Genomic DNA, 57,465 nt, shown 5'->3' on the forward strand with positions numbered 1-57,465 from the left:
TTTCGACGGCTCAAGATTCGTTACGAACGCTATGCTCATGTTCACGAGGCCTTCATGTCTCTGGCTTGCGCTTTGATTTGCTGGACGCGTCTAAAGTCTCTGTTTAACTAATTTCGCAACAGCTTCTAAGTCGATGAGAGGCGTGATTCGAGTGGGCGATGCGACGGATCATGGTTGTCAGGTTGTCAAGACTGGTAGCGAACGATCCGTGGTGATGGGGCGCGCAGTTGCTCGGGTCGGCGATCGCTGTACTTGTCAGTCGGGGCTTGGCGAATGCGAAATTCTTGAAGGTGATGAGCATGTTCAGATTGACGGACGAGCGGTTGCCTTCGACGGTCACAGGACGTCATGTGGGGGCGTTTTGATTTCATCGATGCCGACATCTGGTCGAATTTAGGCTGCTGTATTGAGGAGGTCATCCGACTCGCGGTGAGCAAAGGAGCTTTGTCGGCAGAGTCGATTGATGATGGCGAGTAGAGAAACAGAATCTGGCATGTAAGGATGCGGAGGTTGAGCGCCGAGGTAGGTCTCGCGTGGATCCGTTGGGCGCTTGCAGATGCAGACCTAGCGGTGCTGTTGGTCAACTGCTTTACCTGCAAAAAATGTGAATAGGTCTCCTATGATTAATCCCTCAGATTTGGAGAGTGCTGGTTCTGGACCTTCATATGGTGCAATCAAGCTTGCGATTGCCACCCTCATTGGATTGTGGCTTCCGTGGATTGGGTTCGCGTACTGGTACGTGGAGGTCGGCGGATTTCACAGCGGAATTTTCGTATCGGGCACCATGGAGTTTCTTGGATTCATGCTCGCCACGTGGGTGGTGACGCCACTCTTTACGTTGATTTACATCGTTTATGCGAGACGCTCGGTGCTTCGCAACGCATATGATCAAGCAATGTTTGTCATTGAGTCGTTGGTTCTGGTTGGGATGTGGGCGTTCATAGGAATGCCATTCATCGGCCATTAGATCGAAACGCGTGCTTCTTCGCCGACGGCCTCGGTCGGATTCTAGTGGGCTCGATCTCCATCGTGTTTGGGGTTGCCGACGTGGCAGTTTTCAAACGAATTTTAATATTCAGGGATCTGTCTCCCGGGGCGATGCGGCTTCGAACGCGCGCAGATTCGTCACGTAGGTGCGTATGAAGCTCAGAAATGGTTGGCTCTTCGTTGGCATCCCTTTGGCGCTCTATTTCCTGATGTGGGAACACGCGGGGCCTTGGGTCTTTCCCCGGCACCTGACGTTACGGGTAGTCGCGGGAGAAGGACACCCTTTATCTGGAGCAGATGTCAAGGTCTACCAAACGACATGGCGGATGCCGTGCATCTCGTCATTCGGATTGTCTGGGGCCTCCTGCAATCAATATGATTCGACTGCCTTCGATGGTACGCTCGATCGGCATGGCGAAGCGCGCATCTGGGCGACCACGGCTGTGGCGTTCAATGGTGAGCCCTATATCGTGTGTATCGAAGGCAAAGAGTACGAAGCCGATTTCGCGGTTGCGGAGTGGCCAACTGACCCCGCCGTCTCAGTCGTAACGTTGGACTACAAGGACATGCGACTTGTTCGCGAGCAGTGCTCGCCTTTCACCAAGAAACAGCCCACGCCTGAGTGGTGGAACGGCTAGTCTCGGCGCTATAGCGGCCGACCGTTCCAGAAATTGCTGGCGTATGTTTCAAGCGTAGCTTTGAGATCAACGCCCTGTTAGATACGGCGCAGGCACTGCTGCATCATTGGGCGCTGCAAGTTGCTTTGCAACCGAATAGCGGGATCGATCCCCGGAAGCACGAAAGCCCGCATCGAGCAGGCTTTTTTGTGTGCTACAAATTTGCTACAGCAAGGGGCTGGAACCTTGTTGGAAAAGCCCCGCGCTTATCATTCCATCCCCTGAACTACGGGGAGCGGATAGGAATCGCCGGGATCATCGGAAGCATCGCGTATCGACTGCTGACCGCTTCCAAACCTTGTCCCGCCGAGCTTTGCGATTCTAACGAATTCGCGCGAGATGCGGTGCCACTGAGCACGAAGTGCGTACGTCCCTCTTCGACCGGTCGATTGCCGTTCCCGGCCGTGCGATGCGGATGACTCAGCAACCTTCGTCGGCTCGATCACGCTGGAATCCGGCCTCGAGTCTGCCGATCGGCGAGGACAGCGAGGGAAGAGTATAGCAAAGACGTTTCGAGCGAAGATCGCCGTCGATACGTTGCTGCGTGGTCGCCGCGCGACGCGAGGCGCAATCCGTCCGCGTCGCGCGTGCCGCCGCGGTCTCCGGCGTATCGCCTGGCCCATGCCGTTGCCGGATGCCGGTGCGCAAGCCCGTTGCCGGGCGCATTGGCAATCGGCCGGCCGCCGCTACCGCCTTGCCGCGTGAATCAGAACTCCACGACGACGAAATCTTCCTTGCCGACGTCGCACAGCGGGCAGCGCCAGTTGTCCGGAATGTCGGCGAAGCGGGTGCCGGCCGCGATGCCTTCGTCCGGCAAACCTTCCTCTTCGTTATAGATCCAGCCGCAAATCAGGCAGACCCAGCTCTTGTATTCGACCACTTCGCTCATGTTGCACTCTTGAAGAACCGTTGCATTCGACGTCGCCCGATCGCGCGAACGCGACGCATCGGGCGGCGAAAGGCGCAATGGTACCGGATTTGTCGCGCGAGGCCGTCGGAGCGCCGCGCGGACCGGGCGCGCCCGCTTTCCGTCCGCGCGCGGCGCGAGCCCGGCCGCCGCGTATGCGGCGCGCGTCGCCCGCGCGCCCGAGCCGGCTCCAAACCCGCGACGCGCCCGCCGGTCGCGGTGTATCCTTCGATGGCCTTTCAACCCAAATGGAGAGAGCGATGCTCAACAACAAATGGCTGGCCGGCGCGTTCACCGTGGCCGCGCTGTTCGCGTCCGCCTCGGCGCACGCGGAAGCGAGGGTGTTTTTCGTCGAGCCGACCGACGGCGCGTCCGTCACGAACCCCGTTCACGTGAAATTCGGTCTCGAAGGCGACATCACGCTTCGGCCCGCGGGCGACATGACGCCTCACACCGGTCACCATCATCTGCTGATCGACGGCAAGCCGGTTCCGACGGGCGACGTGATCCCGGTCAGCGATCACTCGCTGCATTTCGGCAAGCCCCAGACCGAGACCGAGGTGAGGCTGCCGCCCGGCCAGCACACGCTGACGCTGCAGTTCGGCGACGGTGCGCACCGCTCGTACGGTCCGGAAATGAGCCGGACGATCACGGTCAACGTCAAGTAAGGCAGGCCGTTCGGCCGTCCGGCATGCGAGGGCCGCGCCCGGTCCTCGCAGCCACCGGCGCCGACGGCCGCGTCGCGCGGTCCGTCGCGCTAGGCCGTTGTGCCATGTCGGCGCGGCGCGCCGCCCCCGGTACAATGTGCGCTTCCGATTCTTCTCCGCCGTCTCCCCATGTCGCTTTATTCCATTACCGGCGCGCAACTCGCGTTCGGTCACGTCGCGCTGCTCGATCACGCGGACTTTTCGCTCGAAGCCGGCGAGCGCGTCGGGCTCATCGGCCGCAACGGCGCCGGCAAATCGTCGCTGCTCAAGATCGTCGCCGATCTCGCGAGGCCCGACGACGGGCTCGTCACGCGACAGCAGAGCCTCGTGACGGTCTACGTGCCGCAGGAGCCCGAATTCGAAGCCGGGCAGACGGTGTTCGACGCGGTTGCGTCGGGGCTGACCGAGACGCGCACGCTCCTCGCCGAGTACGACGAGATCGCGCACCGGCTCGCGGACGCGCCCGAAGGCGCGGAGCACGACGCATTGCTTGCGCGGATGAACGCGCTGCAATCGTCGCTCGACGCGACGCACGCTTGGAGCTGGCGCACGCGGGTCGCGACGACGCTCGCGCAAATCGGGCTCGACGGCGACACGCGGGTCGATGCGCTGTCGGGCGGAATGCAGAAGCGCGCGGCGCTCGCGCGCGCGCTCGTCGTGCAGCCGGACGTGCTGCTCCTCGACGAGCCGACCAACCACCTCGATTTCGACGGCATCCGCTGGCTGGAGGAACTGCTTGTCACGCAGCGCGCGGGCCTGCTGTTCATCACGCACGACCGTGCGTTCCTCGATCGCGTCGCGACGCGCGTCGTCGAGCTCGATCGCGGCCGCCTGCTGTCGTATCCGGGCAACTTCTCCGCGTATCAAGCTCGCAAGGCGCAGCAGCTCGAAGTCGAGCGGGTCGAGAACGAGAAGTTCGACAAGCTGCTCGCGCAGGAAGAAGTCTGGATCCGCAAGGGCGTCGAGGCGCGGCGCACCCGCAGCGTCGGCCGCGTCGCGCGGCTCGAGCAGATGCGCCACGAGCGCGCGGAGCGCCGCAACGCGCAGGGCAATGTGAAGCTCGACGTCGCGCAGGGCGAGAAGTCGGGCAAGATCGTCGCCGAGCTGACCGACGTGACGAAGCGCTACGGCGACCGCACGGTCGTCGACCGCTTCTCGACGACCGTGATGCGCGGCGACAAGATCGGCTTCGTCGGCCCGAACGGCGCCGGCAAGACGACGCTGCTCAAGCTGATCCTGGGCGAGCTTTCGCCCGACGCGGGCACGGTGCGCATCGGCACGAACCTGCAGGTCGCGTACTTCGACCAGATGCGCGCGCAGCTCGACCAGGAAAAGAGCCTGTCGGACACGATCAGCCCCGGCAGCGAATGGGTCGAGATCGGCGGCGTGCGCAAGCACGTGATGAGCTATCTCGGCGATTTCCTGTTCGCGCCGGAGCGCGCGCGTTCGCCCGTCAAATCGCTGTCGGGCGGCGAGCGCAATCGTCTCCTGCTCGCGCGTCTCTTTGCGCGCCCGGCGAACGTGCTCGTGCTCGACGAGCCGACCAACGACCTCGATATCCCGACGCTCGAACTGCTCGAAGAGCTGCTGACCGACTACGACGGCACGGTGCTGCTAGTCAGCCACGACCGCGCGTTCCTCGACAACGTCGTCACGTCGGTGATCGCGTCGGAGGGCAACGGGCAGTGGCGCGAATACGTCGGCGGCTTCACCGACTGGCAGATCCAGCGTGACCGCGCGCAGCGGATCGCCGACGAGGACGCGGCGAAGCGCGTCGCGAAGGAGCCGGCGAGCGCGAAGGACGACGCGCCGAAGAGCGCGGCGGGCCGCAACGCGCAGCGCACGGTCAAGCTGTCGTTCAACGAGCAGCGCGAGCTCGACGCGCTGCCTTCGATGATCGCCGGGCTCGAGGCCGAGCAGAAGGCGATCGGCGCGCAGCTCGAAGACGGCTCGATCTTCTCGAAGGACCCGCAGGAGGGCGCGCGCCTCACCGAACGCTTCGCCGCGCTCGACGACGAACTGCTCGCGGCGCTCGAGCGCTGGGAGGCGCTCGAAGCGAAACGTAAGCCTTCATGAGTTCGCCGTTGCGGAACCAGTAAAATACGCCGCGTTCCGGGTGGGACCCGCGCCGCCGTCGCGCGCGGCGCGCCGCCCGCTTTCGAAGCAATCCAAGCACGCCATTGTTTCGATTCGGATTTTTATCGAATTCAACGTTTTGTCCACGACGTTATCCACACGAGTTGGGGATAACGTCAAGGTGAATGACGAACCTGAGCTTCTATGTCTACGAAAAAGCCCGCAGCGGCGTATAGCGAAGCATCCATCAAGGTGCTGAAGGGCCTCGAGCCTGTCAAGCAGCGGCCCGGCATGTACACGCGCACCGAGAATCCGCTGCACATCATCCAGGAAGTGATCGACAACGCGTCCGACGAGGCGCTGGGCGGTTACGGCAAGCAGATCACGGTCACGCTGCATCCCGACCAGTCGGTGTCCGTTGAGGACGACGGGCGGGGCATCCCGTTCGGGCTCCACCCGGAAGAAAAGGTGCCCGTCGTCGAGATCGTGTTCACACGGCTGCACGCGGGCGGCAAGTTCGACAAGGCCAAGGGCGGCGCGTATACGTTCTCGGGCGGTCTGCACGGCGTCGGCGTGTCGGTGACGAACGCGCTCGCGACGCGGCTCGACGTGACCGTCTGGCGCGACGGCAGGATCGCGCAGCTCGGCTTCGCCGACGGCGACGTCGTCAAGCCGCTCGCGACGCAAGGCGCGGGCCGTGGCGAGAAGAAATCCGGCACGCGCGTGACCGTGTGGCCGAATCCGAAATACTTCGATTCGCCGAACCTGCCGCTCGGCGAGTTGCAGCGGCTGTTGCGCTCGAAGGCGGTGCTGCTGCCGGGCGTCGAAGTTGTGCTCGTCAACGAGAAGACGGGTGAGCGCCAGAGCTGGCGGTACGAAGACGGCCTGCGCGGCTATCTGCTCGAAGGGATGAACGGCAGCGAGCTGCTGATTCCGCTCTTCGAGGGCGAGCGCTTCGCCGATTCGCGTTCCGGCGACGATACGTTCGCCGAGGGCGAGGGCGCGTCGTGGGTCGTCGCGTGGAGCGAGGAAGGCTCGCTCGTGCGCGAGTCGTACGTGAACCTGATTCCGACGCCCGCGGGCGGCACGCACGAATCCGGTCTGCGCGACGGTCTCTATCAGGCGGTGAAGAGCTTCGTCGAACTGCACAACCTGCAGCCGAAGGGCGTGAAGTTGCTCGCCGAGGACGTGTTCGCGCGCGTGTCGTTCGTGCTGTCGGCGAAGGTGCTCGATCCGCAGTTCCAGGGGCAGATCAAGGAGCGCCTGAACAGCCGCGACGCGGTGAAGCTCGTGTCGTCGTTCACGCGTCCCGCGCTCGAGCTGTGGCTCAACCAGCACGTCGAGCACGGCAAGAAGCTCGCCGAGCTGGTGATCAGGCAGGCGCAGGCGCGCACGCGCGCGGGCCAGAAGGTCGAGAAGAAGAAGAGCTCCGGCGTCGCGGTGCTGCCCGGCAAGCTGACCGATTGCGAAACCGAGGACATCGCGCGCAACGAGCTCTTCCTCGTCGAGGGCGATTCGGCGGGCGGCTCCGCGAAGATGGGCCGCGACAAGGAATACCAGGCGATCCTGCCGCTGCGCGGCAAGGTGCTCAACACGTGGGAGACCGAGCGCGATCGCCTGTTCGCGAACAACGAGGTGCACGACATCTCGGTCGCGATCGGCGTCGATCCGCACAGCCCGGACGAAAGCGTCGATCTGTCGAATCTGCGCTACGGCAAGATCTGCATCCTGTCGGACGCGGACGTCGACGGCGCGCACATCCAGGTGCTCCTGCTCACGCTCTTCTTCAAGCATTTCCCGCAGTTGATCGAGCGTGGCCATGTGTTCGTCGCGCGGCCGCCGCTCTTTCGCGTTGACGCGCCCGCGCGCGGCAAGAAGCCCGCGCAGAAGCTCTATGCGCTTGACGAAGGCGAGCTCGAGGCGATCCTCGACAAGCTGCGCAAGGACGGCGTGCGCGAAACGCAATGGAGCATCAGCCGCTTCAAGGGCTTGGGCGAAATGAGCGCCGAGCAGTTGTGGGACACGACGATGAACCCCGACACGCGGCGTCTGATGCCGATCGCGCTCGGCGACCTCGATTTCGAGGCGACCGTCGAGCGGATGACGATGCTGATGGGCAAGGGCGAGGCCGCCGCGCGCCGTAACTGGCTCGAGGAAAAGGGCAACGAAGTCGAAGCGGATATCTGAGCGAAGCCGGGCGCGCGCCCGGCTTCGCACGCATCGCATATACGGACACGAAATCTAGATGGACGACAACACTCCCGATCTTTTCGCCGAGCCGGCCGCGCCCGAGGGCGATTCGCTGACGCTCGGCCGCTATGCGGAGAGCGCGTATCTCAGCTATGCAGTGAGCGTCGTGAAGGGACGCGCGCTGCCCGACGTCTGCGACGGCCAGAAGCCCGTGCAGCGGCGGATCCTCTTCGCGATGAACGAGATGGGCCTCGGCAACAATGCGAAGCCCGTGAAGTCCGCGCGCGTCGTCGGCGACGTGCTCGGCAAGTACCATCCGCACGGCGACCAGTCCGCGTACGACGCGCTCGTGCGTCTCGCGCAGGACTTCTCGATGCGCTATCCGCTGATCGACGGCCAGGGCAACTTCGGCTCGCGCGACGGCGACGGCGCGGCGGCGATGCGCTACACCGAAGCGCGCTTGACGCCGATCGCGCAGCTCCTCCTCGACGAGATCGGCGAGGGCACGGTCGGCTTCATGCCGAACTACGACGGCTCGTTCGACGAGCCGAAGCTGTTGCCGGGGCGGCTGCCGTTCGTGCTGCTGAACGGCGCGTCGGGGATCGCGGTCGGTCTCGCGACCGAGATCCCGTCGCACAACCTGCGTGAAGTCGCGGCGGCCGCGGTCGCGCTGATCCGCAATCCGGCGCTGCCGCACGCGGAGCTGATGCAGTTCGTGCCGGGGCCGGATTTCCCGGGCGGCGGCCAGATCATCTCGAGCGATGCGGAGATTTCGGCCGCGTACGAAACCGGCCGCGGCAGCCTGAAGGTGCGCGCGCGCTGGAAGATCGAGGATCTCGCGCGCGGCCAGTGGCAGCTCGTCGTCACCGAGCTGCCGCCGAACACGTCGGGCCAGAAGGTGCTCGAGGAAATCGAGGAGCTGACGAACCCGAAGCTCAAGGCGGGCAAGAAGACGCTCACGCAGGAGCAGATCAACACGAAGAAGACGATGCTCGACCTGCTCGACGCGGTGCGCGACGAGTCGGGCAAGGACGCGCCCGTGCGGCTCGTGTTCGAGCCGAAGACGCGCGCGATCGACCAGAACGACTTCGTCAATTCGCTGCTCGCGCACACGAGCCTCGAATCGAATGCGCCGCTCAACCTCGTGATGATCGGCGAGGACGGCCGGCCCGCGCAGAAGGGGCTCGTGTCGATCCTCGGCGAGTGGGTGCGGTTCCGCCAGGGCACGGTCACGCGGCGCTGCCGCCACCGGCTCGGCAAGGTGAACGACCGGATCCACATCCTCGAAGGGCGGATGATCGTCTTCCTGAACATCGACGAGGTGATCCGCATCATCCGCGAGTCCGACGAGCCGAAGCAGGCGCTCATCGGCGCGTTCGGCCTGACCGAGCGGCAGGCCGAGGACATTCTCGAGATTCGGCTGCGCCAGTTGGCGCGGCTCGAGAAGATCAAGATCGAGAAGGAGCTCGAGGAACTGCGCGCGGAGAAGGCGAAGCTCGAAGAGCTGCTCGCGAACGAAAGCGCGATGAAGCGGCTGATGATCAAGGAGATCGAGGCTGACGCGAAGCAGTTCGGCGATGAGCGCCGCACGCTGATCCAGCAGGAGAAGCGCGCGACGTTCGAGGCGAAGGTCGTCGACGAGCCGGTGACAGTCGTCGTGTCGCAGAAGGGCTGGGTGCGCGCGCTGAAGGGCCATGGGCTCGACCCGGCGAGCTTCTCGTTCAAGGCGGGCGACGGCCTGTACGCGGCGTTCCAGTGCCGCACGCCCGATACGCTGATCGCGTGGGGCAGCACGGGCCGCGTATACTCGGTGTCCGTTCAGGTGCTGCCGGGCGGACGCGGCGACGGCGTGCCCGTCACGTCGCTGATCGAGCTCGAGTCGGGCTCGCATCTGCTGCATTACTTCGCGGCGCCGGCCGAGCAGCCGCTGTTGCTCGCGTCGAGCAACGGCTTCGGCTTCATCGCGAGGGTGGGCGACATGGTGAGCCGCGTGAAGGCGGGCAAGTCGTTCATGACGATCGATACGGGCGTAGCGGGCGGCGCGGCGCCGCTCGCGCCGATGCCGGTGCTGCCGGATGCGTCGCAGGTCGCGTGCCTGTCGAGCGGCGGGCGTTTGCTCGTGTTCGGCATCGACGAAATGAAGACGCTCGGCGGCGGCGGGCGCGGCGTGATCCTGATGGCGCTCGATCCGAAGGAGACGCTCGTGCAGGCGCTCGCGATCGACGCGGCGGGCGTCGTGATGACGGGCACGGGCCGCGGCGGCAAGGCGCAGGAAGAAACGCTCGCGGGCCGCGCGCTCGATCCGCACGTCGGCAAGCGGGCGCGCAAGGGACGCGCGCCGGATACGAAGCTGAAGGTGAGCGGGCTGCGTCCGGTGCTCCGCTGACGGGGCGCGTCGTCGGCGGTCCGGCTGGGGCCTCACGCGTGCCGACGCGCGGGGCCTCGGCGGCGAGGCCGCGCGAAAGCGGCGCGTGGGATGCAAGGTCGTGCCGACCAGCGAATTGCATCGTTCGTTATCCTTCGCTGACGAAACGCTCCGCGATGCGTCACGCGGCGGCCGACAGGCAAACGCGCCGCCGCCACGCGGATCGCGCGCGGCACCGCAACGCCGGTAGACAAACAATCGACAAACAAAACGCCGACGCGCCGCCCGACTAGAGCGGGACACCCAAAAAAGCACACCTCGTGCACATTCCGATGAACCGCCGCGCGCCGCGGCTGTCGAATGCGCTCATCGTCTCGCGCGCCGTGCGTCCGCGCTGCGCGCCGGTCATCTGAAAACCAGAAAGGATCCCCATCATGTCTCACGCTATCGCCGTCGCCTTGTTTCTCCATCTGCTGGCGGTCGCGGTGTGGGTCGGCGGCATGGTGTTCGCGAACTTCTGTCTGCGTCCCGCGCTGTCCGATCTGTCGCCGCAGTTGCGCCTGCCGCTCGTCGAAGCCGTGTTCGGCCGCTTCTTCAACTGGGTCGCGGGCGCGGTGATCGTGATCCTGCTCACGGGCGGCTTCCTACTCACGCAATTCGGCGGCGCGCACGCGACGTGGCCGCTGCACGCGATGGCGGGGCTCGGCGTCGTGATGATGCTGATCTTCGGTCATATCCGCTTTGCGCTGTTCCCGCGCATCCGCCGCGCGGTGCAAGCGCAGAACTGGCCGGACGGCGCGCGCGCCGTCAATGCGGTGCGCCTTCTCGTGGTCGTCAATCTCGTGCTCGGCGTCGTGACGATCGGCGCGTCCGTGCTGTCGCGCGGATTCTGATTTTCCCGTCGGCGCACAGGCCGTGCCCCGACTTCGCCGATGCGCGCGTCACGCCGCGAGCATCGCCTCCAGCAGCCATGAGCCGGCCGGCCCGAGCGGCCGCTCGCGCGACCACACCGCATCCACCGGCACGCGCCGCGGCCAGCCGCGCGCATTGAGCTCGGCGAGCCGCTCGCGCGCGAAGTGATCGACCATCCAGCGCGGCAGTTCCGCCCAGCCGAAACCCGCCACCGCCATTTCCAGCAGCAGCAGATAGCTCGGCGCCGACCAGCAGCGCCGCCCCGCGACGAGCCCCGTTTCGATCCGCTCGCCGTGCGGCGCGACGTAGGTATTGAGGCGCAGCTCGCGCGCGTCGTGCAGCGCGGCGAGCGGCACTTCGGCATCGCCGTATGCGGCGAACGGATGCCGCAGGCCGACGTAGAGCCCGATCTCCGAACGCTCGGCGATCGTCGCCGCGCCGACGTCGGGCGGATAGGTGCTGCGCGCCGCCATCAGCCCGAGTTGCGCGCGGCCTTGCTGGATCAGGTCGAGCACGTCGTCGTGCTCGGCGATCTGGCATTCGAACTCGAGCGTCGGAAAGCGGCGGTCGAGTTCCGCGAGCGTCTCCTCGTATCGGCTCGATTGATAGGTGTCCGACACGACGAGCGTGAGCCGCGCCTCCTCGCCACCCGCCAGGCGCGCGGCGACCTGGTCGATCGCCTCGCTCGCCTCGAGCACGCGCTGGACTTCGGGCAAGAGCGCGCGGGCGGCATCGGTCAGCGTCGGCTGGCGCGTCGAGCGGTCGAACAGCGCGACGCCCAGGTCGATCTCGAGGTTCGCGATCGCCTCGCTGATCGTCGATTGCCGCTTGCCGAGCTTGCGCGCGGCGGCCGAGAACGAGCCGAGATTGGCCGCCTCGGCAAACGCGAGCAGTGCTTCGGGAGAATGGCGCATCGCGGACGCTCCTTATATATATCGGAAAAACCGATAATAACAAACTGGATGACTACGGTTAATCCGATGAAAATAGCGCCATCTCATTTACAGATGGAGCATTTCATGCAGATGCAAATGGCTAGGCACGTCCCGAGGAAGACGCTGACCGAGCGCCTCGTGCACGCGCTCACGTTCGAAGTGACCGCGATCGCGATCTGCGCGCCGTTCGTCAGCTGGCTGCTCGGCCTGTCGCTCGTCCACGTTGGCGCGTTGACGGCCGCGGTGTCGGTGATCGCGATGGTGTGGAACGTCACGTTCAACGCGCTCTTCGAGCGGATCGAGCGCCGCTATCGGTTCAAGCGCACGCTCGCGGTGCGCGCGGCTCACGCGATCGTGTTCGAACTTGGCCTCGTCGCGATGGCGCTGCCGCTCGCCGCGTGGTGGCTCGAGATCAGCCTGCTCGAGGCGCTGTTGCTCGACTTCGGCATCCTGCTGTTCTTTCTGCCGTACACGTTCCTGTTCAATCTCGGCTACGACCGTTTGCGTGCGCGCTGGATCGCGCAAAGGGTGGCGGTCTGACGATGAACGCAATCCGAATCCTTCTCGATGGTCCTTTTCGAAAGCCGGCGCGACGCCGGCTTTTTCTTTTCGCGCGAACGCATCGCCGCGCGCCGCGTCACGGCTCGACCGACAGCCGCTCGTCGAACGCATAGCGCTGCATTGCGCGCTCGAAGCCTTCGAGGAACGCGTGCTCGGCCGCGTTCATCTTCCGCTCGCGATGCCACAGCAAGAAGATATCGACGTCGACGAGGCCTTCTTCCGGCGGCAGCCGCCAGAGCCGCTGGCGCGCGAGATCGTCGCGGACGATGTGCTCGGGCAGGCAGCCGATCCCGTAGCCCGCGAAGATGAGACGCCGCACTTCGTCGAGGCTCGGCGACGCCGCGACGATGCGTCCCGTGAAGCCCTTCTGGTCGCGGAACACGGTGAGCGGCGACAGGCTGTCGCCGATCTGGTCGCTCGTAAACGACACGAAGCTCTCCGCGAGCAGATCGGTCATCGTCAGTTGCGTCTGGCCGAAGAGGCGATGGTGGCGGCCGCAGAAGATCGCGTAGCGCTGCCGCAGGAACGGCGTGCGTGCGAGCTTGTCGACCGGGTTTCGGCAGAGGCTCAGGCCTGCCGTCGCGGTTTTCTGCAGCAGCGACGAGATGATGTCGGACGAGCGCATCACTTCGATCTGCAGATCGACGCGCGGATATTGCCGGTGGAAGTCGGCGAGGAAGAGGTCGTAGACGCCCGATTCGATGCGACTCACCGACAGCAGCCGGATCGAGCCCGTCAGGTCGGCCGCCGCGTCGTCGAGTTCGGTGTCGAGCTGCGAGATCGTGCCGTAGATCTCGCTCGCGATCCGGTATACCTCGGCGCCCGCGTGGGTCGGCTCGAAGTGCGGGCCGCGGCGCTGGATCAGCGTGTGGCCGAGCGTGTCCTCGAGCCGCTTGAGCGCCTGGCTCACGGCCGGCTGCGTGACGTGCAGCCGTGCGGCCGCGCGGCTCACGCTGCGCTCTTGCATGATGACGAGGAACGTGCGCAGCAGGTTCCAGTCGAGGCGGTCGTTCAGGAAGCGGACGGCGGCGGGGCGCATGGCGGCAAGTCTCCGGCGACTGATATTAATAAAAATTATGTTTTAGATAATAAGCCGAAATTTGACTAATAGTTAATGGATGGCGATAAACGGGCTGCGCGCAGCCGCTTGCGCGCGGCGCGGGCGCGAAGCGACGGGCCCGCACGATGTCGAGCGCGCATCCGCCGAATCGCCGGGTGCCGCGCGTGAGCAGAGAGGAGATTCCGCGATGACTGCCCCCCAACCGTCCGCGCGCCAGCCGGTGCGCGCCGCCGGCGCCGCATTCGTCGGCACGATGATCGAGTGGTACGACTTCTACATCTATGCGACTGCCGCCGCGCTCGTGTTCGGCGAGCTGTACTTTCCGTCCGGCGACCCGTTCGTCAGCACGATGGCGTCGTTCGGCACGTTCGCGGTCGGCTTCTTCGCGCGGCCGCTCGGCGGCATCGTGTTCGGCCATCTCGGCGACCGGATCGGCCGCAAGAAGGCGCTGATGACGACGCTCGCGATGATGGGCGTCGCGACCGTCTGCATCGGCCTCTTGCCGAGCCATGCATCGATCGGCATGCTCGCGCCCGTGCTGCTCGTGCTGCTGCGGATCGTGCAGGGCGTCGCGGTCGGCGGCGAGTGGGGCGGCGCGGTGCTGATGGCGGGCGAGCACGCGCCGCCCGGGCGGCGCACGTTCTTCGCGTCGTTCGCGCAGCTCGGCAGCCCGGCGGGGCTCATCCTATCGCTCGTCGCGTTTCGCGCGGTCACGTCGCTCGACAAGGCCGATTTCCTCGCGTGGGGCTGGCGCCTGCCGTTTCTCGCGAGCGCGGTGCTTTTGATCGTCGGGATCGTGATCCGGCTCGGTGTCAACGAATCGCCCGAGTTCGAGGCGGTCAAGCGGACGCGCGCGACCGCGAAGCTGCCGATCGCCGACGTGTTCCGCTCGGCGTCGGGCCTCGTGCTGCTGTGCATCGGCGCGAACACGATCGGCATCGCCGGCGTGTACTTTACGAACACGTTCATGATCGCGTACACGACGCAGCAGCTCGGCATCTCGCGCTCGACGATTCTCGATTGCCTGTTCGCGGTCGCGATCATCCAGTTCGTCGCGCAGCCTGTCGCCGCATGGCTCGCCGAGAAGCTCGGCGGCGCGCGCTTCCTGAAGCTCGCGGCTGTCGCGGCGATGGCGTCGCCGTATCCGATGTTCATGCTCGTGACGAGCGGGCGGCCCGGCGCGATCGTCGTCGGCATCGCGCTCGCGGTCGTGTGCATGGCGGGCTTCTATTCGGTGATCGCGGGCTTCGTGTCCGGCGTGTTCCCGGCGCGCATCCGCTATTCGGCGATCTCGCTGTCGTACCAGGTGTGCGGCGCGCTCGCGGGCGGGCTCACGCCGCTCGTCGGCACGTGGCTCGCGCATCGCCATGCGGGCGCGTGGCTGCCGCTCGCGCTGTTCTATACGTGTCTTGCGGGGCTGTCGCTCGTGAGCATCGTCGCACTGGATGCGCGCCGCTCTGCCCGCGGCGCTTCGGGTAACGAAGTATTGGAGGCGCGCTGACATGACGTTCGCATTCGATCGTCGATCGCCCGCCGTGAACGGCGAGCGACTGTGGCGTTCGCTCGCCGAGATGGCCCGGATCGGCGGGACCGCGAACGGCGGCGTGCGGCGGCTCGCCGCGACCGACGACGACAGGCGCGGCCGCGATCTGTTCGCGCGGTGGTGCCGCGACGCGGGGCTCGCGGTCAGCGTCGACGAGATTGGCAATCTGTTTGCACGCCGCGCGGGCGCGGACGCCGGCGCGCCGCCCGTCCTGATCGGCAGCCACCTCGACACGCAGCCCGAAGGCGGGCGCTTCGACGGCGCGTACGGCGTGCTCGCCGCGCTCGAGGTCGTGCGCAGCCTGAACGACGCGGCGATCGTCACGCGCAAGCCGATCGAGATCGTATCGTGGACCAACGAGGAGGGCGCGCGCTTTGCGCCTGCGATGCTCGGCTCGGCGGTGGCCGCGGGCGTGATGCCGCTAGCCGATGCGCTCGCCGTGCGCGACGCCGCGCAGGCGACGCTTGCCGACGCGCTCGATCGAATCGGCTATCGCGGCGCGCGGCCGGCGGCGCGGCCGGCGATCGATGCGTACTTCGAAGCGCATATCGAGCAGGGGCCGGTGCTCGAGGCGAACGGCACCGAGATCGGCGTCGTGACGGGCGGGCAGGCGATCCGCTGGCTCGACGTGACGATTGCGGGCCAGCCCGCGCATGCGGGAACGACGCCGATCGCGCATCGCCGCGACGCGCTGTTCGGCTTCGCGCAGATCGCGGACGGAATCGAACGGATGCTCGCGGACTTCGCGCCGCACGGGCTCGCGACGATCGGCTGCGTCGGGATTGCGAATGCGTCGCGCAACACGATTGCGGGCGCGGTCGAGTGCACGCTCGATTTGCGCCATCCGGACGATGCGACGCTCGACGAGATGGCGCGCGCGGCGGCCGATGTCTGCGCGCGCATCGCTGCGCGGCGCGGCTTGCGCATCGACGCGTCGACGCACTGGACGAGCCCCGCGACGCCGTTCGATGCGGCTTGTGTCGCGAGCGTCGAGGCTGCGGCCGAGCGCTTCGGATATCGGCACGAACGGATCGTGAGCGGTGCTGGGCACGACGCGATCCATCTCGCGAAGCATTGCCCGAGCGCGATGGTGTTCATTCCGTGCGTCGGCGGGTTGTCGCACAACGAAGCCGAGGATGTGCTGCCCGACGACGCGACGCGCGGCGCGAACGTGCTGCTCGGCGCGGTGCTCGACCGCGCGGGCGTGGCGGATCGGTGAGCGCTGGGTCGCCTGGCGACGAAGCGCGAGACGTCGAACGGGCACGCATCGAAACGGTCGTCGGCCGTCGATGGACATCGATTCGATCGATGTCGATTCGACGATTGCCGAATCGAGGCGCATTCGGACATTGAGCGCCGAACGCCGAATGCCGAATGCCGAATGCCGAACGCCGAACGCCGAACGCCGAACGCCAAACGAGCACACCCCGACCCTGCAACCCAATAACCGATAACGGGCGTCACGCCGCCCGCCCGGCCAAACCGAGGAACGCAAGATGCTCACGTACTTCCACCCCGACCAATCGCTGCATCATCCGCGCACGTACTATTCGCGCGGCCGGATGCGCACGCCGCAGGAGGTGCCCGATCGCGCGGCGCGGCTCGCCGCGGCGGCCCTTGCGATGGGCTTCGCGGTGCGCGAGCCGGTCGACTTCGGCATCGCACCGATCGCGGCCGTGCACGACATGAGCTACCTGCGCTTTCTCGAAACCGCGCATCGCGAATGGAAGACGATGCCCGAGGATTGGGGCGACGAAGTGATGTCGAACATCTTCGTGCGCGAGCCGAACGCGCTGCGCGGCGTGCTCGCGCAGGCGGGCCGCTATCTCGCGGACGGTAGCTGCCCGGTCGGCGCCGACACGTGGCGCGCCGCGTACTGGTCCGCGCAGAGCGCGCTCGCGGCGGCAGCGGCGGTGCGGGACGGCGCGCGCGAAGCGTACGCGCTGTGCCGGCCGCCCGGCCACCATGCGCGCGTCGACGCGGCGGGCGGCTTCTGCTACCTGAACAACGCGGCGATCGCCGCGCAGGCGTTGCGCGCACGCCATCCGCGCGTCGCGATCCTCGACACCGACATGCACCACGGCCAGGGCATCCAGGAGATCTTCTACGCGCGGCATGACGTGCTCTACGTGTCGATCCACGGCGATCCGACGAACTTCTATCCGGCCGTCGCGGGCTTCGACGACGAGCGTGGCGCGGGCGACGGCTACGGCTACAACGTGAATCTGCCGATGCCGCACGGATCGAGCGAAGCGGTGTTCTTCGAGCGCGTCGGCGACGCGCTGCGCGAGTTGCGGCGCTTCGCGCCGGATGCGCTCGTGCTGTCGCTCGGCTTCGACATCTATCGCGACGATCCGCAGTCGCAGGTCGCGGTGACGACGGAGGGCTTCGGCAAGTTAGGAAGCCTGATCGGCGGGATGCGGCTGCCGACCGTCATTGTGCAGGAGGGCGGCTATCACATCGAGAGCCTCGAAGCGAATGCGCGGGCGTTCTTCGGCGGATTCGGCGCGGCGCGCGGCTGACGCGGCGGTGTGGACACGCGCGACACGCGGTGCGCGCGGCGCCGCGCGAAAAGTAACGAAGCAATGGAACGAGCGGCGAGGGAACGACCAGCGGGAAACGGGAAACGGGAAACGGAGAGCGGAGAGCAGGGCGACACGCAACAACGAAACGCAACAACGAAACGCAATAACGAGACGATACAACCAGGCGCAGACGGCGCTCACCCGTGCGCCGCGAGGATCAGCCAGCCGCCGCATGCCGCCGCGACCGCGCCGTATATCGCATAGACGGGCACCTTGAATCGCGCGAGGCACAGCCACGCGATCATGCCCGTTGCCCAGTACGCCGGCTCGACAGGCGTCTTCGCGACGAGGCGCACGGCTGCGATCGCGAGGAACGCGGTGGTGGCCGCGCGCAGCACGCGCATGCCGCCCGCGAATCGCGGATGGAGCTTCAGACGCTCGACGTGCCGCCGCGCGAATATGACGAGGCAGCCGGACGGCACGAACAGCGCGACGGTCGACAGCAGCGCGCCGCGCCAGCCGTCCTCGAGATAGCCGAGAAACGGCACGACGTTCAGAAGCGGCCCGGGCGACACGGGCGACAGCGTGAACGCGAGCATGAAGTCCTGCTCGGTGATGCCCGTCGCGCGCGTGACGAACAGCGACTTCAGCACGGGCAGCGCGGAGAAGCCGCCGCCGAAGAGCGTCATGCTGGCGCCCGCGAGGCGCGGCCAGAGCAGCGACGATTCGTATTCGATCGGCAGCGGCAGCGCGAACAGCGTGATCAGGATCGCCAACGATGCAAGCAGCCGCCATTCCCGCGCGGGCAGCGCGAACCGCAGCCCTTCGTTGCGCCGCCGCCCGCTCGAAAGCCAGCCGACCGCGAACGCGGCGGAGAGGATCGCGACGAACGCAGCCGGGCTGTGCGCGAGCGCGAGCAGCACCGTCGCGAGCGCGGCGATCACGCGTTCCAGCGGCGCGTGCACGAGCGCGCGGACTTGCCTGAACCATGTGAGCCCGATCAGCGCGGCGAGCACCATCCCGAAATGATGCAGCAGCACGGGCGACGCGAGCGTGCGCACGAGCCGCGTCTGATAGAAGATCGCGAAGAGCGTCATCGCGCCGAAGAACGGCAGCACGCTCGCCACGCCGGCGATCCATGCGCCGGTGCGGCCGCGCAGCGCATGGCCGACCTGAACCGCGACGTTGCAGCCGACGGGGCCGGGCATCATCCACGCGAGCGCGACGAGATCGGCGAACGACAGCGGATCGATGCGCCGCTCGTGGTCGACGTAATGCCGCTCGAGTTGCGCCATCATCGCAAGACCGCCCCACGACACGGCGGATACGCCTGCCACGGTCTTGAACAACGCCCACAGCGATTCTCGTTCGCCGCAACACGCGGCTTCCACGCTTGTGATTGTCATGATGGTGTCCAGGTGCGGTCGAGGACGCACTGCGGCCACACGTGCGTCGCACGCTTCATTGTGTACCTGTCAACGCATTTCTTGTATGAGCAAAAACGAGTACGCGCCGCGCGACCACCGCCGGAGGCCGCGGCGCGGGAGGGGGTGCGCTGTTTAGTCGCTGCCGGACGATTGTTTTGCCGTGCTGGCGTTGTCGCGGCGGGCCGCGTGCGCGCCGTCGCCGCCGCAAACGCCGAAGCGCGCGAGAAGGGCCGCAATGCCGTCGGCGGGCACCGGCCGCGAGAACAGGAAGCCTTGCGCCTCGATCCGGCCGAGCGCGGTGAGCCACGCGATCTGCTCTTCCGTCTCCGTTCCTTCGACGACGACCGTGAGCCCGAGCGAACGCGCGAGGTGCACGATCGACGACACCATCACGCAGACGCTGCGGTCGGCCGGGATCGCCTGGATGAACGAGCGGTCGACCTTCAGCGTGTCGACCGAGAAGCGGTGCAGGTACGACAGCGACGAATAACCGGTGCCGAAATCGTCGAGCGCGACGCGGATGCCGAGCTTCTTCAGCGAGACGATCTTTTCCGACACGAGCTCAGGGTATTCCATCATCGCGGTCTCGGTGATCTCGAGCTCGAGGCGGCGCGCCTCGATCCCGGTCTCGACGAGCGCGCGCGAGATCGTGTCGATCAGGTCGCCGCGCCAGAACTGCACGGGCGAAATGTTGACGGCGAGCGTGAGCTTGTCGTGGCCTTCGCTGCGCCAGCGCGCGAGCTGCTCGCACGCGGTGCGGATCACGAAGTCGCCGATCGGAACGATGAGTCCCGTCGATTCGGCGATCGAAATGAATTCGTTCGCGGAGATCACGCCGTGCTCCGGATGATCCCAGCGCACGAGCGCCTCGAAGCCGGTGATGCAGCGGTACGTAAGGTCGATCTTCGGCTGGTAGGCGAGGAAAAGCTGCCCGTCCGACAGCGCGACGCGCAATTGCTGCTCCCAGCGCATCAGGTGATCCGCGCGATGCGACAGGTGCGGCGCGTAGAACTGATAGCAGTTCTTGCCGGCGTCCTTCGCGCTGTACATCGCGAGATCGGCCTTCTTCAGGAGGTCGATCTCGCTTTCGTTCTCGACCGAATGCAGCGCGATGCCGATGCTCGCGTGGAGCACGAACGAGCTGCCGCGCACGTCGAACGGCTCGGCGAACATCCGGACGATCGCCTCCGCGAGGCGCTCGGCGCGCCGCTCGACGTCGTCGCCCTTCACCACGACGACGAACTCGTCGCCGCCGATCCGCGCGAGCGCGCCTTCGTTTATCACCGCGTCTGACAGGCGCGCGGCCGTCATCTGCAGCACGATGTCGCCCGCGTTGTGGCCGAGCGTGTCGTTGACGGTCTTGAAGTTGTCGAGATCGATGAAGAGGATCGCGAGCCGCGACAGGTTTGACGGCAGCGCGACGTCGTTGCGCAGGCTGCGCAGCGTCGCGTAGCGGTTCGCGAGGCCCGTCAGCAGGTCGTATTCGGCGAGCTGCGTCATCTCGCGCTCGCGGCCGAGCAGCTTGCCGATCAGGCCTGTCGCGACGCCGAAGAACGCGAGCATCGCGAGCGTGATGAAGCTCGTCATCAGCAGGTAGACGTTGCGCGTGTGGTGGTAGTCGGCGAGCTCGTCCGCCTGCGACAGGCCGACCATCACGCCGAGCGGATAGCCGTCGAGATGGCGGTACGACACGATGCGCACGATGCCGTCGATCGGATCGACATAGGTGCCCGACGCGCGCTCCGATACCGGGTACACGCCCGATGCCGAGAACGTGCCGGGCGTTTTCTGCGCGGAGCCGGTGCTGCGCGCGAGCACGGCGCCCGTGTCCGAGATCACGGCGATCACGCCGTCCTTGCCGAGCGTCGCGTTGTTGTAGAAGTCGTTCGTGAAGTAGGCCGGATCCTCCGACACGACGACGACCCCGGCGAACGAGCCGTCCGGATGGTTCAGGCGCCGCGTCATCTGCAGCGTCCAGTGGCGGGACACGCGGCCGAGCACCGGCTTGCTGATGTAGAGCTCGTCGTCGTTGCGCTGCGAGTGCACCTTGAAGTGCTCGCGGTCGGACAGGTCGATCGGCTTCGGATGCGGGTCGGCCGTGTTCGCGAGGAGCCGGCCGCGCGAGTCGAGGAGCGACACCTGGATCAGCGTGTCGCTCGGCACGACGCCCTTTTCGACGGTGCTCGCGAGGTTGAAATGCGTGGGCGACTTCTCGAACTCGTACTTGACGAAGCGGGTGATCTGGTCGACCTGGTGGATCGCCTTGACCGTGTGCTGCTCGAGCGCCGTCGACAGGATCGCGGCCGACGCGGCGGCCTCGCGGTATGCGCTGTCCTTCTCGACGGACAGGCGCGCGATGATCGCCACCCAAAGCAGCGCGAGCGCGAGCGTGCCGAGAAGCGGAATCGCGAACAGCGCGCGGCGGCGGCGCGACCTGCGTGTCGCGCGTACCGACCGCGCGGCGCGGGCGGCATGTGACCGAGACGAACTCATCGGACGAAAAGTGTCCTTGCGCGCATGGGCGATTCGACAGGATAACCGAGTAAACGGGCCGATAAAGAAGACAATAGACGAGGCCCGATATTACTGAATGGTCAGTCTTTAATTTAGCGTGATCGGGATATCGCTAACCGGGCGAGGAGGGGACCGGTCCCGCGCGCGGCCCGCGCGGCCGGGCGAAACAGCGGCTCAGCGCAGCCGGATGCTGCCGTCGACGAGCGTGACGGCGCCGCCCCCGATCCAGATCTTGCCGGCGTCGTCGTAATCGACCGCGATGCGGCCGTCGCGGCCGATCGCCGTGCCCTGGCGCGCGGTGTAGCTGCGGCCGGGACGGCGCCCGGCTTGCGCGAGGAGGCCCGCGATCGCTGCGTTCGCGCTGCCGGTCACGGGGTCTTCGCCCGCGCCGAACGCGTCGCCCGTCATCAGGCAGCGTACTTCGAACGTCGCCGGGCCGCCCGCAGGATGCGGCGCGTAGGCGGCGAGGCCGTCCGCGCCGAGCGCGGCGACGATCGGCGCGAGCGCCGCAAGGTCCGGCGCGAGCGCGAGGCAGCCGGCGGCCGACGCGAGCCGCACGACGAGCCACGGCGCGCCGTTGTCGACCGCTTGCGGCGGCACGTCGAAATCGATCGCGTCGGTGCGCAGCGCGGCCGCGAGCGCCGGCCAGTCGCGCTCGGGCAGCGGCGTCACGCGCGCGGGCGGCGCGGCGAACGCCCAGCGGCCGCCGCGTTTCGCGAGCGCGACGAGTCCCGCGCCGCATTGCTGGACGAGCCGCCCGGGCGTCTTCGGCTGCGCGCCCGCGTCGAGAAACGCGTGCGCGGCGCCGAGCGTCGGGTGGCCCGCGAACGGCAGCTCGCCGCCCGTGGTGAAGATCCGCACGCGGTAATCGGCGGCGGGATCGGTCGGCGCGACGAGAAACGCGGTCTCGGACAGGTTGGTCCAGCGCGCGATCATGCGCATGTCGGCGTCGGAGAGCGCATCCGCGTCGAATACGACGGCGAGCGGATTGCCCTTGAACGGCACCGACGTGAACACGTCGACCTGCTTGAAGCGGACCGTTTCCACGGCGCCCGGAGCGGCCGGCATCGCGTTACGCGACTTCGGCGATCAGTTCGATCTCGACGCACGCGCCGAGCGGGATCTGCGCGACGCCGAACGCCGAGCGCGCATGCTTGCCCGCATCGCCGAACACTTCGGCGATCAGCTCCGACGCGCCGTTCGTCACGATGTGCTGCTCGGTGAAATCGAGTGTCGAGTTGACGAGGCTCATCACCTTGACGATGCGCTTGATCTTGTTCAGGTCGCCCGTGTGCGCATGCAGCGTCGCGAGCAGGTCGATCGCGACCGCGCGCGCCGCCGCCTTGCCTTCTTCGGTCGTGACGTCGTGGCCGAGCTTGCCCGCCCACACCTTGCCGTCCTTCTTCGCGATGTGGCCCGACAGATAGACGGTGTTGCCGCTTTGCGCGCTCATCACGTAGGCGGCGGCGGGCGCACCCGCGACCGGCAGGTCGATGCCGAGATCCTTCAGTTTGTCGTAGACGTTTGCCATCTGATTCTGTCCTCGTGAGTCAATCGTGAATGGGTGAACGAACGAAAAGCGTCACAGACGCTCGCGCAACAGCTTGCCGAGCCGCGCGACGCCTTCTTCGATCTTTTCCGGCGGCACCGTGACGAACGACAGCCGCAGCGTGTTCTTCCGCGGGTCGTTCGCGAAGAACGGCGCGCCCGGCACGAACGCGACGTTGTCCGCGACGGCCGCGTCGAGGAGCTGCATGCTGTCGATCTGCTCGGGCAGCGTCACCCAGATGAACATCCCGCCTTCCGGGCGGTTCCAGCTCACGCCTTCCGGCATGTGCCGCGAAAGCGATGCGAGCATCGCTTCGCACTGCGCGCCGTAGAGCCGGCGGATCGTCGGGATGTGCTCGTCGAGAAAGCCGCCCTGGATCACCTCGTACGCGATGCGCTGCGTGAGCGACGGCGTATGCAGGTCCGTCGCCTGCTTCGCCTGCACGAGCTTGAAGTGCAGTTCCTCGGGCGCAATGATATAGCCGATCCGCAGGCCGGGCGCGAGCACTTTCGAGAACGTGCCGAGATGGACGACGTGATCGGGCGCCATCGACAGCATCGTCGGCAGCGGCTCGCCCGCGTAGTTGAGCGCGCCGTACGGATCGTCCTCGAGCACGGGGAAAGGGCTCGTCTGCGCGAACGCGGCGAGCGCGCGGCGGCGCTCGACGGGGAGCCGGCGGCCCGTCGGATTCTGGAAATTCGGTTGCGCGTACAACAGGCGCGCGTGCTTCGTCAGCTCGGGCGTGAGCGCGTCGGGCATGAGGCCGGCGTCGTCGGTCGGCACCTGCACGTAGGTCGGCTCGAAGAGCGAGAACGACTGCAGCGCGCCGAGATAGGTCGGCGTCTCGACGAGCACGCGGCTTGCCGGATCGATCAGCACCTTGCCGAGCAGATCGAGCGCCTGCTGCGAGCCCGTCGTGACGAGCACCTGCGTCGTGCGCACGCGATAGCGCTCGGCGATCCACTCGCGCAGCGGCAGCAAGCCTTCGGTCGCGCTGTATTGCAGCGCGGCGGCCGGCGAATCGCGCAGCACGCGGTCGGCGGCCTCGCGCATCCGCTCGGCGGGGAACGTCGCGGGCGACGGCAGGCCGCCCGCGAACGAGATGACCTCGGGGCGCTCGGTCACTTTCAGGATCTCGCGGATCGCCGAGCTCGTGAGCTTGCGTGCGCGTTCGGACAGGGCCCAGTGGGGCGGCTTGAGGTCGCTCGGATTCATGGTCTCCTCGGTCGGTATCGTCGGTCGTTCGGATGAAAGGGGCGATTATCGCTCGTCAAATCAGGCGGCGCGCGCCGGTTGCGGCGCGGTGCTCACGGCGGCGCGCCGGCCGAGCACGACGGTCGCGATCACGGCGGCGGCGAAGAGCCACGTCGACGGCGAGACAGTCTCGCCGAAGAAGAGCGCCGAGAACGCGATCGTGAAGAAGATCTGCAGCAGTTGCACCTGGCCGACGCGCGCGGTGCCGCCCATCGCGAGGCCCGCGTACCACGCGAAGAAGCCGATGAACTGCGAGAACAGCGTCACGTAGCCGAACGCGAGCCACACGCGCAGCGACACGGGGCCCGGGTGCGCCGCGTGGTGCGCCCAGGCGAGCCAGCCGACGGGCAGCACGAGGAACGGCGCGGATACGACGAGCGCCCAGCAGATCACCTGCCAGCCGCCGATCTCGCGCGCGAGGCGCGCGCCTTCCGCGTAGCCGAGCGCGCCGATGCCGACCGCGACGAGCATCAGCAGGTCGCCCGGCTGCAGCGTGCCGCCGCCGTCGCGCAACGCGAACGCGACGACGAGCGCGCTGCCCGTCACGGCGCTTGCCCAGAACGCCTTCGACGGCCGCTCGCGCGACAGCCACGCCGCATACAGCGCGACGAGGAGCGACTGCAGCCCGTTGACGACCGCGCCGTGCGCGGCGGGCACGGTCTTCATCGCCCATGCGGAGAACACCGGAAACGCGACGATCACGCCCGCCGACACGACGGCGAGGCTCTTCAATTGCGCGCGGGTCGGCACGCGCTCGCGGCGCAGCCACAGCAGCAGCCCGGCCGGCACCGCGGCGGCGAGCGCGCGTCCGAGCCCGTTCAGCAGCGGATGGAATTCGGTGACGACGATGCGCGTCATCGGCAGCGTCAGGCTGAAGATCATCACGCCGATCAAGCCGAGCAGCATGCCGCGGGTTTCGCGCGAATCCATGAAGTGTCTCCGTCGATATGGGTTGTCGGACATCGGATGAGAGAGCGGGCCGCCGTGCGGCTAGCGCAGCGTGCGCGCGCCCGCGGGCGTGTCGAATTCGGCGGCGAGCGCGGGCGTCTCGCCCGCGTCGAGGTCGATCAGGTGCGCCGCGTTCAGCCAGACGAGTTGCTCGCGCACGGCGTCCGCCTGCGGGTGCGCGCCCTTGAGCGCCCTCAGCGCGACGCCGCCGTGCGGCAGCGTGTCGGCCGGGTGGCGCGCGTCGTTCCACTGGATCAGCGACGGCAGCACGCCGTCGCCCGCGTGCCGCCACGCGGGCAGCGAGCCGTCGTCGGGCACCGTCAGCCGCCAGCCGAAGTCGCCGCGCGTCATCGCCACGGCGCGGGCGATCCGCGCCGGATACTGGCGCTGCCACAGGTCGAGCCGGCGCGGGCGATCGACGCGCGCGACCCAGTGCGCGAGGTACGGGCCCTGTTCGAGGCGCGCGTGCGTCGCCGGATCGTCGAGGCCGAAGAGGCGCGGCCGCGGCTCGCCGTCGGCGGGCGGGGGCGCGTCGGGATCGGGGGCGATCACTTCGAGATACGCGCCGCCCCACAGGCCGAACAGGCGATTGTGCGTGCGCATCGACGGATGCGCGCCGCCGCCCGCGGGCTCCAGGCCGAGCGTGTCGGCGACGTACGCGACGCCTTCTTCAAGCGTGCGCGCGGCGACAACGAGATGATCGAGTTTCAGTGAATGCGCTGCCATCGAACGAAAAGCGAGGAATCGGGACCGGTTTCCCGGCGGACGTGCGCCATTGCGCCGCATCGCCGTCGAAAAAACTGTAATCGCGGCGACCGGCACAGTAACGGTACAATCGCGGCGATACTCTTCGGTACAGTTGGAGGCCCGCGATGTCCACCGTTCCGCTTGCGCAGATCCCCGCGCCGCACGATACCGCGACGCTCACGCTCGTCGACCAGCTCGTGCAGTGGGCGCGCCGCCGGATCGACGAGCGCGTGTTCCGGCCCGGCATGCGGATGCCGTCGATCCGCAAGCTCGCGGTCGACAAGAGCGTGTCGCGCTTCACCGTCGTCGAGGCGTACGAGCGGCTCGTCGCGCAAGGCTATCTCGATTCGCGGCGCGGGTCGGGCTTCTACGTGCGCGAGCGCGCGCCGGGGCCGCGGCCCGTCGCCGGGCCTGAAGGCGGACAGGCGCAGCCGGTGCACAACACGATCGACGTCGTCTGGCTGCTGCGCAACATGCTGCACACGGTCAGCCCGGAAAAGGGGCCGGGACTCGGCTATCTGCCGAGCCGCTGGCTCGACGGCGAGCTGATCACGAGCGCGTTGCGCGCGCTCGGCCGGCAGGCGGGCGCGCAGATGCTCGGCTTCGGCAGCGCGCAGGGCTTCCTGCCGCTGCGTCAGCAGCTACAGACGCGCCTGGCCGAAATCGAGATCGGCGCGACGCCCGAGCAGCTCGTGCTCGTGTCCGGCATCACGCAGGCGATCGACCTGATCTCGCGCCTCTGCGTGCAGCCGGGCGACGCGGTGATCGTCGGCGATCCGGCCTGGTTCCAGATGTTCGGCCGCTTCGCGTCGCAGGGCGCGCGGCTCGTCGGGATGCCGTACACGCCCGACGGCCCCGATCTCGACGCGCTCGAGAACCTCGTGCAGATGTGGCGTCCGAAGATGCTCGTGATCAACTCGGTGCTGCACAATCCGACAGGCACGTCGCTGTCGGCCGCGCAGGCGTTCCGGATCCTGAAGCTCGCCGAGGCGTACGATTTTCTCGTCGTCGAAGACGACGTCTACGGCGACCTGTGCCCGCCGAGCTATCCGGCGACGCGCCTCGCGAGCCTCGACCAGCTGAAGCGCGTGATCTTCCTCGGCAGCTATTCGAAGACGCTCGCGGCGAACCTGCGGGTCGGCTACATCGCGTGCGCGCCGGAGCTTGCGAAAGCGCTGACGGACCAGAAGATGCTCGTCGGGATGACGACGCCCGAGCTCAACGAGCGCGTGCTGTACAAGGTGCTGACGGAAGGGCACTACCGGCGCCACGTCGAGCGGCTGCGCGCGCGGCTCGACGGCGTGCGCGACAAGACCGCGCGGATGCTCGAGCGCACCGGGATGCGGCTCTTCACGATGCCGGCGGCCGGGATGTTCCTGTGGGCCGACACGGGCGTCGATTCGGACGCGCTCGCCGCGGCCGCGCACGAGGAGGGCTTCCTGCTCACGCCGGGCAGCCTGTTTTCGCCGCAGCAGTCGCCGTCGACCTGGACCCGTTTCAACGTCGCGAACTGCGGCGACCCCGCGCTGCCGGCGTTCCTTGGCCGCTATCTCGACAGCGTGAATCGCCGCGCCTCTTGAAACTTCCGCAAGCGCCCCAACTTGGGGCGCGGTCGAGCGTCGCGGGATGCCGCGCGCCGGCTCCTATGGGGTTGTAAATCGAAAACGTCTGTCGTATTGACGCAATCAATGGGTAAATCAAGATGACTCAGCAAACCATGAGCTTTCAGGCAGAGGTCAAGCAACTCCTCCACCTGATGATTCATTCGCTTTACAGCAACAAGGAGATCTTCCTGCGCGAACTCGTGTCGAACGCGTCCGACGCCGCCGACAAGCTCCGTTTCGAGGCGCTGGAAAACAACGCGCTCTATGAGAGCGATCCGAATCTGCGCATCCGCCTGTCGTTCGACAAGGCCGCGCGCACGATCACGATCGACGACAACGGAATCGGCATGAGCCGCGACGAGGCGATCGCGAACCTCGGCACGATCGCGCGCTCGGGCACGAAGGAGTTCTTCTCGAAGCTCTCCGGCGACCAGCAGAAGGACGCGGCCTTGATCGGCCAGTTCGGCGTCGGCTTCTACTCGGGCTTCATCGTCGCGGACAGGATCACGGTCGAGACGCGCCGCGCGGGCCTGCCCGCGTCCGAAGGCGTGCACTGGGAAAGCACGGGCGAGGGCGACTTCTCGGTCGACACGGTCGAGCGCGCCGCGCGCGGCACGACGATCACGCTGCATCTGCGCGAAGGCGAGGACGAGCTCCTGTCGTCGTACCGCCTGAAGTCGATCGTCCAGAAGTATTCGGACCACGTCGCACTGCCGATCCTGATGAAGAAGGAAGAGTGGGATCAGGACAAGGGCGAGATGGTCGAGAAGGACGAGGACGAAACCGTCAACCAGGCGAGCGCGCTCTGGACCCGTTCGAAGAGCGACATCGCCGAAGACCAGTACAAGCAGTTCTACCAGCACCTCGCGCATGATCATCAAGATCCGCTCGCGTGGACGCACAACCGCGTCGAAGGCCGCAGCGAGTACACGCAGCTCCTATACGTGCCGTCGCACGCGCCGTTCGACCTGTGGAACCGCGACTATCGCGGCGGCCTCAAGCTGTACGTGAAGCGCGTGTTCATCATGGACGACGCCGAGCAGCTGCTGCCGCAGTACCTGCGCTTCGTGAAGGGCGTCGTCGACTCGTCGGATCTGCCGCTCAACGTGTCGCGCGAAATCCTGCAGGAAAGCCGCGACGTGAAGGCGATCCGCGAAGGCGTGACGAAGCGCGTGCTGTCGATGCTCGAAGAGCTGGCGAACGCGCAAGACGATGCCGGCCGCGAGAAGTACAAGACGTTCTGGGGCGCGTTCGGCCAGGTGCTGAAGGAAGGCGTCGGCGAGGATCACGCGAATCGCGAGCGCGTCGCGAAGCTCCTGCGCTTCGCGTCGACGCACGGCGACACCGACGTGCAGGACGTGGCGCTCGCCGACTACGTCGCGCGGATGAAGCCCGAGCAGTCGAAGCTCTACTACGTGACGGCCGACACGTGGCAGGCCGCGAAGAACAGCCCGCATCTCGAAGTGTTCCGCAAGAAGGGCGTCGAGGTGCTGCTGCTCACCGACCGCGTCGACGAATGGATGCTGTCGTTCCTGCAGGAGTTCGACGGCAAGGCGCTCGCGAGCGTCGCGCGCGGCGATCTCGATCTCGGCTCGCTGAACGACGAAGAGAAGAAGGCGCAGGAAGAGACGGGCGAGGCGATGAAGCCCGTCGTCGACAAGATGAAGGAAACGCTCGGCGACAAGGTGAAGGACGTGCGCGTCACGTTCCGGCTGACCGATTCGCCGTCGTGCCTCGTCGCCGACGACAACGACATGAGCGGCTACCTGCAGCGGATGCTGAAGGCGGCGGGCCAGAATGCGCCGGCGTTCCAGCCGATCCTCGAGATCAATCCGGAGCATCCGCTCGTCAAGGCGCTGAAGGCCGATGGCGCGGACTTCGGCGACTGGTGCCACCTGCTGTTCGAGCAGGCGCTGCTCGCCGAAGGCGGCGCGCTCGAGGATCCGGCGAGCTTCGTCAAGCGGACCAACGCGCTGTTGCTGTCGCGCGCGGCGTGATGGCGCGGATGCGTTTCGACGCGGCCGGTGCGCACTGGCGCGAGACGCCGCGCCCCGGTGCGTCGAGCGCGCAGAAGGACTGGCTCACGCGCGGCGGCTCGCTGACCGCGCATCTCGCGCGGCTCGGCGGCGTGACGGTGCGCGTGACGCGCGAAGCCGTCGCGACGCCGTGGGCCGACGAGCATGCGGCACTCGCGTGCGTGACGCGCACGCCTGTCTGGGTGCGCGAGGTGGTGCTCGCGGTCGACGGCACGCCGTTCGTGGCCGCGCACAGCATCGCGCCGCTCGCCGCGAGCAAGGGCGTGTGGCAGGCGATGCGGCGGCTGCGCACGCGGCCGCTCGCCGAGCTGCTGTACAGCGATCCCGAAGTGACCCGCTCGGCGCTCGTGAGCCGGCGCGTGATCGCGGGGCATCCGCTCTTCGCGCTGGCGTCGCGCGCGCTCAACCGCGCGCATGCTGCGCAGCACGCGTTCGCCGCGCGCCGCTCGGTGTTCGAGCGGCACGGCGCGCCGCTGATGGTGACCGAGTGCATGCTGCCCGCGCTGTGGCGGCATCTCGACGCGCACGGCGAGCGCCGCGCGCGCGACAGCGAGGCGGCGTGATGTTGCGCGGTTTCCCTCCCGTCGTGTCGCCCGGCACGCATACGCTGATACTCGGCAGCTTTCCCGGCGAGGCGTCGCTCGCGGCCGCCCAGTACTACGCGCATCCGCGCAATCAGTTCTGGCGCTTGCTGGGCACCGTGCTCGGCGAGCCGGATCTGCACGCGCGGCCGTACGAGCAGCGTCTGACGCGCGTGCTCGCGCACGGCTTCGGCATCTGGGACGTGCTCGCCGCATGCCATCGCGAAGGCAGCCTCGATGCGGCGATCCGCAACGCGCGGCCGAACGATTTCGCGCCGCTGTGGGAAGTCGCGCCGAAGCTGAGGAAGGTGTGCTTCAACGGCAAGACGGCGGGGCGCTTCGAGCCGACGATTCGCGCGGCGGGGTTCGATACGCTCGTGCTGCCTTCTTCCAGTCCGGCGAATGCGATGCTGTCGTTCGAGCAGAAGCTGGTTTTCTGGAAGGACATCGCCGCTTGAGATGCTTCGCACGCGGCGCGACGCTCGACCGCGTGTTTCCTGTTCGCCTGCTTCGTCTTCATCGTCTTCATCGTCGTCGTCCGGCGTGTCGCCGCACGCAACGACGCGAGCGAGCGGTTCGCCTATGCGCGCTGCCGCGAATGCTATCCTCTCGTTCGCCCAAACAGCCACATCCGTACGAGATTCATCCATGACCCGATTGATCAAGCGCGCGTCCGCCGAGGCGCGCGCGTCCCAGCGCGGCAAGCCGTCTTCCTATAACGGCTCCGACAAGCTCAAACCGACACGCACGAAGCGCAGCCGCGCCGAGTTCGACGACGAAGTCGACGGCGTCGCCGTCCTCGACGCGCCGCGCAAGCCGCGCTTCGCGCCCGTCACGTTTTCCGAAGAGCGCGGCGTGCGCTATCTGCATTTCGGCACCGAGTGGGTGCAAGGCGCGATGCGCCTGTCGAAGCCTTATCACATCGAGCTCGAGTACGCGCAGCAGATGATGGCGTGGCTGCTCTTCCTCGAAACGCCGAAACGCATCGTCCAGCTGGGCCTCGGCACCGGCGCGCTGACGAAGTTCGCGCATCGCTACCTGCCGCGCGCACACGTCGAGGCGGTCGAGCTGAATCCGGCCGTGATCGTCGCCGCGCGCTCGATGTTCGAGCTGCCGTTCGACGACGCGCGTCTGGCCGTCCACGAAGCGCACGCGTGGGATTTCGTCAATGATCCGAAGAATCGCGGCACGATCGGCGCGCTGCAGATCGACCTGTATGACGCGACCGCGCGCGGCCCGGTGCTCGACAGCGTCGCGTTCTATCGCGCGGTGCGCGGATGTCTCGCCGACGCGGGCATCGCGACGATCAATCTGTTCGGCGACCATCCGAGCTTCGTGCGCAACATGAAGCATCTGAACGCCGCATTCGGGCAGCGCGTGATCGCGCTGCCCGAAGTGCACGACGGCAACCGGATCGCGCTCGCATTCTCCGGCCCGCCGCTGTCGACGTCGTTCGCACAGCTGACCGAGCGCGCGAAGATGATCGAAGCCGAGCTGCGCCTGCCCGCGCGCTCGTGGGTGAAAGGATTGAAAGCGTCGTTCGGCGAGCGCGCCGACGTTTTCACGATCTGACGTCGAAGCAGCCGCTCGCGCCGCCGCCGGATGGACGGGCGGCGGCGCGCGCCGGCTTCGGGTTCGCCCTCGTATGACCGGGCATTTCCGACTTTTATACTGACTGACGCCAGGGGAGGCGCGGCTTACCCGTCGTGTCGTTCCTCTCGCACCGCCGTACCCGTTCAGAACATATCAATAACCGGGATGTGAAGAGGAGACGTCATGGCGCACGATGCCGACGCCAGCCGCGCCGCGAAACGCTGGCTCTGGCTGCTGGTCCTGCCGCTCGTTGCGATGGTCTGGGTGCCGTCGTACAACAAGATCGAACCGCAATGGTTCGGATTCCCATTTTTCTACTGGTACCAGCTGCTGTGGGTGTTCATTAGCGCGGTGATCACGGCGTTCGTCTACTTCAAGACGAAGAACTGCTGGAAGGGCGTCCCGCGGGGAGACGGCAAATGAATCTGACCGCGACCTTCGTCTTCGTGCTGTTCTTCGTCGGCGTGACGATCATGGGCTTTCTCGCCGCGAACTGGCGGCGCGGCAATCTCGCGCACCTCGACGAATGGGGACTCGGCGGCCGGCGCTTCGGCACGATCGTCACGTGGTTCCTGCTGGGCGGCGACCTCTATACCGCGTACACGTTCGTCGCCGTGCCGGCGCTCGTGTTCGGCGCGGGCGCGATGGGCTTCTTCGCGCTGCCGTACACGATCCTCATCTATCCGTTCGCGTTCGTCGTGTTCCCGAAACTCTGGAGCATCGCGAAGCGCCACGGCTACGTGACGGCCGCCGACTTCGTCAGCGCCCGCTACGGCAGCCGCTCGCTCGCGCTCGCCGTCGCGGTGACGGGCATCGTCGCGACGATGCCGTACATCGCGCTGCAACTCGTCGGCATCGAGGTCGTGATCGGCGGGCTCGGCTTCGACACCAAGGGCTTCGTCGGCGACCTGCCGCTCATCATCGCATTCGCGATCCTCGCCGCGTACACGTACACGTCGGGCCTGCGCGCGCCCGCGATGATCGCGATCGTCAAGGACATCCTGATCTACATCACGATCGCCGCGGCCGTGATCGTGATTCCGGCGAAGCTCGGCGGCTTCGGGCACATCTTCGGCGCGGTGCCGCCCGCGAAGCTGCTGCTGAGGGCGCCCGACGTATCGAGCCTGAACGGCTTCAGCGCGTACACGACGCTCGCGATCGGCTCGGCGCTCGCGCTGTTCCTGTATCCGCATTCGGTGACGGCGATCCTGTCGTCATCGTCGGGCAACACGATCCGGCGCAACATGGCGATGCTGCCCGCGTACTCGTTCGTGCTCGGCCTGCTCGCGCTGCTCGGCTACATGGCGCTCGCGTCGGGCGTGAAGGACATGCCGGAATACGCGCCGTACTTCAAGGCGTTCGGGCCGAACTTCGCGGTGCCGGCATTGTTCCTGCACTTCTTCCCATCGTGGTTCGTCGGCGTCGCGTTCGCCGCGATCGGGATCGGCGCGCTCGTGCCGGCCGCGATCATGTCGATCGCGGCCTCGAACCTCTACACGCGCAACATCCACCGCGAATTCGTCAATCGCAACATGACGCACGATCAGGAGACGAACGTCGCGAAGCTCGTGTCGCTGATCGTGAAAGTCGGCGCGGTCGCGTTCATTCTCGGGCTGCCGCTCACGTACGCGATCCAGCTACAGTTGCTCGGCGGGATCTGGATCATCCAGACGCTGCCCGCGATCGTGCTCGGCCTCTACACGCGCGTGCTCGACTATCGCGGGCTGCTGCTCGGCTGGGTGGCCGGGCTCGTTTGCGGCACGTGGATGGCGATTTCGCTGAAGCTCGCGAGCTCGATCTTCACGATCCATCTGTTCGGCCATGCGATTCCGGGCTACGCGGCCGTCTGGTCGCTGCTCGTGAATTTCGCCGTGTCGATCGTCGTCAGCGTGCTCGTTCGCGTGTTCGGGATGACGCATGCGGAAGACCGCACGCGGCCGGAGGATTATCTCGACGTCGTCGAGAGTTGACGCGCGGTTTCATATCGACCGGAAGCGAAAGTGAAAACGCCCGCGGCGCGTCTTGCGCCGCGGGCGTCGTCCGTTCGTCGACCGCGAGAAGCTTCGGCTTCCGAAGCGCTCACTTCTTCATGTTCGGGTCTTCGACGTTGATCATCCAGTGCACGCCGAACTTGTCGCGCAGCATGCCGAAGCCGAGCGCCCAGAACGTCTTCTCGAACGGCATCGTCACTGCGCCGCCGCCCGCGAGCAGCGCGTCGAAGATCTTCTTGGCCTCGTCGACGGTCTTCGGATCGATCGACAGCGAGTAGCCGTCGTGCACCTGCTGCGTGCCCGCCTTGCAGTCGCCGTCCGAGCACATCAGCACCGAGTCGCCGATCTGGAAATTCGCATGCATCACCTTGTCGGCCATCTCGGGCGGCATCGGCCGCTCGGGATTCGGCGGCGCCTCGCTGTAGCGTACGAGGAAATTCACCTTCGCGCCGAGCGCGTCGCCGTAGAACTTCAGTGCCTCGTCGCAGCGGCCGCCGAAAAACAGATACGGTTGTACTTGCATCGTCGTCTCCTTGATCTTGGGCTGGGATCGGGCGCAACGGCGCCCGTGCGGACGATTGTAGTGCGTCCGGGTGACAGTAACGGGAAGATTGAAAGGGGCCGCAACGAGCGGGCCAGGAAGGCGCGTGGGAGAAGGGCGGCGATCGAACCGCACCCCGGAAATCAGCGCCGACAGCGGGCGATGGGTGGGCAATCGGCGGGCAATCGAATGCTCGATGCCGCTCGATGCCGCTCGGCGATGCTGGACGCCGCTTCGCAGAACGACGCCCGTCGATTCAGGCATCCGAAAAAAGGTGCCGGCGCCGAACCGCGCGGCGGGCGCACGTCGACGACGCCCGCTCGCCGCGAATCGGCGCCCGCTTGCGTCAGCGCAGCGCCTCGATCATCTTCTCGAGCTTCACCGCGTCGGCCGAGAACAGGCGAATGCCTTCGGCGAGCTTCTCGGTCGCCATCGCGTCGTCGTTCAACTGAAAGCGGAACGACGACTCGTCGATTGCGACGCGCTCGAGCGGCGCGTCCTTCGCCGTGTCCGGCGACAGCTTGCGCGCGACCGTCTCGGTGCTGTCCTGCAGCTTTTGCAGCAGATCGGGGCTGATCGTCAGCAGGTCGCAGCCGGCGAGCTCGGTGATCTGGCTCGTCGTGCGGAAGCTCGCGCCCATCACTTCGGTTTTATAGCCGAAGTGCTTGTAGTACGTGTAGATGCCGCGCACCGACTCGACGCCCGGATCGTTCGCGCCGCCGTTCTTCGCCTCGTCCCACTCGGCGCCGGCCCGCTTCTTGTACCAGTCGTAGATCCGGCCGACGAACGGCGAGATCAGTTGCGCGCCCGCTTCCGCGCACGCGGCCGCCTGCACGAGCGAGAACAGCAGCGTCATGTTGCAGCGGATGCCTTCGCGTTGCAGCACTTCGGCCGCGCGAATGCCTTCCCACGTCGACGCGAGCTTGATCAGCACGCGCTCGCGGCCGATGCCCGCTGCTTCGTAGAGCTTGATGATCTCGCGGCCCTTGTCGATCGAGCGCTGCGTGTCGAACGACAGGCGCGCGTCGACTTCGGTCGATACGCGGCCCGGGATCAGCTTCAGGATCTCGGTGCCGAACGCGATCAGCAGACGGTCGATGATGAAGCCGACGGATTCGCCCGCGTGATCGCGGACCGTTTTCTCGAGGATCGGCCGATAGGCGTCCTTCTGGACGGCCTTGAGGATCAGCGACGGGTTCGTCGTCGCGTCCTGCGGCTTGTATTGCGCGAGTTGCTGGAAGTCGCCCGTGTCGGCGACGACGGTCGTGTACTGCTTGAGCTGGTCGAGTGCGGTAGTCATGACGAGTCGAGAGCGAGGCGCGGCGCGCCGGTTCGGTGAAGACGACCGCGCGGCGGGGCGCGGGGCGATGCAGGGCGGCGCGCGCTGCGCGCGGCCGCCGGACCCTCCATTTTAGGCCGGTTCCGGGAACCGGGTGCCGAACGATGGGATCGACGCGCGTCAGGCGGCGCGGCGCGCGTTCAGGATCGCCTGCGTGAGCACGCCCGCGACGAGGCCCCAGAACGCCGAGCCGATCGACAGCAGCGTGAGGCCCGACGCCGTCACCATGAACGTGACGAGCGCCGCCTCGCGCTGGCGGGCGTCCTGCATCGCGTTGGTCAGGCCGCTCATGATCGAGCCGAACAGCGCGAGCGCGGCGACCGACACGACGAGCGCCTTCGGCAGCGCGCCGAACAGCGCGGCGATCGTCGCGCCGAACACGCCCGCGACGAGATAGAACACGCCGCACCAGACGGCCGCCGTGTAGCGCTTCTCGCGATCGTCGTGCGCTTCGGGGCCGGTGCAGATCGCGGCCGTGATCGCCGCGAGGTTGACCCCGTGCGAGCCGAACGGCGCGAGCACGAGCGACGCGATGCCCGTCGTCGCGATGAGCGGCGACGACGGCGTCCGATAGCCGTCCGCGCGCAGCACCGCGATGCCGGGCACGTTCTGCGACGCCATCGCGACGACGAAGAGCGGAATGCCGATGCTCACGATCGCCGACAGCGAGAACGACGGCATCGTGAACACGGGCCGCGCGAGCGCGACGTGAAAGCGGCTGAAGTCGAGCAGGCCGAGCGCGCCCGCGACTGCGGCGCCGCGCGCTTCACGATCAGGTACGTGAAGAACATCGCGAGCACGAGCGCGGTCTGGAACTGCGCGGCGCGGAAGATCTCGATGCCGATCTCGAACAGGATGCCGGCGAGCAGCGCGGCGGCGATGCCGGACGGGATCTTGCGCATCAGCGTGTCAAACAGGCCGCTCGCACCGACCGCGGCGAGCAGCAGCGCGCAGACGACGAACGCGCCGATCGCGTCCGCATACGCGACGCCCGGCAGCGACGCGACGAGGAGCGCCGCGCCGGGCGTCGACCACGCGACGACGATCGGCGCGCGATATCGCATTGATAGCCCGATCGTCGTCACGGCCATTCCGATCGACAGCGCCCAGATCCACGACGAGATCTGCGCATCGGTCAGATGCGCGGCGCGGCCCGCCTGGAACATCAGCACGAGCGAGCTCGTATAGCCTGTCATCATCGCGACGAAGCCCGCGACGAGCGCGGACGCCGACGTGTCGGCGAAAAAGCTCGGCCGCGCGACGGCGGGCGACAGGTTGGAGGCGGGCGGCTGACTGCTCATCGGTGGAACGTTGGGTTGGAAGCGTTGGATGCGTCGAAAGATTCGGGAGACGGCGGGCGCGTCACTTGCTGAGCGCGCGCATTGCGGATTCGAGGCCCGCGAGCGTGAGCGAATACATCCGGTCGCCGAGCACGTCGCGGATGATCGAGATCGACTGCCGGTATTCCCACAGGCGCTCGGGCTCGGGATTGAGCCACGCGTGATGCGGGAACTGATCGGCGAGACGGCGCAGCCACACGGCGCCCGCCTCGGGATTGTTGTATTCGACCGAGCCGCCCGGCTGCAGCACCTCGTACGGGCTCATCGTCGCGTCGCCGACGAAGATCAGCTTGTAGTCGGGCGTGAACTTGTGCAGCACGTCCCAGGTCGGCGTGCGCTCGGAGTGGCGACGGCGGTTGTTCTTCCACAGATGGTCGTACACGCAGTTGTGGAAGTAGTAGAACTCGAGGTGCTTGAATTCGGCCTTCGCGGCGGAGAAGAGCTCCTCGGTGCGCTTGATGTGGTCGTCCATCGAGCCGCCGACGTCGAGCAGCATCAGCACCTTCACGTTGTTGTGGCGCTCGGGCACCATCCTGATGTCGAGCCAGCCGGCGTTCGCGGCGGTGCTGCGGATCGTGTCGGGCAGATCGAGCTCCTCGGCCGCGCCTTCGCGCGCGAAGCGCCGCAGCCGCCGCAATGCGACCTTGATGTTGCGCGTGCCGATCTCGACCGAGTCGTCGTAGTCGCGATAGGCGCGCGCCTCCCACACCTTGACCGCGGTGCGGTTGCCGTTCGACGGCCCGCCGATCCGGATGCCCTCCGGGTTGTAGCCGCCGTGCCCGAACGGCGATGCGCCGCCCGTGCCGATCCACTTGTTGCCGCCTTCGTGGCGCGCCTTCTGCTCGTCGAGCAGTTGCTTCAGGCGCTCCATCAGCTTGTCGGGGCCGCCGAGCGACTGGATCTGCGCTTTCTCGTCGGGCGTGAGCTCGCGCTGCAGGCGTTTTTCGAGCCAGTCGAGCGGGATGTCGAACGCGTCCGCGGGCAGCGCCGACACGCCGTGGAAGTACGCGCCGAACGCCTTGTCGAACTTGTCGAAGTACTGCTCGTCCTTCACGAGCGTCATCCGCGCGAGATAGTAGAACGCGTCGAGCGACGGCTCGATCACCTGCGCCTTCAGCGCCTCCAGCAGCGTCAGGTATTCCTTGACCGACACCGGCAGCTTCGCGGCGCGCAGCGAATAGAAGAAATCGATCAGCATGGGCGGGCCCTCGCGCAATCATGGCGAGCCGGGCGGCGCTCGAGCGTCGTGTGCTCGAGCGCGGGCGTGACGGATGGGGGCCGGCGGCTCATCTCGCGTGTCTCCTCGCAGCTCCGGCGAGCCTAGCGGTTGTGGCGGTTCATGTAGACGAGCCGCTCGAACAGGCTCACGTCCTGCTCGTTCTTGAGCAGCGCGCCCGCGAGCGGCGGCACGATCTGCTTCTGATCCTTCGAGCGCAGCGCGTCGGGCGGAATGTCTTCGGCGAGAAGGAGCTTCAGCCAGTCGAGCAGCTCGGAGGTCGACGGCTTCTTCTTCAGCCCCGACACGCCTCGCAGCTCGAAGAAGCTCCCGAGCGCCGCGCGCAGCAGGTCCTGCTTGATGCCGGGGTAGTGAACCTCGACGATCTTCTGCATCGTCGACGGATCGGGGAACTGGATGTAGTGGAAGAAGCAGCGGCGCAGGAACGCGTCGGGCAGCTCCTTCTCGTTGTTCGACGTGATGATGACGAGCGGGCGGTGCTGCGCACGCACGGTCTCGCGCGTCTCGTACACGTGGAACTCCATTCGGTCGAGCTCGCGCAGCAGGTCGTTCGGGAACTCGATGTCGGCCTTGTCGATCTCGTCGATCAGCAGCACGCTCGGCCGCTCGGCGTCGAACGCCTGCCACAGCACACCCTTCACGATGTAGTTCGCGATGTCCTTCACGCGCTCGTCGCCGAGCTGCGAATCGCGCAGGCGCGACACCGCATCGTATTCGTAGAGGCCTTGCTGCGCCTTCGTCGTCGACTTGATGTGCCACTGCAGGAGCGGCATGTCGAGCGCCGCGGCGACTTCCTCGGCGAGCATGGTCTTGCCCGTGCCGGGCTCGCCCTTGATGAGGAGCGGGCGTTGCAGCGTGAGGGCGGCGTTGACGGCGAGCTTCAGATCGTCTGTCGCGACGTATTGCGAGGAACCTTCGAAACGCATGGCGGCGGGCTTCCGGCGAAAAAAACCCAGTATAAGTCAGAAGCGCCGACGGCCTCGCGCGGCCGGTGTATCGTGCGGGGCGCATTCGGGGGGGCGCATGGTGGACGCATTCCCCGACGACGCGGTACAATCTGGCCGTTTTTTTGGCCTGCGTGGCGGCCTCACAAGTATAACGGCGGCATGACGGCGCCGGCCGTTGCCTTTGCGGGCGCCAGTTTCCCCTCAAGCTAGGTTACAAGAGCTATGAACAAATTCGTCGGCAAACATGTCGCTGCCACAGTGCTTGCGGCGCTCGCGGCGCTATCCGCCAGTGCGCAGGCGGCCGGTGTGGTCGGCAACCCGAAGGACGGGGCGAGCAAGGCTGCGATGTGCATCGGCTGTCACGGCATCGAAGGCTACCGTGTCGCCTACCCGGAGGTCTACCGGGTTCCGCTCCTCGGCGGCCAGAACCAGGTTTATCTCGAGAACGCGCTGAAGGCCTACCGGAAGAAGGATCGCCATTTCCCGTCGATGAACGCGATCGCCGATTCGCTGACGGATCAGGACGTCGCCGATCTCGCGGCCTACTACGCCGCGCAAAAGCCCGATTCGAAGAACAATCCCTACAAGTAAGCTCGCGCTTGCTGATCTCAGCACCGGGATAGGAGCATCCATGAAGAAGCCTCAGACGGCACTCAAGACGGCGGCGGCGCTCGCGCTCGCAGCCGGCTTCGCGATCGGCACCGCGCATGCGGCGGACGTCGCGAAGGGCAAGGACCTCGTCGAGTCGCACAACTGCGCGGCCTGCCACGGCGCGAAGCTCGACAATCCGATCAACGCCGAATATCCGCGCCTCGCGGGCCAGCACGCCGATTACCTGGTCTGGGCGATGCGCCAGTATCAGATGGGCCTGACGAACCCGCTCCTCGGTCGCAACAACGCGATCATGCAGGCACAGGTGCAGAGCTTGTCGGTCGCCGACATGAAGGATATCGCCGCGTACCTCGAATCGCTGCAAGGCAGCCTCGTGTTCAAGAAGTAACGGACATGTCGGGCATCGCGTGCGGCCGCTTGTGCGGCGCGCGCCGAAAGTACCCCGCCTCGCGCGGGGTTTTTTTTGTCCGGCCGGGGGCGTGCGTTCGTTTGCGGCGCGCAACGGGGCGGCTCGTGGGGCGTGGCCTTCGCTGCGCCGATTGGTGGGGAGAAGCGGCGCACGGACGGCGAATTCACGCGCTGCGGCGAGTCGTGCGTCGCGGCCCGTCGTTGGTCGCCGGTTGGCGCCGGCCTTTGCATCTATGGCAAGCGTGCCTGCCGTGCGTGCTCGCCCGTCGCTTCGACAATCGCAGCGACGCAGCGACGCGAGGACATAGCGGCGCGACGACGCCGGGCCGCGCGGCTTCAGCCGCGCGAAGCGCGCTGCAGGATCCGTTGTAGATAGGCATCGGAATCGGGCGGCGTATTCGTGCGCTGCGCTTCCCAGATCGTCTCGCGGAGACACTCCATGATCGCGTGCTGCGCGTCGTGCGCGGAATCGAAGCGCGCGGCGAGCTTCTCGTGCGCGGCCCGGATGCCGGGCGGCTGGTCGATCGACAACTGCTCGCTGATCGCGAGATGCATCGACAGATGCAGGAACGGATTCGTGCGTCCCTCGTCGGGCGTGTAATCGTGCGCGGTCGAACGCTCGGCGTCCTCGAGTTCCGCATGGTATTCGGGATGCTCGACGATCCAGTCGGCCGCGATCGCTTCGAGCGGCGTGAGGATCTCGCCCGAACGCTGCTTGCGCCAGGTGTCGATGAAGAAGCGACGCACGTCGTCGCGGCTCGGATTGAACATGATGGAGTGCGGGGTTGCGTGTGGCGGGCCGTCGCGGCCGCGCGAATGCGCATTTTACGCCGGCTGCGGCGGGGCTGCCGAATGCGCGTCCGGCACGCGCGCGGCGAGCGACAGGGCCAGCGCCGGAAACGGAAGAGCCGCGGCGCGGCTCGCCCGCGTGTGTTGCCGCGCGCCCGAAGCAGCACGGCGGCTGGCGGATGCCGGCGTGCGGCGATGCGTTTCCTGCTCGATCGTCATTCCGGGCGGGCTGCGCTTGCCGCGGTGTGCGGCGCGAGTGGCGCAGGCTTCGGCATAAACACCGCTTATGCGGTTGCCCGGAGCTCGTTAGAATCGAGCGCTTTTACTATTCCTTTTCCACCATGAGATCCGCCGCCGGAGCACCATCCGCCGCGTTGCGCGGCGCGCTGTACGTCGCGTTGGGTGATGGTGAATCTGTCGATCAGGTCGATCAGGTCGATCAGGTCGAGTAGGTCGAGTAGGTCGAGTAGGTCGAGTAGGTCGAGTAGGTCGAGTAGGTCGAGTAGGTCGAGCAGGTCGAGCAGGTTGAGCAGGTCGATCGGGGCGACGCAGCGATCAGGGACGCGCGATACGGGCGGCCGCGAGGCCGGCGTTCGCCGCCGCTGACCGGATTACGCGAAGCTCGGAGCAGGCGGCGGAAAATCGACGCAGCATGCTGTCGTTTTCGATGTGGCGGCGATGGCGTCAACGTACTCGAGACGGCCACGAACGGGATCGCATGAAGCACGCGGTCGTGCGGCGCGCGTCCTGCTCGACGGTTCGACGGCTCAAAGGCTCAAAGGCTCAAAAGCTCAAAAGCTCAAAAGCTCAAAAGCTCAAAAGCTCAAAAGCTCAAAAGCTCAAAAGCTCGAAACGGATGAAGGGGTGAGAACGACCGAAGGAATGGCCGCGTCGCGTGCAGACGGCTCTAACGCATCGCTGCATCCATGGCTGGCACAACAGCTGCGTCGACGGCATCCGCACGCGCACGAAGCGATTCACACCGGCCGCGCGCAGCTTTGCACGCGGCCCGCTCCGTCACTGCACCGGCGCGGGCGTTTTCGGCTTGTATTCGCAAAGCGGCTCGATCGCGCAATGCCAGCACTCGGGCCGCCGCGCCTTGCATACGTAGCGTCCGTGCAGGATCAGCCAGTGATGCGCATCGTGCAGGAATTCCTTTGGCGTGAACTTCTCGAGCGCGGCTTCGACCGCGCGCACGTCCTTGCCGGGCGCGAGCCCCGTGCGGTTCGCAACGCGGAAGATGTGCGTATCGACGGCGATCGTCGGCTGGCCGAACGCGGTGTTGAGCACGACGTTCGCGGTCTTGCGGCCGACGCCCGGCAGGCTCTCGAGCGCTTCGCGGTCAGCGGGCACTTCGCCGTCATAGCGCTCGAGCAGGATCCGGCATGCCGCGACGACGTTCTTCGCCTTCGTCCGATAGAGGCCGATCGTCTTGATGTAGTCGGCGATGCCTTCCTCGCCGAGCGCAACGATCTTCTTCGGCGTGTTCGCGACCGGGAACATCTTGCGCATCGCCTTGTTGACCGATACGTCGGTCGCCTGCGCCGACAGCATCACCGCGATCAGCAGTTCGAACGGCGTCGTGTATTCGAGCTCGGTCGTCGGATGCGGGTTGAGGCTATGCAGCGTTTCGAAGATCGCGCGTCGTTTGTTGGCGTTCATGCGGTTATGGCTTCGGTTTCGAGGTCGGCGATGCGTCGCCCGCGGCATCCGAAGCGTCGGCGGCGTCCGGCTTGTCGCTGGCGTCGCGCGGCTCGGCGAGACGGCGACGGCGTGCTTCGGCCGCGTCGATCTGCGCCTGCACCGCGGCGCTCACGCCATCGGTGTTCTTCGGGCCCGCGCCCTGTGCGGCGAGCTCTTCCTTCTTCTTGCGGGCGCGCTCGAGCGCCGCCGCGATGATCGCGCGCTTCTTCGCTTCCGGATCGTCGTCGGTGGGCTTGGCAGGCGCGGGGGCCGCGGGGGCGGCCGCCGCGGCGCTCGCCGCTCGCCGCGCCGCCGCGCGCGCTTCGGCCGCTTCGCGCTCGCGCTTCTGGCGCGCGAGGCGTGCGTCGTGCCGCGTGCGCGCGGCGTCCGCCTGCTGTTGCGACCACGCGTCCCAGCCGGTCGTCTCGCCGGTGACGGGTATCATCGCGATGCAGTCGACGGGGCAGGGCGGCACGCACAGGTCGCAGCCGGTGCAGAGCTCGGCGACGATCGTGTGCATTTGTTTCGGTGCCCCGACGATCGCGTCGACGGGGCACGCCTGCATGCACAGCGTGCAGCCGATGCACAGCTGCTCGTCGATGAACGCGACGGGGCGCGGGCGCTCGACGCCGTGCTCCGGATTGAGCGGAATCACGGGCTTGCCGAGCAGCTTCGCGAGGCGCGCGACGCCTTCGACGCCACCCGGCGGGCATTGGTCGTAGCCGGCGGTGCCGGCCGCGATCGCCTCCGCGTACGGACGGCAGCCGTCGTAGCCGCACTTCGTGCATTGCGTCTGAGGCAGCAGATCTTCGATGCGATCCGCGAGGGTCTTGGAATCGGTCACGGTGACTACGTGGGGAGGCGCGCGGGCGCGGCATGGCGGCCGGGCGTTCGAATGCGGCCAGGATCTTTCTCGAAAGAACAATTATCGCCGATTTTTCGCATTGCGCTTAACAACGCATGTGCCATAATCAAAACGCTTTTTCGCGTGACTATAGCAGGGTGTCCCTTAACGACGGCGCGCCCGTTCACGCTGCTGGCGATCGACGCAGGGCCGGCGGCGCGAGCCGGACTACGCGGCTCACATAGCAAAACGCCACTATGAATCAGCCAAAAATCAAAAGAGACCCAGAGGGAACCCGGCGCCGGATCCTGCTCGCGGCGGCCGACGAGTTCGCGACAGGGGGGCTGTTCGGTGCGCGAGTCGACCAGATCGCACGCCGTGCCGAGACCAACGAGCGCATGCTCTATTACTACTTCGGCAGCAAGGAGCAGTTGTTCACCGCGGTGCTCGAATACGCGTTCTCCGCGCTGACGGAGGCCGAGCGGGCTATCGATCTCGAGGGCGTCGCGCCCGTCGAGGCGATCACGCGGCTCGCGCATTTCGTGTGGGACTATTACCGCGATCATCCCGATCTGCTGCGTCTTCTCAACAACGAGAACCTGCATGAGGCGCGCTATCTGCAGAAATCGACGCGCATCCGCGAGATGATCTCGCCGATCGTCGCGACGATCGACGGCGTGCTCGAACGCGGCCAGAAGGCGGGGCTCTTTCGCACGGACATCGATCCGCTGCGCTTTTACGTGACGCTGTCGGGGCTCGGCTACTACATGGTGTCGAACCGCTTCACGCTCGCGGCGACGTTCGGCCGCGATTTCAGCACGCCCGGCGAGCGTACCGAGATGATCAAGATGAACACCGAGCTGCTGCTCGCGTATCTGCTCAGGCGTTGAGCCGGGCAGGGCGCCCGGCCGGTTTCGGTTTTTCGCCACGCTCGTTCGTCGAGCCGCCGATAAACATTGCGCGCCGCTCGCGCTTGACGGCGCGAAGCGGCGCGCAATTCGGCGACGAGCGGCGGACCGGTGTCAGGCAGCCTTGCGAGAGCGCGGCATGCGCGTTGCCGCGACCTTCGCCGCGGTGCGCTTCGCGGCGGCCGGCTTTGCCGTGCGCGCTTTCGCCGCCGGGCGCTTCGTGGCCGCCAGCCGGAGCGTCGCCGTCGCCGCCGTCGCGGGCGCGGGCGCGGCGCTCGCCGTCTCGCTGCCCGACGTCGACTCGCTCGGCGTGGCCGGCGAAGCCGGCGTGCGCTTGGCTTGCGGCGTTGGCTCCTTCGGCTGCGACGCGTGCTCGCGGATGAAGTCGCGCAACTGCGGATAGATGATCGTGCGCCAGCGGCGGCCCGAGAAGATGCCGTAGTGGCCGCATTTCTCGGCGGTGAGGCTGCGGCGGTGCGCCTGCGGAATGCCCGTGCACAGCTCGTGCGCGACGTGCGTCTGACCGCTGCCCGAGATGTCGTCGAGCTCGCCTTCGATCGTCATCAGCGCGGTCGAATGGATGTCGGTCGGCTTCACGCGTTCGCCGTGGATGTCCCACGTGCCTTCGGCGAGACGGAATTCCTGGAACACGATGCGGATCGTGTCCAGATAATATTCGGCCGCCATGTCGAGCACCGCGTTGTATTCGTCGTAGAAGCGGCGGTGCGCTTCGGCGTCTTCCTCGTCGCCGCGCAGCAGGCTCTGGTAGAAGTCCCAGTGCGATTGCGCGTGGCGCTCCGGATTCATCGCGACGAAGCCCGTGTGCTGCAGGAAGCCCGGATAGACCTTGCGGCCTTCGCCCGGATAGTTCGCGGGCACATTGTGGATCACGTTGTTCTCGAACCACGAATGCGAGCGGTTCGTCGCAAGCGAATTCACCGATGTCGGGCTCTTCCGCGCGTCGATCGGACCGCCCATCATCGTCATCGTGAGCGGCGTGTCCTCGCCGCGGCTCGCCATCAGCGAGATCGCCGCGAGCACGGGCACGGTCGGCTGGCATACCGAGATCACGTGCAGGTTGCGCGCGCCGATATGTCGGATGAATGCCTGGATGTAGTCGACGTAGTCGTCGAGGTGGAACGGGCCGACTTCGACGGGCACCATCCGCGCGTCGATCCAGTCGGTGATGTACACCTTGTGATCCTGCAGCAGCGTGCGCACCGTATCGCGCAACAGCGTCGAGTGGTGGCCGGACAGCGGCGCGCACACGAGCACGACGGGTTCGTCCTTCAGTTGCCCGACGGCGCCCGTGTCGTCCGCGTAGCGCTTGAAGCGCAGCAGGCGGCAGAACGGCTTCTCGACGATCGTCTGCTCGACGATCGGAATGTTGTGCCCGTCCTTGACGATCTGGTGAATCCCGAATTCCGGCTTCTCGTAATCCTTGCCGAGCCGGAACAGCAATTCGTAGCCCGCCGCGAGGCGCGTTGCGCCCGGCACGAGCGACAGCGGGCTCAACGGATTCGCGAACGATTTCGAGGCGGCCTGTGCCCAGGCGGTCAGCGGGCTCAGCATCGCCCGCTGGAATTCGTGAAATTGGTAAAGCATGCGAGCTCCCGATGGGAGAACGGCGCGCGAAGGCGGCGCGGTGCGTCGCGGCGTGCCGTGTCAGTCAACAATCGTACTGATTCGCTTGTGAGATCGAATCAGTCGCGACCGATCATATCGGACAATCAGGGGTGTCGCAACGCAGCATACCCGCATTTTCGAGGGATACCTCGACATATGACCATGTCTTACGTTTGGCGTGCAAACGTGAATCGGCATCAGCGTCCGGCGACCGCATCGGCGGGCGTTGGCTGACCGGCCGCGCGCAGCATTTCCTCTTCGTGATGCATCAGGTTGAACGCCGTGTGCACGAGCCCGACGTGCGAGAACGCTTGCGGGAAATTCCCTACCTGACGCCGCGTGACGGGATCGTATTCCTCGGCGAGAAGGCCGAGGTCGTTCGTCAGCGACAGCAGGCGCCGAAAGAGCGCGTGCGCGTCGTCGATGCGGCCGAGTAGCGCGAGATTGTCGACGAGCCAGAAGCTGCACGCGAGAAACGTGCCTTCGCCGGGCGGCAGGCCGTCGTCGTATTCGGTCGTGTGATAGCGCAGCACGAGGCCGTCTTGCATCAGGCCGCGCTCGATCGCGGCGACCGTGTCCGCCACGCGCGAATCGGACGGCGGCAGGAAGCCGACGAGCGGCAGTATCAGCACGCTCGCGTCGAGCGCGTCGCCGCCGTAGCTTTGCGTGAATGCGCGTATGCGCGCATTCCAGCCGTGCGCGCAGACGTCGGCGTGGATCTCGTCGCGCACCGCGCGCCAGCGCTCGAGCGGGGCGGGCAGACGGAACATCTCGGCCGACTTGATCGCGCGGTCGAACGCGACCCACGCCATCACCTTCGAGAACGTGAAGTGCCGGCGGCCGCCGCGCGTCTCCCAGATGCCTTCGTCCGGCTCGCGCCAGATATTCTCGAGGTGCGCGAGCAACGTCGTCTGGACGGACCAGACCGTGTCGTCCGCCTGCAGGCCGCCGACGCGCGCGACGTGCAGCGCGGCCATCACTTCGCCGAACACGTCGAGCTGCAACTGGTTCGCCGCGTTGTTGCCGATCCGCACCGGCCGCGAGTCGTGATAGCCCGGCAGCCAGTCGAGCACCATTTCGGGCAGGCGCCGTTCGCCCGCGATTCCATACATGATCTGAATCTGCCCGGGCGAGCCCGCCATCACGCGGCCGAGCCACGCGCGCCATGCGCGCGCTTCGTCGTAGTAGCCGCCGCGCATCAGCGCGAGCAGCGTGATCGTCGCGTCGCGCAGCCAGCAGTAGCGGTAGTCCCAGTTGCGCGAGCCGCCCAGCTGTTCGGGCAGCGACGTCGTCGGCGCGGCGACGATGCCGCCCGTCGGCTGGTATGCGAGCGCCTTCAGCGTGATCAGCGAGCGGCGCACAGCCGCGGCGTAGCGGCCGCGCAACGGACAGCGCGTCGACCATTCGAGCCAGTAGTTCTCGGTGCGCGCGAGCATCGACAGCGGCTCGCGGGCGGGCGGCAGCCGCAGGTGCGACGCCGCGTAGCTGAGCGAGAACGGCACGCGCTCGTCGGCCTTCAGGGTGAATTCGGCGACCGTATGCAGGTTCTCGCCCGACAGCGGCACCGGCGTGCGCAGCACGACCGTGTCCGGACCGGCGATCGCCTTCACGCCGGCTTCGCGCGGCAGCCGCGTGACCCACGGAACCGAGAAGCCGTAGTCGAAACGCAACACGAGCTGCATCTGCATCTTCATCTCGCCACGCCGGCCGATGACGATCCGCACGAGCTCCGACCAGCCGCTGTCGGGCGGCATGAAGTCGACCACGGTGACGGCGCCTTCGTCGCTCTCGTAGTCGGTTTCGAGGATCAGCGTGTCGCCGCGGTAGCGGCGCGACGTCGAGCTCACGCGGACGTCGGCGGCGGGCGCGACCAGCCAGCGGCCGTGCTCCGGCGTGCCGACGAGCGCGGCGAAACACGCGCCGGAATCGAAACGGGGCCAGCAGAGCCAGTCGACCGAGCCGTCCCGGGAAATCAGCGCGGCCGTGTGGCCGTCGCCGACGAGGGCGTAGTCTTCAATGAGGGCGGGCATGGGCGAGGATCCTCCAACAATCTTGTCGTTCACGATCTGGGCACGCCCGCGCCGCGCTGTACGGCGGCAAGCGAGGGCCCGTATACTCCGGCGGACGACGCCGCGCGGGCGGTCGGACAGCCCGCGCTTCGCAACATCACATCACTTGAGACGGATCGATGCAAGGAGGTTCCGATGACCCAACGCGCTCACGCGCCTTCGTCTTTCGCTTTCCCGCTTAGGCTGAGCCACTGGATGAGAGGTTTCGCGCTCGCGCTGCCGCTCCTGAGCGCCCATGCGTTCGCACAAGATGCGAGCGCCGGCCCCTCGGGCGGCGTCTACAACCTGCTCGTCGGCACCTACACGGGCCCGGGCAGCGGAGGCATCTACGTGTATCGCTTCGACACCGATTCGGGGCGCGTCACGCCCGTGTCGTCGGCGAAGACCGAGAACCCGTCGTACCTCGTCGCGAGCCGCGACGGCCGCCACGTGTACGCGGTCAACGAGCTGCCCGGCGACGCCGGTCCCGCGAGCGTGCGCGGCGGCGTCAGCGCATTCGACTTCGACGCGAAGACGGGCGCGCTCGCGTTCGTCAACCGCGTGTCGTCGGAAGGCAACGATCCGTGCTACCTGAGCCTGTCGCCGGACGGCAAGTATCTCGTCGCGGCGAACTACTCGGTCGCGTCCGATCCGGGCGGCAGTTTCTCGGTGTTTCCGGTCGAGGCGACGGGCGCGCTCGGCGCCGCCGTGCTGAAAGTGCATCACGAGGGCACGGGCCCCGTGACGGGGCGCCAGGATGGCGCGCACGTTCATTCGGCCGTATTCTCGCCGGACGGCAAGTATCTGTTCGTGCAGGATCTCGGCGCGGACAAGATTTATTCGTACCGCTACATACCGGACGGCAGCCGCGGGCTCGTCGGCCCGACCGATGCGCGCTACACGCTCGCGAAGCCGGGCTCGGGCCCGCGCCATCTCGTGTTTAGCCCGAACGGGCGGTTCGCTTACGTGACCAACGAGCTGAACGCGTCGGTCGACGCGTATCGCTACGACGACGGCCGGCTCGCGCACGTCGAGACCGTGTCGATGACGGCGCCGGGCTTCGCCGGCAAGGTCGGCGGGGGCGCGCTGCACCTGTCGCCGGACGGGCGCTTCCTGTACGCGAGCAACCGCGGCGACGCGAACGACATCGTGATCTATGCGGTGAACGCGGCCGACGGCAGGCTGACGCTCGTCGACCGTCAATCGAGCCTCGGCAGGACGCCGCGCGAGTTCGCGATCGATCCGAGCGGCAAGTGGCTCATCGTCGGCAACCAGGACAGCGACAGCGTGTTCGTGTTCCGGCGCGACATCGCGAGCGGCCGGCTCGAGCCGAATCCGGCGAAGATCGAGGTCGGCAAGCCGGTCGATTTCAAGTTCGTGCCGGTGCAGTAGCGGCGCGCGGCGCGCGGCGCGTGCGGGCGCCGCCGCGCCGGTCGGATCAGGCAGGCACGAGGCGGGCGCCGGGCGCTGCGCGCGTTCCGGTGGTCCGTTCGCGCTCGAGAAAGAAAAACCCCCTCGCATGTCGCGAGGGGGGGTCTTTTGCTGCATTGCGTCGTGCCGCGCGGTGCCGAAGTCGTGCCGCGCGGCACATGCGCCGGCGCGCTTATTCGGGCAGCGGCGGCGCGAGCACTTCGCGGCTGCCGTTGATGCCCATCGGCGACACGAGGCCCGCGGCCTCCATCTGCTCGACGAGCCGCGCCGCACGGTTGTAGCCGATGCGCAGTTGCCGCTGCACCGACGAGATCGATGCGCGCCGCGTACGCACGACGAACGCGACGGCCTCGTCGTAGAGCGGATCGGCTTCCGCGTCCGGCGCCTCGCCGAACAGGTCCTGCGACCCGCCTTCGGAACTTGGCCCGTCGAGAATCCCTTCCTCGTACTGCGGCTCGCCGAACTGCTTCAGATACTCGACGATCCGGTGCACTTCCTCGTCCGCGACGAATGCGCCATGCACGCGCTGCGGGTAGCCGGTGCCGGGCGGCAGGAACAGCATGTCGCCCTGGCCGAGCAGCGATTCGGCGCCCATCTGGTCGAGGATCGTGCGCGAATCGATCTTCGACGACACCTGGAACGCGACGCGCGTCGGAATGTTCGCCTTGATGAGGCCCGTGATCACGTCGACGGACGGACGCTGCGTCGCGAGGATCAGGTGGATGCCGGCTGCGCGCGCCTTCTGCGCGAGCCGCGCGATCAGCTCCTCGATCTTCTTGCCGGCCACCATCATCAGGTCGGCGAGCTCGTCGATCACGACGACGATGAGCGGCAGCGGCGACAGCGGTTCCGGATCGTCGGGCGTGAGCGAGAACGGGTTGCCGATCTTCTTTTCCTTCGCGGCGGCGTCGCGGATCTTCTGGTTGAAGCTCGCGAGATTGCGCACGCCGACGGCCGACATCAGCCGATAGCGCTTCTCCATCTCGCCGACGCACCAGTTGAGCGCGTTCGCGGCGAGCTTCATGTCGGTGACGACGGGCGCGAGCAGATGCGGGATGCCTTCGTAGACCGACAGCTCGAGCATCTTCGGATCGATCATGATGAGCCGCACGTCCTCGGGCGTCGCCTTGTAGAGGAGCGACACGATCATCGCGTTGATCGCGACCGACTTGCCCGAGCCGGTCGTGCCGGCGACGAGCATGTGCGGCGCCTTCGCGAGATCGGTGACGACAGGATTGCCGGTGATGTCCTTGCCCATCGCGAGCGTGAGCTGCGACGCCGAGTGCTGGTACTGGCGCGACGCGAGGATTTCGGACAGGCGGATCACTTGCCGCTTCGCGTTCGGCAGCTCGAGGCCCATGCAGGTCTTGCCGGGGATCGTCTCGACGACGCGGATCGACGTGAGGCCGAGGCCGCGCGACAGGTCCTTCATCAGGCCGACGATCTGGCTGCCGCGCACGCCGAGCGCGGGCTCGATCTCGAAGCGGGTGATCACGGGGCCGGCCGACGCGCCGACGACCGTCACCGGCACCTTGAACTCCTGCAGACGCTGCTCGATGATCTGGCCGGTTTGCGCGAGATGCTCGTCGGAGATCGCCTCAATGGTGTCGGACGCGGGTTCGAGCAGATCGAGCGTCGGCAGTTCGATGTTCGACGCGGCGGGCGCGTGGAATTCGAACGCGTTCGGGCCCGGCTGCGGTGTCGGACGGGGGGGCTCGGCGGGGACGGCGCTCGACGGCGCGGCGACGACGGCAGCCGATGTGGGCGGCGTGGTCGGTGCGCCCGGCGTGCCCGGTGCTTCCGGTGCGGCGGTGTGCGGCGACGGCGACGGCGACGCGCCCGGCACGGTTGCGGTGGAGACGACGGCGACCGGTGCGACAGTGGCTGGTGCTGCAACGGACGGTACTGCAACGGATGGTGCTACGGCGGATGGTGCTACAGCGGATGGTGCTACAGCGGATGGAGCGGCGAGGGCAGGAATATCCGTGGCCGGCACGGCTTGGCCCGGGGCCGCGCCGGTCGGTGCGGCGATGCCCGCCGCGGCTGCATTCGGCATGCTCGACACGTGGCCGGTCGGCACCGGCGCGTACGATGCGGTGACGTTCGGCGGCGTCATGCTCGGCGCGACGATCGGCGAGGCGACTGCGCCGGGAGCGGCGACGCCTGCCGATGCGGCCGTCGGCGTGCTCACGCTCGGCGTGACGGACAGTGCGCTGGCGCGCGACGCGATTGCGGTCGATGCGGCTGCGTTCGAGGTGACTGCGGGCGCGGTGGCGACGTTCGGCGCGGCGATGCCCGCCGCGGCGGCGGGCGGCACGCCGCCGCTCGACGCGACGGCGCTTGGCGCGGCTGCGGCTGGCGGGATATTCGGCGCACCGATGGGCGGCACGACCGGGCTCGATGTGGGGACGGCCGTCCCGATCACGCCGGGCACGCTGGAGAACGTCGCGGCCGCGCCAGGCGCGGCGACGTTCGACGTCTCCGCAGGCGCGACGGCGCCTGACGCCACGGCCTTCGTGACTATGTCCGACGTGACGGAAGCGGGCATCGCCGTATCCGGCGTAGCGACCGGTGCAGCTCCGGATGGCGCGGTGGCGCTCGATCCGCCCGGCGATTGCATCGCCGACGCGGGCGATGTCCTGGCGGACGTCGGTCCGGCGGAGCCGGCGTTGGCGGTGGCGTTGGCGTTGGCGGCGAAAGGCGCGTTCGGAACGGCTGCCGCCGACTCGGCGGGCGTCGGCTGCGAGGCGGCCGAACTGATCGCGGCCGCGGCTCGTGTCGATTGCGGTTGGGCGCGTGATTCGGTTTGCATCGTCTCGGAACAAGCGGCCGGGGCGTCGGCGTCGACCGCTTCTTCCCACGGCGCGATCGCGCGTCGCGTGTCGACGGCTTGCGAAGCGCTCGCCATCGTGCGCGAGTCGAAAGCGACAGCCGGTTGCGGCACGGCTTGCGTGCCGTCGTCGTTGGCCGGCGCGATCGGCTTGCGGTCCGTGGCGCCATCGTTCGACGTGGCGGCCAGCGCGGCGCCTGCCGCGATCGGGGCGGCGGATTGCGACGCGGGCGCGACGCCCGGTGCGGCTACGGATCGCTGCTTGCTTGCGCCGAGGGCGGTCACCGGTTCCTGGCTCGACGATGGCGTGTCGGCAATACCGAAGGCCGGCACGTGCGGCGCAGCGTCGGCTCGCGACTTCACATCGGGCGCGCCGGTCGGATCTTTGACGTCGGCGGCTTCGGACGTTGCAACCGATGCACGTTCCGTCGCGGCGGCCGACTGGGCTGCTTCGGTGATGATCGGCGCGACGGCCGTCGAAATGGGTGCAGCATCGGCTACGACGTTGCCTGCCGATGCCGGGACGGATGCAGCGTTCTGCTCCGCCGGATTGCCGGCAGGCGCGCCGACATCGGCGATGGGCGCGGCGTGTTCGACGGCCGCATTGGCGGTTGCAGCGGGTATGACGGACGCGTCAAGCCGGTGATCCGTTTCGGCAACCGGCGGCACGGATGCTTCGGCCGTGCCGACTTCGCGGGCATGCGCGACGGGCGTGCCGACGTCGATGCCGCGAGCGGCATCGACTGATGCGGCCGCGGCTTCAACGGACGTGATCTTGCCCATGACGTCGACGGCCGGGGCGGCGGATGCTGCTCCCGCCGATTCAGCGACGAGCGCGCCGGCTTCGGCAGGGGAGGCGGCATCGGCATCGACCGTCGATCTGGCCGCTCCGGCCGCCGGGGCGACAGCCCCGACGACAGGAGAAACCGCAGCCGCAGTCATTTCCTCTGCCGCTGGAATGCTCGATGCAACCGCCGCCGCCTCGATGGCCGACGGCTCGGACAGTGCGTGCGCCGCTTGCGGCGCCGAGACGGCACTCGTTGCGCCGGCGATCGTCGTCCATTGCGCGGCGTTGGCCTCGATCGAGCGCAGCGTCTCGTGCACGCTTGCTGCGGGCGCGATGCGTTCCGCGGGTTTTTCCGTCCACGCATAGAGCGGCGCGCGCGCCGGGCCGGCCGGCCGCTTGCGGGCGGGTTCGGCGGCGGGCGCCGTGATCGGCGCGCGGGCGGCGGGCTGCGACGACGGCGTTGCGGCAAGGTTGCGCGGCGCGCCGGCAGCCTGCCGCGACGGCGTGAACGTCATCGGCCGATTGCGGGCCGCTGACACGGCGGCCTGCGTCGCCGGGCGGCGCGGCACGAAGCGCTCGTCGGGCGTGGCGGGATGCGGTCCCGACCGTTTGCCGATCGCCGCGACGGCCGCGGTCGAGCCGATCGGCTTGGCGATGCCGGCCGCAGCCGGCGCGAACGGTGCGTGCGGCGCGCCGGACGAAACGTGCATGCCGAGCGGGGCGGCCGCTGCGCCTGCCGATGCGGCGACGCTTGCCGGCTTCGCAAGGCCGCCCGCCGGCATCGTTCCGGCAGCCCTTGCTGGGCCGGTCGCAGGTGCGGTCGAGACGGGATGCGGCGCTTTCGACGCAATGCTTCCTTGCGTCGCCGGGCTTGCAGCTTTCGACATGCCGCTTGCCGGCATCGCCGACATCGTTGGATTGGCCGCTTTGGGCGGGCTCCCCACGGGCATGGCGGCGCCCGTCGTTTTCGCCGGCTCGCCCGTCGTCATGGCGCTGCCCGCCGCCTTCGGAAATCCGCTCGCGGGTGCTGCGGCAGCGGCCGCAGTCGCCTTCGCGACGCCGCTTGCCGCCGCTCCCGCCACCGAGGCTGCCGATGCCGCGCCGCGCGCGGACGCACCCGGCTTGAGCCACCCGGAGGGCGCGGTCGGCTCCACCGCGGCTCGCGCCGCGCCGCCCGCGGCGGCGTTGCGTCGATCGCCGCGCGGCGCGTCGTTCGGCTTCCACAGCGTCGGCCGTGAAAAGCGGCCATTCTGCCGAGGCGCCATCGAGTTGACCGTGTGCGCGGTCGTCGGCTGCACGTCGGCTGCGCGGCGCACGCGCCGGTCGTCGTCGCGATGCAGCGCGGCGCGCGGCAGGTCCGCGACGCCGCGCGATCCGTCGTCGCCGCGCTCGCGCGCGAAGCGGATCCCGAACGACGCGTCGAGCCATGCGTTCACCTGCTGCCAGCGGACGCCGACGAGCCACGGCAGCCCGACGAAGAACAGCACGACCATCGCGAGCGGCGTGCCGACGTGTCCGAGCACCCGTTCGAAGCCGCCCGCGAGCGCGTGGCCGAGCGCGTTCGTTGTCGCGTCGCCGGGCAGCGCGGTCGCGAGCGTGCAACTCGCGACGAGCACGCAGAAGAAGCCGAGCCAAAGCCGGATCGAGCCGTGGCCCGCGAGGCCGCCGCCGCCCGGCAGCATCGCCTTGACGAGCCGCCAGAAAAGAGGAATGAACCAGACGGCCGAGAAGCCGAACCAGCCGAGAACTACCGTTTGCATGCTCAGAAACTGGAGGAGGACGGGGCGCGACGCGCGACCCCGTCGAGTTTAACCGGTCGACGAAGATGCTATCGAGAACGGCGCGCGTCGTCGCGCCGTTCTCGTGCGCGCGCAACCCGGCGGGCGCCGCCCGCCGTCCGCTTCGCCGGCAGGGCCGTCCGACGCGCGCCGCTGCTTACTTGCTGTCGCGGCGCGCGAACGTCAGCGTCGCGCCGTCGTCGGTGATGAGGATCAACTGTTGGGGATCGCGCATCTGCACGCCGGCCTTCGCGATGTGGTCGAGCGCGGCGAGATAGTCTCGCTCGAGCTTGGCGCGCGCCGGCGCGATGCACGCCATCCGCGTGCCGACAAGCGGGCCGAAGCTCAGCACGCCGTTCTTCACGTCGTAGGTGCCCCCGTAGCGGTTGCAGCCCGAGAAGCCGGCCGCGCGCCGCACGCCGGACTGCGTCGACAGCGCGAGCTTGATCGGCTCGCCGTTGTCGCCGTGCGGGACGTCGCGTTGCGAGCCGTCGGCATTGCGCCAGTTGACGAGCTCCCAGCTCGTGTCGTCGATCAGCTGGATCGTCGCGGGATTGAACGGATCGGGGGCGGGGGCGCTCGAGTCGGGATGCGTCGGCATCGTGCAGGCGGCGAGAAGCGCGGCGACGCTCAGCGCACCGAGCGGCGCGCGCAGCGAGCGGACAACGCGTAAGCGCATGCGCGCGGCTGCGGATGAATTGAACATGGCCTCGTTCCTCTTCGAATCTTCAATGTTGCTGGCGAAGACGTAAGGGTAACGCACTCGCGTCGTCGGACGCGAGCGGACAGTCGCCGCACGCGTTCGTTCGTGCGCCTTGCGGCAATGACGCGGGGCGTTTCTTGCGCGATTCGCGGGCAATGCGGTGCGTTGCGGAAGATTGCATCGGATCGTTGCGATGGTCATGCGAAGGCTTTGCGCGCGACGCGTTTGCGGGGCGAGGCGTCGTCGTGAGCGTCGTTGGCGCGCGGGGATCGCGGATGGCTCGGCGATGCCGGGGTTTCCGAGGCGCGTCGAAGTCGCCGATCATTTTGTGGATGTGGACGCGACGGCGGGAGAGTCGCGAAGGCTATGGAAGTCGCGAGGGCCGCAAGGGCCGCGATGTTCGCGGAACGCACGAATGAAAGAGGCGGCCGCGAAAGCTTCGCAGTTGCGACGTCCCGGTGCCCGCGAGCCGCCGCGCCCGCCACCCGCCACCCGACGCCCGCCAAATCGACGGGCGGCGCACAGGCCCTGCGTGTTAACATCCCAAGTCGTTTTCGCCATCCATCATCCAGCGGGAAATCTCATGCAGATCGGTCAGCGGCTCGGCACGCCGCTTTCGCCGTCCGCCACGCGCGTCATGCTGCTCGGCGCGGGCGAGTTGGGCAAGGAAGTCATTATCGCGTTGCAGCGGCTCGGCGTCGAAGTGATCGCCGTCGACCGCTATCCGAACGCGCCCGGACATCAGGTCGCGCATCGCGCGCACGTGATCGACATGACGGATCCGGACGCGCTGCGCGCGCTCGTCGATACGGAGCGCCCGCATCTCGTCGTGCCCGAAATCGAGGCGATCGCGACCGACGCGCTCGCCGCGATCGAAGCGGCCGGCGTTGCTGAAGTGATTCCGACCGCGCGCGCGACGCAGCTCACGATGAACCGCGAGGGCATCCGCCGGCTCGCGGCCGAGGAACTCGGGTTGCCGACGTCGCCGTACGCATTCGCGCAGTCGTTTGACGAATTCAAGGCGGCCGTCGCGCAGATCGGTTTCCCGTGCGTCGTGAAGCCCGTGATGTCGTCGTCGGGCAAGGGGCAGTCGGTTCTCAGGCGCGACGCCGACGTCGAGCCCGCGTGGCAGTACGCGATGGCGGGCGGCCGCGTGAATCACGGCCGCGTGATCGTCGAGGGCTTCATCCAGTTCGATTACGAGATCACGCAGCTCACGGTGCGCGCGATCGATCCGGCGAGCCTCGAGACGCACACCTATTTCTGCGAGCCGATCGGGCACGTGCAGGTCGCGGGCGACTACGTCGAGTCGTGGCAGCCGCAGCCGATGAGCGCGAAGGCGCTCGAACGCTCTCGCGACATCGCGCATCGCGTGACGGCCGCGCTCGGCGGCCGGGGGATCTTCGGCGTCGAGCTGTTCGTGCGCGGCGACGACGTCTGGTTCTCCGAAGTGAGCCCGCGTCCGCACGACACGGGGCTCGTCACGCTCGCATCGCAGCGCCAGTCGGAGTTCGAACTGCACGCGCGCGCGATTCTCGGCTTGCCGGTCGAGCCCGCGCTCGCGACGCCCGCCGCGTCGGCCGTAATCTACGGCGGGCTCGACGAAGCGGGCATCGCGTTCGAAGGCGTGCGCGACGCGCTCGCGGTGCCGGGCGCGGACCTGCGTCTGTTCGGCAAGCCGGAGAGCTTCGTCAAGCGCCGGATGGGCGTCGCGCTCGCATCGGGCGCGAACGTCGACGAAGCGCGCGAGCGCGCGAAGCGGGCGGCCGCCGCGGTGCGGCCGGTGTCCGCGCGCTGACGAGGCGCGATGCGCATTGCGCGTATCGGCGGATGCGGCGGATGCGGCGGATGCGGCGGGGTGCCGCGATCGGTTCGTGCCGGCCGCGATGCCGCGCCGGTCCGCAAGCGGCAAGTTGAGGTTTCCG

The 57,465-nt window shown here is 67.5% G+C and carries 46 protein-coding genes and 2 pseudogenes; 25 read left to right on the forward strand and 23 right to left on the reverse strand.

Features of this window, described 5'->3' with window-relative positions:
* From WS62_RS36455 to WS62_RS14975, 4 genes and pseudogenes are all read left to right on the forward strand, one after another.
* A pseudogene (locus WS62_RS36455) lies at positions 1-111 on the forward strand (IS5/IS1182 family transposase); the annotation flags it as partial.
* A 22-nt stretch (positions 112-133) separates the two neighbouring features.
* Positions 134-397, forward strand: a complete 264-nt coding sequence (locus WS62_RS33780; protein WP_082720988.1) for a PAAR domain-containing protein — start codon at positions 134-136, stop codon at positions 395-397.
* 222 nt (positions 398-619) lie between these two features.
* A complete protein-coding gene (locus WS62_RS14970) occupies positions 620-967 on the forward strand; it encodes a hypothetical protein (protein ID WP_156437891.1) in 348 nt (115 codons plus the stop codon).
* 172 nt (positions 968-1,139) lie between these two features.
* Positions 1,140-1,625, forward strand: a complete 486-nt coding sequence (locus tag WS62_RS14975) for a hypothetical protein (RefSeq protein ID WP_066571992.1) — start codon at positions 1,140-1,142, stop codon at positions 1,623-1,625.
* Between the two features lie 745 nt (positions 1,626-2,370).
* Here the strand turns inward: WS62_RS14975 and WS62_RS14980 are convergent.
* Positions 2,371-2,553: a rubredoxin gene (locus tag WS62_RS14980; RefSeq protein ID WP_066484681.1), complete on the reverse strand. Its 183-nt coding sequence runs from the start codon at positions 2,551-2,553 to the stop codon at positions 2,371-2,373.
* Between the two features lie 278 nt (positions 2,554-2,831).
* On the opposite strand from WS62_RS14980, the gene WS62_RS14985 reads away from it, so the two are divergent.
* From WS62_RS14985 to WS62_RS15005, 5 genes are all read left to right on the forward strand, one after another.
* On the forward strand, positions 2,832-3,239 hold the full coding sequence (locus WS62_RS14985; RefSeq protein WP_066571993.1) for a DUF4399 domain-containing protein: 408 nt from the start codon (positions 2,832-2,834) through the stop codon (positions 3,237-3,239).
* A gap of 168 nt (positions 3,240-3,407) precedes the next feature.
* Positions 3,408-5,354, forward strand: a complete 1,947-nt coding sequence (locus WS62_RS14990) for an ATP-binding cassette domain-containing protein (RefSeq protein ID WP_066571994.1) — start codon at positions 3,408-3,410, stop codon at positions 5,352-5,354.
* Positions 5,355-5,558: 204 nt separating this feature from the next.
* Complete coding sequence (parE, locus tag WS62_RS14995) at positions 5,559-7,541, forward strand: DNA topoisomerase IV subunit B (protein ID WP_066571997.1); 1,983 nt, start codon at positions 5,559-5,561, stop codon at positions 7,539-7,541.
* Positions 7,542-7,599: 58 nt separating this feature from the next.
* Positions 7,600-9,930, forward strand: coding sequence for a DNA topoisomerase IV subunit A (parC, locus tag WS62_RS15000; RefSeq protein ID WP_066572000.1), 2,331 nt, complete (start codon positions 7,600-7,602; stop codon positions 9,928-9,930).
* A gap of 413 nt (positions 9,931-10,343) precedes the next feature.
* The gene (locus WS62_RS15005) at positions 10,344-10,802 is read left to right on the forward strand and encodes a CopD family protein (RefSeq protein ID WP_010102323.1); all 459 of its coding nucleotides are present in this window, start codon (positions 10,344-10,346) and stop codon (positions 10,800-10,802) included.
* A gap of 48 nt (positions 10,803-10,850) precedes the next feature.
* Here WS62_RS15005 and WS62_RS15010 read toward each other — a convergent pair whose 3' ends face one another.
* On the reverse strand, positions 10,851-11,735 hold the full coding sequence (locus WS62_RS15010) for a LysR family transcriptional regulator (protein WP_066572003.1): 885 nt from the start codon (positions 11,733-11,735) through the stop codon (positions 10,851-10,853).
* 105 nt (positions 11,736-11,840) lie between these two features.
* Here WS62_RS15010 and WS62_RS15015 point away from each other — a divergent pair, with 105 nt between their 5' ends.
* The gene (locus tag WS62_RS15015) at positions 11,841-12,296 is read left to right on the forward strand and encodes a multidrug/biocide efflux PACE transporter (RefSeq protein ID WP_066572186.1); all 456 of its coding nucleotides are present in this window, start codon (positions 11,841-11,843) and stop codon (positions 12,294-12,296) included.
* 97 nt (positions 12,297-12,393) lie between these two features.
* Here the strand turns inward: WS62_RS15015 and WS62_RS15020 are convergent, their stop codons facing one another.
* A complete protein-coding gene (locus WS62_RS15020; RefSeq protein WP_066572004.1) occupies positions 12,394-13,356 on the reverse strand; it encodes a LysR family transcriptional regulator in 963 nt (320 codons plus the stop codon).
* Between the two features lie 208 nt (positions 13,357-13,564).
* Here WS62_RS15020 and WS62_RS15025 point away from each other — a divergent pair, with 208 nt between their 5' ends.
* The 3 genes from WS62_RS15025 to WS62_RS15035 all read left to right on the forward strand — a co-directional run bounded on the left by WS62_RS15025 (position 13,565) and on the right by WS62_RS15035 (position 17,442).
* Positions 13,565-14,878, forward strand: coding sequence for an MFS transporter (locus WS62_RS15025; RefSeq protein WP_066572193.1), 1,314 nt, complete (start codon positions 13,565-13,567; stop codon positions 14,876-14,878).
* A gap of 1 nt (position 14,879) precedes the next feature.
* A complete protein-coding gene (locus WS62_RS15030; RefSeq protein WP_066572006.1) occupies positions 14,880-16,139 on the forward strand; it encodes a Zn-dependent hydrolase in 1,260 nt (419 codons plus the stop codon).
* Positions 16,140-16,416: 277 nt separating this feature from the next.
* Positions 16,417-17,442 carry a histone deacetylase family protein gene (locus WS62_RS15035; protein WP_066572008.1) on the forward strand — a complete coding sequence of 342 codons (1,026 nt, stop codon included), beginning with the start codon at positions 16,417-16,419 and terminating at the stop codon, positions 17,440-17,442.
* Between the two features lie 200 nt (positions 17,443-17,642).
* Here WS62_RS15035 and WS62_RS15040 read toward each other — a convergent pair whose 3' ends face one another.
* The 7 genes from WS62_RS15040 to WS62_RS15070 form a co-directional block, all read right to left on the reverse strand.
* Positions 17,643-18,851: a chromate transporter gene (locus tag WS62_RS15040; protein WP_066572010.1), complete on the reverse strand. Its 1,209-nt coding sequence runs from the start codon at positions 18,849-18,851 to the stop codon at positions 17,643-17,645.
* Between the two features lie 153 nt (positions 18,852-19,004).
* Entirely contained in the window at positions 19,005-21,365 is a 2,361-nt protein-coding gene (locus tag WS62_RS15045) for a bifunctional diguanylate cyclase/phosphodiesterase (protein ID WP_066572012.1), read from the reverse strand.
* Between the two features lie 195 nt (positions 21,366-21,560).
* Positions 21,561-22,454: a PhzF family phenazine biosynthesis protein gene (locus WS62_RS15050; protein ID WP_066572014.1), complete on the reverse strand. Its 894-nt coding sequence runs from the start codon at positions 22,452-22,454 to the stop codon at positions 21,561-21,563.
* Between the two features lie 4 nt (positions 22,455-22,458).
* A complete protein-coding gene (locus WS62_RS15055) occupies positions 22,459-22,917 on the reverse strand; it encodes a RidA family protein (protein WP_066484658.1) in 459 nt (152 codons plus the stop codon).
* A gap of 51 nt (positions 22,918-22,968) precedes the next feature.
* A complete protein-coding gene (locus WS62_RS15060; protein WP_066484657.1) occupies positions 22,969-24,150 on the reverse strand; it encodes an aminotransferase-like domain-containing protein in 1,182 nt (393 codons plus the stop codon).
* 60 nt (positions 24,151-24,210) lie between these two features.
* A complete protein-coding gene (locus tag WS62_RS15065) occupies positions 24,211-25,119 on the reverse strand; it encodes a DMT family transporter (protein ID WP_066572016.1) in 909 nt (302 codons plus the stop codon).
* 60 nt (positions 25,120-25,179) lie between these two features.
* The gene (locus WS62_RS15070; RefSeq protein ID WP_066572023.1) at positions 25,180-25,863 is read right to left on the reverse strand and encodes a VOC family protein; all 684 of its coding nucleotides are present in this window, start codon (positions 25,861-25,863) and stop codon (positions 25,180-25,182) included.
* 146 nt (positions 25,864-26,009) lie between these two features.
* On the opposite strand from WS62_RS15070, the gene WS62_RS15075 reads away from it, so the two are divergent.
* From WS62_RS15075 to mctP, 7 genes are all read left to right on the forward strand, one after another.
* Complete coding sequence (locus tag WS62_RS15075; RefSeq protein WP_066572025.1) at positions 26,010-27,464, forward strand: aminotransferase-like domain-containing protein; 1,455 nt, start codon at positions 26,010-26,012, stop codon at positions 27,462-27,464.
* Positions 27,465-27,586: 122 nt separating this feature from the next.
* Entirely contained in the window at positions 27,587-29,485 is a 1,899-nt protein-coding gene (gene htpG, locus WS62_RS15080; protein ID WP_066572027.1) for a molecular chaperone HtpG, read from the forward strand.
* A complete protein-coding gene (locus WS62_RS15085; protein ID WP_197422843.1) occupies positions 29,485-30,087 on the forward strand; it encodes a chorismate--pyruvate lyase family protein in 603 nt (200 codons plus the stop codon). The genes htpG and WS62_RS15085 overlap by 1 nt, the downstream gene beginning before the upstream one ends.
* Entirely contained in the window at positions 30,087-30,563 is a 477-nt protein-coding gene (locus tag WS62_RS15090) for a DNA-deoxyinosine glycosylase (protein WP_066572030.1), read from the forward strand. Before WS62_RS15085 ends, WS62_RS15090 begins: the two co-directional genes overlap by 1 nt.
* A gap of 190 nt (positions 30,564-30,753) precedes the next feature.
* Positions 30,754-31,677: a spermidine synthase gene (locus tag WS62_RS15095; protein WP_066572032.1), complete on the forward strand. Its 924-nt coding sequence runs from the start codon at positions 30,754-30,756 to the stop codon at positions 31,675-31,677.
* Between the two features lie 204 nt (positions 31,678-31,881).
* Positions 31,882-32,121: a DUF3311 domain-containing protein gene (locus tag WS62_RS15100; protein ID WP_066572034.1), complete on the forward strand. Its 240-nt coding sequence runs from the start codon at positions 31,882-31,884 to the stop codon at positions 32,119-32,121.
* The gene (gene mctP, locus WS62_RS15105) at positions 32,118-33,668 is read left to right on the forward strand and encodes a monocarboxylate uptake permease MctP (RefSeq protein WP_066572037.1); all 1,551 of its coding nucleotides are present in this window, start codon (positions 32,118-32,120) and stop codon (positions 33,666-33,668) included. Before WS62_RS15100 ends, mctP begins: the two co-directional genes overlap by 4 nt.
* A 109-nt stretch (positions 33,669-33,777) precedes the next feature.
* Here the strand turns inward: mctP and WS62_RS15110 are convergent, their stop codons facing one another.
* The 5 genes and pseudogenes from WS62_RS15110 to WS62_RS15130 form a co-directional block, all read right to left on the reverse strand.
* Entirely contained in the window at positions 33,778-34,212 is a 435-nt protein-coding gene (locus WS62_RS15110; protein WP_066484637.1) for a VOC family protein, read from the reverse strand.
* Between the two features lie 364 nt (positions 34,213-34,576).
* The gene (gene tal / locus WS62_RS15115) at positions 34,577-35,530 is read right to left on the reverse strand and encodes a transaldolase (protein ID WP_066572039.1); all 954 of its coding nucleotides are present in this window, start codon (positions 35,528-35,530) and stop codon (positions 34,577-34,579) included.
* A gap of 159 nt (positions 35,531-35,689) precedes the next feature.
* Positions 35,690-36,870: pseudogene (locus tag WS62_RS15120) on the reverse strand (benzoate/H(+) symporter BenE family transporter).
* A gap of 61 nt (positions 36,871-36,931) precedes the next feature.
* Entirely contained in the window at positions 36,932-38,107 is a 1,176-nt protein-coding gene (locus WS62_RS15125; protein ID WP_066572041.1) for a vWA domain-containing protein, read from the reverse strand.
* Positions 38,108-38,229: 122 nt separating this feature from the next.
* Positions 38,230-39,072, reverse strand: a complete 843-nt coding sequence (locus tag WS62_RS15130) for an AAA family ATPase (RefSeq protein WP_066572044.1) — start codon at positions 39,070-39,072, stop codon at positions 38,230-38,232.
* Between the two features lie 243 nt (positions 39,073-39,315).
* On the opposite strand from WS62_RS15130, the gene WS62_RS15135 reads away from it, so the two are divergent.
* Positions 39,316-39,684: a c-type cytochrome gene (locus tag WS62_RS15135; RefSeq protein WP_066484625.1), complete on the forward strand. Its 369-nt coding sequence runs from the start codon at positions 39,316-39,318 to the stop codon at positions 39,682-39,684.
* Between the two features lie 40 nt (positions 39,685-39,724).
* Positions 39,725-40,093, forward strand: coding sequence for a c-type cytochrome (locus WS62_RS15140; protein ID WP_066572047.1), 369 nt, complete (start codon positions 39,725-39,727; stop codon positions 40,091-40,093).
* 356 nt (positions 40,094-40,449) lie between these two features.
* Here the strand turns inward: WS62_RS15140 and WS62_RS15145 are convergent, their stop codons facing one another.
* The 4 genes from WS62_RS15145 to rsxB all read right to left on the reverse strand — a co-directional run bounded on the left by WS62_RS15145 (position 40,450) and on the right by rsxB (position 43,429).
* Positions 40,450-40,884, reverse strand: a complete 435-nt coding sequence (locus WS62_RS15145) for a DUF1841 family protein (RefSeq protein WP_066572057.1) — start codon at positions 40,882-40,884, stop codon at positions 40,450-40,452.
* Between the two features lie 54 nt (positions 40,885-40,938).
* On the reverse strand, positions 40,939-41,121 hold the full coding sequence (locus tag WS62_RS15150; protein WP_066572059.1) for a hypothetical protein: 183 nt from the start codon (positions 41,119-41,121) through the stop codon (positions 40,939-40,941).
* Positions 41,122-41,919: 798 nt separating this feature from the next.
* Positions 41,920-42,564, reverse strand: coding sequence for an endonuclease III (gene nth, locus WS62_RS15155; protein ID WP_066572062.1), 645 nt, complete (start codon positions 42,562-42,564; stop codon positions 41,920-41,922).
* 4 nt (positions 42,565-42,568) lie between these two features.
* A complete protein-coding gene (gene rsxB, locus WS62_RS15160; protein WP_066572064.1) occupies positions 42,569-43,429 on the reverse strand; it encodes an electron transport complex subunit RsxB in 861 nt (286 codons plus the stop codon).
* Between the two features lie 257 nt (positions 43,430-43,686).
* On the opposite strand from rsxB, the gene bspR reads away from it, so the two are divergent.
* Positions 43,687-44,319: a T3SS transcriptional regulator BspR gene (gene bspR, locus WS62_RS15165; RefSeq protein WP_066572065.1), complete on the forward strand. Its 633-nt coding sequence runs from the start codon at positions 43,687-43,689 to the stop codon at positions 44,317-44,319.
* A 132-nt stretch (positions 44,320-44,451) separates the two neighbouring features.
* On the opposite strand, the gene WS62_RS15170 is transcribed toward bspR, so the two are convergent.
* Together WS62_RS15170 and WS62_RS15175 are read right to left on the reverse strand one after the other, a co-directional pair.
* Positions 44,452-45,942, reverse strand: coding sequence for a polyhydroxyalkanoate depolymerase (locus WS62_RS15170; protein ID WP_066572067.1), 1,491 nt, complete (start codon positions 45,940-45,942; stop codon positions 44,452-44,454).
* Positions 45,943-46,160: 218 nt separating this feature from the next.
* Positions 46,161-47,993: a glycoside hydrolase family 15 protein gene (locus tag WS62_RS15175; RefSeq protein ID WP_066572068.1), complete on the reverse strand. Its 1,833-nt coding sequence runs from the start codon at positions 47,991-47,993 to the stop codon at positions 46,161-46,163.
* Positions 47,994-48,227: 234 nt separating this feature from the next.
* Here WS62_RS15175 and WS62_RS15180 point away from each other — a divergent pair, with 234 nt between their 5' ends.
* Positions 48,228-49,403: a lactonase family protein gene (locus WS62_RS15180; RefSeq protein WP_231748304.1), complete on the forward strand. Its 1,176-nt coding sequence runs from the start codon at positions 48,228-48,230 to the stop codon at positions 49,401-49,403.
* 211 nt (positions 49,404-49,614) lie between these two features.
* Here the strand turns inward: WS62_RS15180 and WS62_RS38170 are convergent, their stop codons facing one another.
* Positions 49,615-54,819, reverse strand: a complete 5,205-nt coding sequence (locus WS62_RS38170; RefSeq protein ID WP_066572079.1) for a DNA translocase FtsK — start codon at positions 54,817-54,819, stop codon at positions 49,615-49,617.
* Between the two features lie 175 nt (positions 54,820-54,994).
* Positions 54,995-55,543 carry an META domain-containing protein gene (locus WS62_RS15190; RefSeq protein WP_066572081.1) on the reverse strand — a complete coding sequence of 183 codons (549 nt, stop codon included), beginning with the start codon at positions 55,541-55,543 and terminating at the stop codon, positions 54,995-54,997.
* Positions 55,544-56,123: 580 nt separating this feature from the next.
* On the opposite strand from WS62_RS15190, the gene purT reads away from it, so the two are divergent.
* Positions 56,124-57,338 carry a formate-dependent phosphoribosylglycinamide formyltransferase gene (gene purT, locus WS62_RS15195; RefSeq protein WP_066572083.1) on the forward strand — a complete coding sequence of 405 codons (1,215 nt, stop codon included), beginning with the start codon at positions 56,124-56,126 and terminating at the stop codon, positions 57,336-57,338.
* The last annotated feature ends 127 nt before the right edge of the window (positions 57,339-57,465 follow it).

It is taken from the genome of Burkholderia sp. ABCPW 14, from assembly GCF_001523835.1.
GTDB lineage: Bacteria > Pseudomonadota > Gammaproteobacteria > Burkholderiales > Burkholderiaceae > Burkholderia > Burkholderia mayonis.

Coding starts and splice junctions, on each gene's coding strand:
- purT (WP_066572083.1), top strand. CDS start 56,124: ATGCAGATCGGTCAGCGGCTCGGCACGCCGCTTTCGCCGTCCGCCACG.
- nth (WP_066572062.1), bottom strand. CDS start 42,564: ATGAACGCCAACAAACGACGCGCGATCTTCGAAACGCTGCATAGCCTC.
- WS62_RS15010 (WP_066572003.1), bottom strand. CDS start 11,735: ATGCGCCATTCTCCCGAAGCACTGCTCGCGTTTGCCGAGGCGGCCAAT.
- bspR (WP_066572065.1), top strand. CDS start 43,687: ATGAATCAGCCAAAAATCAAAAGAGACCCAGAGGGAACCCGGCGCCGG.
- WS62_RS14990 (WP_066571994.1), top strand. CDS start 3,408: ATGTCGCTTTATTCCATTACCGGCGCGCAACTCGCGTTCGGTCACGTC.
- WS62_RS15005 (WP_010102323.1), top strand. CDS start 10,344: ATGTCTCACGCTATCGCCGTCGCCTTGTTTCTCCATCTGCTGGCGGTC.
- WS62_RS15050 (WP_066572014.1), bottom strand. CDS start 22,454: ATGCCGGCCGCTCCGGGCGCCGTGGAAACGGTCCGCTTCAAGCAGGTC.
- WS62_RS38170 (WP_066572079.1), bottom strand. CDS start 54,819: ATGCAAACGGTAGTTCTCGGCTGGTTCGGCTTCTCGGCCGTCTGGTTC.
- WS62_RS15170 (WP_066572067.1), bottom strand. CDS start 45,942: ATGCTTTACCAATTTCACGAATTCCAGCGGGCGATGCTGAGCCCGCTG.
- WS62_RS15085 (WP_197422843.1), top strand. CDS start 29,485: ATGGCGCGGATGCGTTTCGACGCGGCCGGTGCGCACTGGCGCGAGACG.
- WS62_RS15025 (WP_066572193.1), top strand. CDS start 13,565: ATGACTGCCCCCCAACCGTCCGCGCGCCAGCCGGTGCGCGCCGCCGGC.
- WS62_RS15095 (WP_066572032.1), top strand. CDS start 30,754: ATGACCCGATTGATCAAGCGCGCGTCCGCCGAGGCGCGCGCGTCCCAG.
- WS62_RS15065 (WP_066572016.1), bottom strand. CDS start 25,119: ATGGATTCGCGCGAAACCCGCGGCATGCTGCTCGGCTTGATCGGCGTG.
- parE (WP_066571997.1), top strand. CDS start 5,559: ATGTCTACGAAAAAGCCCGCAGCGGCGTATAGCGAAGCATCCATCAAG.
- WS62_RS14980 (WP_066484681.1), bottom strand. CDS start 2,553: ATGAGCGAAGTGGTCGAATACAAGAGCTGGGTCTGCCTGATTTGCGGC.
- WS62_RS15130 (WP_066572044.1), bottom strand. CDS start 39,072: ATGCGTTTCGAAGGTTCCTCGCAATACGTCGCGACAGACGATCTGAAG.
- tal (WP_066572039.1), bottom strand. CDS start 35,530: ATGACTACCGCACTCGACCAGCTCAAGCAGTACACGACCGTCGTCGCC.
- WS62_RS15090 (WP_066572030.1), top strand. CDS start 30,087: ATGTTGCGCGGTTTCCCTCCCGTCGTGTCGCCCGGCACGCATACGCTG.
- WS62_RS15190 (WP_066572081.1), bottom strand. CDS start 55,543: ATGTTCAATTCATCCGCAGCCGCGCGCATGCGCTTACGCGTTGTCCGC.
- WS62_RS15150 (WP_066572059.1), bottom strand. CDS start 41,121: ATGACGATCGAGCAGGAAACGCATCGCCGCACGCCGGCATCCGCCAGC.
- WS62_RS14975 (WP_066571992.1), top strand. CDS start 1,140: ATGAAGCTCAGAAATGGTTGGCTCTTCGTTGGCATCCCTTTGGCGCTC.
- WS62_RS15125 (WP_066572041.1), bottom strand. CDS start 38,107: ATGCTGATCGATTTCTTCTATTCGCTGCGCGCCGCGAAGCTGCCGGTG.
- WS62_RS14985 (WP_066571993.1), top strand. CDS start 2,832: ATGCTCAACAACAAATGGCTGGCCGGCGCGTTCACCGTGGCCGCGCTG.
- WS62_RS15135 (WP_066484625.1), top strand. CDS start 39,316: ATGAACAAATTCGTCGGCAAACATGTCGCTGCCACAGTGCTTGCGGCG.
- WS62_RS15035 (WP_066572008.1), top strand. CDS start 16,417: ATGCTCACGTACTTCCACCCCGACCAATCGCTGCATCATCCGCGCACG.
- WS62_RS15055 (WP_066484658.1), bottom strand. CDS start 22,917: ATGGCAAACGTCTACGACAAACTGAAGGATCTCGGCATCGACCTGCCG.
- WS62_RS15140 (WP_066572047.1), top strand. CDS start 39,725: ATGAAGAAGCCTCAGACGGCACTCAAGACGGCGGCGGCGCTCGCGCTC.
- WS62_RS15145 (WP_066572057.1), bottom strand. CDS start 40,884: ATGTTCAATCCGAGCCGCGACGACGTGCGTCGCTTCTTCATCGACACC.
- htpG (WP_066572027.1), top strand. CDS start 27,587: ATGACTCAGCAAACCATGAGCTTTCAGGCAGAGGTCAAGCAACTCCTC.
- WS62_RS15030 (WP_066572006.1), top strand. CDS start 14,880: ATGACGTTCGCATTCGATCGTCGATCGCCCGCCGTGAACGGCGAGCGA.
- WS62_RS15040 (WP_066572010.1), bottom strand. CDS start 18,851: ATGACAATCACAAGCGTGGAAGCCGCGTGTTGCGGCGAACGAGAATCG.
- WS62_RS15020 (WP_066572004.1), bottom strand. CDS start 13,356: ATGCGCCCCGCCGCCGTCCGCTTCCTGAACGACCGCCTCGACTGGAAC.
- WS62_RS15015 (WP_066572186.1), top strand. CDS start 11,841: ATGCAGATGCAAATGGCTAGGCACGTCCCGAGGAAGACGCTGACCGAG.
- WS62_RS15070 (WP_066572023.1), bottom strand. CDS start 25,863: ATGGCAGCGCATTCACTGAAACTCGATCATCTCGTTGTCGCCGCGCGC.
- WS62_RS14970 (WP_156437891.1), top strand. CDS start 620: ATGATTAATCCCTCAGATTTGGAGAGTGCTGGTTCTGGACCTTCATAT.
- WS62_RS15100 (WP_066572034.1), top strand. CDS start 31,882: ATGGCGCACGATGCCGACGCCAGCCGCGCCGCGAAACGCTGGCTCTGG.
- parC (WP_066572000.1), top strand. CDS start 7,600: ATGGACGACAACACTCCCGATCTTTTCGCCGAGCCGGCCGCGCCCGAG.
- WS62_RS15175 (WP_066572068.1), bottom strand. CDS start 47,993: ATGCCCGCCCTCATTGAAGACTACGCCCTCGTCGGCGACGGCCACACG.
- WS62_RS15060 (WP_066484657.1), bottom strand. CDS start 24,150: ATGAATCCGAGCGACCTCAAGCCGCCCCACTGGGCCCTGTCCGAACGC.
- WS62_RS15180 (WP_231748304.1), top strand. CDS start 48,228: ATGAGAGGTTTCGCGCTCGCGCTGCCGCTCCTGAGCGCCCATGCGTTC.
- WS62_RS15075 (WP_066572025.1), top strand. CDS start 26,010: ATGTCCACCGTTCCGCTTGCGCAGATCCCCGCGCCGCACGATACCGCG.
- mctP (WP_066572037.1), top strand. CDS start 32,118: ATGAATCTGACCGCGACCTTCGTCTTCGTGCTGTTCTTCGTCGGCGTG.
- WS62_RS33780 (WP_082720988.1), top strand. CDS start 134: ATGAGAGGCGTGATTCGAGTGGGCGATGCGACGGATCATGGTTGTCAG.
- WS62_RS15110 (WP_066484637.1), bottom strand. CDS start 34,212: ATGCAAGTACAACCGTATCTGTTTTTCGGCGGCCGCTGCGACGAGGCA.
- WS62_RS15045 (WP_066572012.1), bottom strand. CDS start 21,365: ATGAGTTCGTCTCGGTCACATGCCGCCCGCGCCGCGCGGTCGGTACGC.